The following is a 56,252-nucleotide window of genomic DNA, read 5'->3' as shown; positions in this document are numbered from 1 at the left end:
AAACCGCTCCGTAAAGCTCCTCAATCGTGTAACCGTGGTCTTTGACGTATTGGTTGATCTTGGCTCGCATGGCGGCAGCCTTGGGCCGAGTCAGCACCTTGGTTTGCTGCTTCTCCGCCTGAGTAATGAGGGCTTTGAGTTCTTTTGCCGACAGGCCGCTGACATCAATGGTCATCTGTGTGGTCCAAGCGTAGAGGGCTTTAGCGTAATTCCAAATGGAATTCGATGCGAATGCGCCCTGATCAGCCTAGGCCCCCTCCAGAACTTGGCTGGGGCCTGGGCAACAGCTGCTGGTATCACGGATGGAACTTGCTCGGGTCCTTCAACTGCTCGGCAAATTGCCCGCGCTCGTAGCGCGGCAGTTCCACGTTGGGCTGATACAACTCCAGGGCGCTGATCTGCTTGCTCCGGGTCACCTGCGGTTTCTTGTGGAGGTAGTGCTTGCGCAACACCTGGACCCGATCCCGTGGATCGGTGCTGTGACCGGTGACCAGTGCAATCTCCCTCTCCGGAACATCGTTCACATCAAGCTCGGTCGCCAGGGTGTGGCGGAAGGCATGGAACCCGATCCCTTTGGCGAACCCAAGGATCTTCAAGTAGCGGCCGAAATCCACCACGAATTGCTGGCTGTAGCGGGCGTTGGTCTCTCCGGTCTTCCGGTTCACGCCGGCAGAGAGGAGGGGGAACAGCCGCGGGTGGCCAGTGGCCTTCATGTCTTCGACGAACTCGAGGAAACCGGCGTCCAATAGGGGCTTGGCGATGGGGACGATGCGCATGCACCCGGCTCCCTTCATGCTTTGCCGGCTACGCCGTTGGCGCTTCGGATCCGCGGCGAGGTCTTCATCGATGGTCTTTTGGAAGGCGATGCACCAGATGCCGCGCTCCTGGAGGATGTCGGTCAGCTTCAGCTGGCACACTTCGTTGACGCGAGCGCCCGTGTAGAGGCCAATCATCGGTGCCCACCAGTGCTGCGGCTTTCTCGCCCAAGGGATGAAGGCTGCCGGGTCGAAGATGGCCTGCAGGTCTCCGTCCTCGAACAGGCGGATGGCCTTGTCGGGATCGATGGCGTGATCTTCTTTTGGTTTGCGGAAGGCCTTCATGGGCGAGGACGCGATGGCTTGCCCGTTGACCAGGTGGTTGAAGAAGGCGACCAAGAAGCGCCGATGGCGCTCTTCGGTGGCCGGAGCCAAGGGCGGCACGTCTTGCTCTTTGCCCAAGGTGATAGCGTCTTCGAAGCTGAGGCGTTTCAGCAAGGGATCCGACAACAGGTTTTTCGGAGCCCAGCGCAGCAGCTGCCACAACGCTTGGATGTGTTTGTAATCTACGCGGCAGGCCGAAATGTTGCCGCAGGTCAGCAGGAGAAGCTTCAGGGTGCGCTCGGTGGCGAGCACGGTCTTGGGATCCAGCTGCCGGCGGCGCATGTCCGCGAGGTGATCATCGATCTCTTTGGCCAAGGGACGCGCCGGTGTACCCATGGGGAGTTGCTGGGGATACCGGGTTCCGTTCTTCAGCGCGCTCTTGCGGCCGATTTCGTCCAGCGCTGTCAGGATGCATTCCTGAAGATTGATTGCAGCTTCGCGACCTTGAATCGTAGCTCGTTCAATCCGGAAACGGCCAATGTGGATGCCCTCCAGATGAAGGGTGCCAAAGGGTGCGGCAATGTAATCGGTGAGGGCTGCGGAGGGTAGAGCGGTCATTGGTTCACTTCCATCTGGGGGATGGAAGTACGGATAAAACAGGCCGGAAATTCGTCAACCGGGTTGATACAGAAATTTTCGCCCCGTTCAACACCCCTAGGTGTTGTTCTGGCTGCGAGGGTGCCCTCACCATCCCGCTAAATCAGTTATCTCCGTGAAGTCCTTTAAAACAAGGTATTTCGAGCGATTTTCAAGCAATCAATAGCAGTCAATTGCGTTATGCAAAGACCTTGAAGAACAAGATGGACAAAGCGTATGTGCGCATGGATCACGTCGTTGGGAAGCCCTTCTCCATCGCCATTGCGGATTTCCATGCGCCCGGTTCGATGGTTTGGAGCCGTGTAGCGCTAATGGCGTACCTCTATGGGTTCTATGCGAAAGAGTTAGAGGTGCGGGGCAAGCGGGTGGCGGTCTCTCAAGATGTGCATGTCCTGCCCGGCGCTCCCAAGATCCCGGCGGGCTTGTTCTTCACTCCGGAGGGTGAAGAGTTGTCGGCTGTGATCTTCAGCCAAGGCGCGACCCTTGCAAAGCTCAGTCGCGTCCCTTACTCGTTCGATCTTCCCGCAGACGACTACCGTTACGTACTGTTTGCACTGAATAAGCTAACAAAGTCCTTCAAAAACGAAGATCTGAAAATGAATGAATGATAAATGCATGTTTCTGTCGTTAGTTTTATTGGGTAAATGATTTCGGGGCGGGCGTTGTCAGCTGCACCTGCGCGGAAACCCAGTCCTGAGCGTACAGCGCGCCGTATACATAGTCAGCACGGGGGCGGCGGCCAGGCTCGTCCACGCCTGCGCCAAGCCAAGACTTGGCCGGTCACGGCGGTGAGCAGTAGCAATGCGTTGGTCACGACGAAGACGGTTGAACCCATGAGAGCGCTGTAGATCGTGAAAAGCGTGGATGCGGTCATTTGACCGACGAACAGCCACTTCGAAACGGCTTCGGGGTGAGGCGATCGCCACTGTTTGACCATTTGGCGGACTAGGGTGGCGATCAACACCACGGTCGCGGCCCAGCCGAGGACATCCGGGTGCATAGATTTCCTTTGACCTGCATTAGCACGGTTCACGACACCATGTCCGGGCCGCTCCGGAGGTCGTGTGAGTGACCTCTATAGATGGCGTGAGCGGCCCCCCTGGGCCGGGTGAGTGCTTGTCGCCTATTGCGCCGTTGATGGCCCAATGCCTGACCGGTAATCTCTCTTTCTGAGGAATTGGAAGAGAAGGGCTATGAGCGACGAAGATCTGGATCAGAGGATTCGCCAAATCGATGGTTGGATCCGGGCCTTGACCAGCGAAGTACACTTCCTGGACGAACGGGTCCATTTGCTCAAGCCGTTGGTAAAGGACAGTGATGTGCAGGCTGCGATGAAGGCTAAGCTTGACCATTCGCAAGGCGTGGGGCTCTGGAACCACTTGGTGCCACTCTTGGGTCAAGACTACATCCGCGAGCTTGCCAGGCTGTTTCTCGACAAGGGAGAGAAGACCGGTAGCCTCACGAACATCTGGCGCAAGCTTCAGGTGCCGGGCGTCCGCGCGCGCTATCGGGAAAGCTATGGCGGTATGTTCGATGATATCGAAGAAGAACCGATTGAGGGCATCAGTGAAGCGACGAGAGAAGAATGGCGGCAGAAACGACGCGACCGAAACAAGGACGTTTTTGACAAAGAGTGGGCGGCCGTCTCAGTAGCGATGGACCAACTTTCCAATGATCCTGTGGGCAAAAACGTCAAGACGTTCCGTGACAAAAGGCATTCCCATTGGGAGATGCAGTTGATTGGTCAGGAGCCTGCGCCCTTTGACATTGGCACACTGGATCTCACCTACGACGGCGTGTTTGAGTTTGGCAGGCGGTGCGAAAAGGTCTTGGCAGATCTTGGGAAGTTGCTCACCCATACGCATTGGGAACCTTCCGAATTCAGTGAAATGAGCGCCGAGCAGGGAAGGGCGCTGTGGTTGACCTTGGCCAGGTGAGACAAGGTGGCTCGAGATCATTAGGCAATTCCCAAGACGATTTGGGCCGACCGGAACCGGCTCGTCGTTGAAGGGGAATACATCCAGCGCCTGGCCGGCAATGGCAGGCTGTGCCCGGAAGTGTGATCCTGTCTTTGACCGTCGGAGCAGTCATGGAGCCTATGCCCTTAGCGCTTTTCGCCGTGTTCGCCCTTTCCTTGCCCAGGGGGTTGGGGTTCGGTGACGACCTTCCCAGAAGCGCGTGGAAGAGCTCGGATGGGATCACGGTGTGCGCGCTGACGAAAAACGTGATCACAGGTAACTTCGGAGTGCTTGTGATGCGACGCCAGGTGGATGATGTCTGGGTTGTCCTTCGCAGAGAGGCAGACGCCTTTGATCTGGCGGGCGCCATGGAGATCATCGAGGATGCTTGCGGAGAGGTCGCAGGCAAGCTGCCGGTCCCTCCTGGGGTGAAGCGCCGTCCTCCACTTGTGGGCAAGGGTGTTAGGGAGTTCAGCGAAATTTTCAAGCTTCTCGCGCACCCCTATAGACGGCGCGGGGCATCGATGCTCAATGAGCTCTACTTGGCGATGCCAAACCCAGATGCCAATTGGGCCAGCGACTGTCGCACTGGAAATTTCCACACCCGACTCTGGGAGGCGCTTCTGTTTGCCAGCCTGAAGGAACAGGGCCTATGGGTCGATCAGTATCATCCGTCACCAGATTTCTATGTGCGGAATCGGACGGGGGACGACGCATGGATTGAGGCCGTCACGACAAACCCCGTGGTGCCTTACGATCACGCCCATTCTCAAGAGGTCGAGCCACCGTTGAACCGGCGAGAAAGAATGCTGGGAGGGGCTGCCGAGCGTTATGCAAAGACCTTGAAGAACAAGATGGACAAAGCGTATGTGCGCATGGATCACGTCGTTGGGAAGCCCTTCTCCATCGCCATTGCGGATTTCCATGCGCCCGGTTCGATGGTTTGGAGCCGTGTAGCGCTAATGGCGTACCTCTATGGGTTCTATGCGAAAGAGTTAGAGGTGCGGGGCAAGCGGGTGGCGGTCTCTCAAGATGTGCATGTCCTGCCCGGCGCTCCCAAGATCCCGGCGGGCTTGTTCTTCACTCCGGAGGGTGAAGAGTTGTCGGCTGTGATCTTCAGCCAAGGCGCGACCCTTGCAAAGCTCAGTCGCGTCCCTTACTCGTTCGATCTTCCCGCAGACGACTACCGTTACGTTCGCTTTGGAGAGCTCAGCGATTCTACGCCCGGTGCCTTGCGCGGGGTGCCGTTCTGCATGGACGTAAACACAGACGAATACCGCGCGCTTTGGGCTCCCTACGATCACGAGCCATGGACGGCAGAGATGGAGGTGTTCCACAACCCCAACGCCAAATATCCGTTGAGTCCCGCGCTTCTACCAGAGGCCACGCACTGGCTTTCGGTTGATGGCGTGCTGGACTGCAAAGCCTTCTTTCAGAACACTGTTCTGAAGTCAAAAACCTTGATTCAAGGCGTAGATAGGCCTGTCCCGACTGTGGACGACCTGGTCTTTAGGGATACAACCGAAGGCGAAGAATGAGCGCTGCCAGTGGCCATCAACGTCTCCCAGGGCGTGTGTAAGCCGCGTAGGCGGTTCTGTCGCCTCAGTGCAGCCCGCGTGAGCCTTTCGCTGCGTCGTCGAGGAGCAGGTTTCCCCGCATCACAGCAGCCTCGCGCACAGACGGTTCTGCGCGCGCGTGCATGTGATTTGAAAGGGCACCTAACAGTTCATCATCATCGATCTTGTCCGCTCCAGCTAGAATCGCGAGATCCGCGATTCGTTTGCGACGCTTGGCTTGCACGCGCCTTTCAAGGTCTTTTGCTTTGCTGTCTCGCCTTTGCTGTGCCAGCAAGTCTCTCGCTTGTAGCTGGGCGAGCCGTTTGGTCGCGCGGGCAATGCGTTCTTGGTAGTGATCAGTGGCGCTCATGTGGTTCTCCGGCGAATTCACGCCCAGTCAAGCAGACAAACGCGCGCCGTCAAGGATGCCATTAAGTCCGACTCTAAAAGTGGCCGTGGGGGCGCTGGCGGCTGAAACAAACGCATCAAAGCGAAAAGCAAGAGCGCACCTAGGCGTCACTACGTGACGCGTGCGCAAAGGGCTCCGCCCCTTGAACCCCAATCGCTTCCAGCGCTTGCGAAAATCCAAAGCCACGGCATAAACAAAGCCACATCCACTGCTTTGGAGCCGTATGGCAATCTACCACGCCAACGTCAAAACCTTCAGCCGAGCCAAGGGGCACTCGTCCGTTGCCGCTGCCGCCTACCGTGCTGGGCTTCTTCTCGAAGACGCGCGCACCGGGCAGCGCCACGACTACCGTCGGCGGGACGGCGTGGTTGAATCACGCTGCATCATTCCCGACGACGCACCAGGTTGGGCCTTGGTGCCTGCCGCACTTTGGACCGAGGCCGAGGCCGCGGAACGCCGCAAGGATTCCACCGTCGCTCGGGAGTTCGAGTTCGCGCTGCCCCACGAGTTGGACGATGACCAGCGATCGTCTCTCGCCATCGCCGTGGCGCGGGCATTGGTGGACCGCTACGGCTTTGCTGCACAAGCCAGCATCCACAGTCCCGGCAGCAAAGGAGGCATGAATTGGCATGTCCACATCCTAGCAACCACCCGCCGGCTTGGCCCTGACGGCTTCCTGGACAAAACCCGAGAGCTCGACGGAGGCCCTGCGGGCCGGGCCGAGGTCGAGTGGATCCGGGAGTTGGTGGCAGCCACGACGAATGCGCATCTGGAAGCTGCGAATCTGGACGTTCGCGTGGATCACCGCAGTCTGAAGGCCCAGGCCGACGAGGCGCTCGCGCGCGGGGATCTTGTGGCTGCCGCAGTCCTGTCACGCGCCCCCACGCGTCACTTGGGAAAAGACGCGTCAGCCATCGAGCGCCGAGGGGAGTACTCAGAGCTAGGGGAGAGGAACAGGTCCATTCAGGAGGCGAATCAACACGCCTTCGATGAAGTGCTAGCCCGGTTTGAACAGGAAAGCCGGGCCGCGGCGCCTGAGGGGCGCAGTGAAGCGCAGGCCCACCGCGAGGCAAAGCGTTCGACCATCGATCAGACGCTTGCCTTCTCCGATGGGCAGATCGTTGTATCGCACGGGTTGGGCAAAGCCATCGGCGAGAGGCGCTCCGACGGCAGCACCGAGGGTGCTCCCAGGGAGGCCCCCTCGGTGGAGGCCATCCGGATTGAGGTGGTCCGTCAAGGCGACGCGCTCAGGGATGAGTTGGCTGCCCATGCGCTCCATTCCACGCTGAAAGCGGTCAGTGCACTGGCGAGCGGAGAAGTCGTTCCAGAAGAGTGCAAGGAGCATCGTTCGGCGCTCAACGCACTGCTGCTGGGCTTGAAGCGGTTTGGAGCAGCATTGGTCCGTTTCCCCAAGCGTCTTAAAGCTGTGCGCCGTGCGATCCGATTGCGGCACATGGCCGAACAGGCGTGGGAAGACTTTGTGGCGGGAGTGTCTTGGACGGCTCGTGAGTGGGCTAGGCGTCGCGGCCGCCGGTTGGCAGCTCTGGAGCAGCGGTCTGCTGAGTTGGCTTCAGCCCAAGCTGCCGCAACCCCGGAGCAAGAGGCGATCTTGGCCGAAGACCTACGCTTGCGCGAAGAGTGCTTGGAGGCCGCGAGCGCAGCTGTCTTGGAACGTTGCTCTGTTCGAACCGAGCCAACCCGGGAGGCGCAGTCGGACTTCCATGAGTGGCCCGTCGCGTTGGAGGCGTCCCAGCCATCCGCCGTTCCACGGCGCCCCAGGTTGCACTTAACGCAACGAGCCCCGCCTAGCGGGGCTCCTCTCGTTTCCGGTGGCATCCTTCAATGGATAGAAGGCCCCGAGTTCCGCGACACTGAAGGTGAAGTGCTCTTCTTGGCGCGACTACGCCGCCACTCATCTGTAGGGATGAAAGTGCGGTCCACCACGGCTTCACGTGTGCGCGTTTGGGACGCCGGCGTTGGGGGTGTGAACTTGCCACGCCGTGGCTGGTCCTCCTCCCACTGTCGAATCAGTTCGGCGGACACGTCCAAGGCATGCCTCACGTCTTCGACGCGATCGCTCAATTGGCGAGAGGAGCCCTGAGACATGAGCCCGATAAGCAGTTGGCTGGCGATTTGGAACTGTGGGTGAGAGAACATGGTTGAGCTCCTTTGAGCCGAGGTGGTGCGCTCATCAAAGCACCATCGCCTCGCTTGGCAACCCGGGATTTTGGGCCTTCTTTCACAGAAGCCGAAGTTGGTCGTGCTGAAAAACCATCAGCTTTGGCCGTGCTGAAAACGCACATAGGCATGCCGATCGCACTTTCGCAGGGCTGGTCGATGATGGCTCGCGCAAGGCCAGGCATTACTCGGAAGACTAGATAGGGAAGCTCAGCAGGCTACCCTGCTTTGAGAAGCTTGATGTCCGCAATGCGCTGAAGCTGTTGAAGATGGTCTGGCGACTCGCTGGACCACCGACGCGTTAGAGCCTCGTCTCCTGGCTGGTGTTCAGCCAGCGAGGCCGCCCGCAACACCGCCAGCGATCGCGACAAAAATGGGATGTTCAAGGAGCTTGGCCAAGCGTGACTTGGCTTCTACCTTTTGTCCCTCTGTCGCACTCGATGCATCGATAGCTTGATGCAATGCCTGGATCGCTCCAACGACATTCTGGGTGTTGTGGTCGCCAATCTGGATGGAGTGCGAGCCTTGAATGTTGATGGTATTCGCTCGCTGCTGGTTTGTAGGGGGAGTTCCAATCTTCAGTTGGAAGTGAGGGCCAAAGCCACCGATGCCGACATCATAGAAAGGGGCGCTCTGGATGTAGGAGCGCTCAGTTTTCCCGCTTGGGAGCGTTCGGGTCACGTAGTCGCCAGAGTCCACGTCTGCGGTTGGGTCATTCAAGATGACGGTGGTTCCCGCAAAGGTGGCTTGGTAAGGGCCTTTAACTTCCCCAGACGGCTTTTCGATGAAGGCTTCCTGCTTCTTGCTGATCATGACGTTGAGCTCCTTTTTCTATCGTTGCGATTTCGGATCACATGAAAAGTCGGTAGGGATAACTATTACCAGGAAGATCTTGGACGTTGGAGATGGTCCTGGCGAGCTTCTGGGAGTAACGGATGCTGACGGGCACTGGGTCGTAGAGTGCGTCATTGTTCCAGTCCATTTTGGTCAGCGCCAACGTTTCGTGGGCGATCGTTTCCAGTGGTCCGCTGCCCGCGTGACGCGTCAGTAGAAGTGGACGTGGGATGCTCTTCCCGCCTTGGTAGTAGTCTGATTTGCTTGAAACGTCTGAAACATTGCCTGCAGCCCAAAGAAGAGCGGACGTGCCCGACCGGGGGACGAAGGTGCCGCGGGGGACTGGGTATCTCGCTGGCTGGGTGCGCGCCGTCCCACCAGAGGATTTGACCAGCCATACTCCCCGCCAAGTCGGTCTGGAGCTGATCTCGATGCATTCCACCTCGGGGACGGCCGTCAAGGCGTCGCGAGCACCGAGAACCTCCTCTTCTTTGAACGCATTGCTCTTGTGAATGACCATTCGCCGGGGGAGAATGCCTCCATTGCGCTGTTGGTAGATCGATAGACTACGGGCAATAACGGCTCGCATGTCTTCTCGTGACAAGAACGGATTCCTTCGTGCTTCGCGCACGTCCTTGACCGGATCCTTTGCCTCGAACGCCACGAACTGCATGCCGCCCCCGTCCATGTCGAACACCTGCGAGCAGCAGGTGACAAAGTGGGTTTCGTCGTTGACCTTCTTCAGCGCGTATGCCAAACCAATGTAGGCAGTGTCCGCGGGCACCCCCGCCAGAGGGGCGAGCTTCCAGGGAATGCCGCCGGCTTTGACATAGAGCGCGATCGACAGCCTCCAAGCCAGCTGAGCCTTGTTGGAGAAGCTGAAGGTCCGGTCGTTGACCACTTGGGTTGGGATGCCGTGCTTTGCTCCCAATGCCTTGAGGACATCGTGCGCGTCGAACCCGTCCCCGGACGTGTGAGGAAGCCACGCCTCTGGGAGATGGACTAGGACCACGTCAAACTGTTCGTGTCTTGTGCTTAGTTGCGAGAGAGCTGCGTCGAAGGCGGCCACCAGGCGATGCTGAAGCGGGCCAGATCCTGGAAGATCGTTGATGGAGTCGGGCCAGCGGATGTGGTTGGCCTTGTCCGAGGAAGCTAAGTCCACGCCGAATACACTGGCGAAACCGGGAAAATCTGGGGCGTAGCCGCTCCTATCGCTAGCCCCATGTCGCTCTTTCAGCGATGCCATAAGTGCACCCCGAGTCCAGAACGCACTTGCTGGGCCCACTGTGGCGATGCGAACGGTGGGCGTGAACTGGCTGAATGTCTGGGACGAGAAGGGGCCGTAGTGCGCCAGCCCGCGAAGGGGGTGGACGTCTCGCCCCCCGGAGTGCTCAGGAGAAAAGGCCAGCTCCGGTTCCGAAAGCAAGGACAGCGGCGGTAGCTGCGAGCGAGAAACATCTACCATCACTGCCTCCTGTCAAAGTATTTGTCGTGATGTCCAGGACGACTGAAGCCGGTGAGCGGTGAAATGCGAAAGGCTGCATCGACTCCCTCTTGATCTTCTATTCCGAACGCGTGAAAGGTGACGCCGTGTGGGGACGTGAGCAAGCTCGCCCACGCGTCGATGATGTTGGCCCAAGCACCGTTGTACTTGGTCGCCCAGCGCTCTCGTCTCCAGTCAGCGGTCGGATCTGGCTTGCGCTGCGTCGACCAGCCCAGCGGGTCGCCTTGGGCCGTGTCAGAAGGAGCCAGCCGCTCATCTTGCGGTGCTTCTACGGCAGTGTACGGGTCAAACCCGCACCACCAGCGTCCCTCAATCTCTTCCAGCCGAACCGAGATGGCTTCGTTGTAGTTGCGACCGAACTTATTCCCCGTGAGCTCGCTTCCATAGGCCGCCTTGAGCTTGGATAGTTGGCTTTCGCGGCGATGTCGCTGCTCGTCTGTTTCGTTGACCCTTGCGCTGGCAACCATAAGCGAGTGCCCGGAACGCTTAAGTCTCGGAATCAACGGTCGTCGCCGAGCCAATGCGCGAAGGAGGGCATCGTAGATGAGACCTAGCGCCCAGCTGTCTTGGACGGGGTCCAGCGTCCAATGCCCGTTTAGCACTGGTTTCAGACTGTGCAATGAAGCGAGGATTTCTGCATCTTTGCCGAAGGCTGCGAGCTCATTCCCAACCATTGCCACCGCCGACCGGCACTTCGTGGCCTTGAGCATTTCCCGCACCTCAACGATGGAGGATGGGCGGCCCAAGGCTACTCTTCTTGCCGTTATGGGGAGACTTTCAACCAGCAATGCGGAGAGGCGCAGCACGGGGAACTTCCGTGCTTCCGCCGTGCGCACCGGGATGGGAGCTGCGAGCTGGGTCGGCTGGAACGACAGGACATGGTCCAGCAGCGGGCTTGGAAGGCTGATTTGGTTGAGCAGATCGCCGGCCAACTCGTCGAACGTCGCGGACTCGATGATGAAGACGCTGACTCCCGCAGACACGGCCTTCTGCAAAAAATCATTCACAGCCGGCAGGAGCTTGGAGCGGGAAGACGCACACCAGTAGAGGCCGCTTGGGAAGGGGTTCTCGTAGGCCAGGACCGACTCAAGCGCCTCCATCACGGAGGAATCGCGTCCGCTGTAGCCGACTACGACCAGACCGAACCGCTTGCAGGCTTCAACCATAGCCCGGCGCAGATCATGGTCTTGGGAAGCCAGCTCGCTCGTGGTGTTCTTCAGGGATGTTGAACGGTAGTCGCCATGAAGCTTGGCGATGAGGGGCCAGTCAGACTCATCCAGGCAGCGAGTAGCCAGGTGTGCAGAGTCTAGAGTCGCCACCGTAGGCTTGCTCGCGGCTCCTGGGGGCATTAGGGATGCCGCCAGCAGGCTGGATTCTTCAATCAGAGGATCAAAGTTGGTCGTGAAGACGCAGGGAGCCTTTGAGGCGCTTATCAGACCGGCCAGCATGCGGTGCCCAAAACAGGGGGTGCCCTTGTTGATGGCGTCAGCGATGTATTGGCGACGATGGGTCTCTTGCGGATAAATCGCCTCGAACGCGGCCGCATACTCGGTCGGATCGTTAGGGGGCGGAAGGAGAGGGGTGCGAGAGAAGAACTCGTCAATGCGCTGAACCCACAGTGGATCACTCGGATCAACGTTTCGGCGAGGGAACCGGGTCTCTTGGCAATAGAGCCTAGCTTTGAAGTCCAGGATCATGTCGTAGCCGGTCGGGATGCCGGAGGCCGCAGAAGCGCCGGCACCGAGAAGCCACGCGTGAAGCTCGGGTCGGAGGGTAAAAGTTGTAGCGAACTTAGATGCAGAAATAACCTGGATGGATTTCGTCATCAGGCAGCTGTTGAGTGACCAGGTGAATGGGACAACTCAATCCTACTACCCCTCGTGTCTCATCTCCTCAGACTCCGAGATTGGAATCGATTCCAATCAACAAAAATGGGTCGGGCTTGCTGCAGGGGGCTTGTTGCGACGGTGTTGCGTTTTAAGCGCTGTTCGGCCGCCAATGGGCCGGAGTCATTGCTGCAGAAGGGCTTGCTTGCATATGATTCCGATGAATCCATCGTGCTTCATCAGCGGGGTGTGGTCCTTGGACGCCTTGGCGTTGCTGGTGTTGTCTTTTGTATCAGTCACTTGGGGCGTTTCGCGTCTTGGCAGGGCGTCGGGGCGTGGCCACGCGCAGGCATGGCCGGAGAGATCGTTAGTGTAGCGACCTGGGGCGGTCGATGATCCCGACCGGAAGCCCAGAGACAAGGGCGGTTGCCCGCGACTGTCCGTACGCCAACGCAGGCCCCCGTACACCTGCGGTTTGGTTGATTTCCACGGGGCCCCACGGTAGTGTCAGCCCCGGCGATTTCCGCCAAGCGGCCTCCATGGAAACCGGGGCGACTCATCCCGGGCGGGCGTTGATGGAAAGAACAAGCATGACTGCAGCCTGCATGGCCGCCGAACCTCGTTACACCTGGCGTACCGTCCTGCTGAGCATCCTGGTCGCCATCGTTCCGCTTGCCGGCTCCGCACCCTACACCTTGCTGAAGGCGGTGCTGCTGCTGGCCCTGCTGGTCACCGGCGTGGTTCTGATCCGCCGCCAGCCCGATGTCCGCCTGCGCTACCGCATCGCCCGGTTCATCGTGATCGTCTGCTTCCTGCGCCTGGCCTATGCCTTCTACAGCATCCTCTGGCACGGGCTGCGCTGGAACGAACTGGACCTTCCTGCACAGACACTGCTCTACCTGGGCACCGCTGCAGTGTTCGCCACTGCGCTGGACTGGCGCCTGATCTGGAAGATCTTCGCCCTGTCCACCCTGGTCTTCGGCGGGTCGTGCATCGTGCAGCACCACGTGATGGGCCTTGAACGCGCGCACGGTTTCAGTGGCGGCGAATGGACCGCCATCGAGTTCACCATGGTGACGCTGTGCATGGCGCTGTTCTCGGTCATCCGGTTGATCCAGCCCAATGTCCATCCGGCCGAACGCTGGCTGCACGGCGTGGCCATCGCCGTCGGCGTCTATGGTTCGATCCTGGCGCAGAGCCGCGGGCCGATCCTGGCGTTCATTCCCGCCATGCTGATGGTGATTGCGGTGCACGTCCGGCGCACCCGGCGCTGGCGGGGGGCACTGGCCTTCGTCGGTGCCCTGGTCATTGGCGTGGTCGGCGCCACCTCGGTGCTGAACCATGAGGTGATCCAGCGCTTCGGTGAGGTCAGTGGCGAGATCTCCGGTTTCAACCAGGAAAACGAGGTCGGCTCGGTCCGCGAGCGCATCGCCATGTGGGGCGTGGCCGTCGACGCCTTCGCCGAGCATCCCGTGGCGGGGGTGGGCCTGAACCAGTTCGGTACCTATGCACGTGAGGGCATCGCCCGCGGCGAGGTGTCCGAGTCGATCTTCCGCTACAACCACCCACACAACGAGTACCTGGAAGCGGCGGTGACCGGTGGCGTGCCGTTGCTGCTGATCATGCTGCTGGTCTTCATCCTGCCCGGCATCCATTTCGTGCGACGTCTCGGCCACGCCGACGACATCACCGCGATGATCGCCACCGCCGGACTTGCCGTGGTCATCGTCTATGCGCTTTCGGCGTTCACGGACAACGTGTTCTACCGGGCGATGCCGCATTCGTTCTATTTCTACCTGGTGCTGGGTTTCATGCTGGCGACCGCCTTGCCGGCGCGTGACCTGCTCCGGCCAGGGAGTCCCTCCTGATGGCGCATATCCATCTGCTGGCCGCCGACAACCAGCGTGGGCTGTCCCATGACATCCAGGTGATCGAGCGCTCGTTGCAGCAGCTCGGGCACACGGTGACGGTCAGCCGCCTGGACGCGGTCCGCAATGGTGGCGCCTGGAAACTCCGCGGAATGCGCCTGCGCAGGCTGCTGGCCTCGTGGCTGAGCCTGGGGCGCACGCCGGCCCGGTTCGACGTCAACATCTCGCTGGAACATGTCCGGCCGGCGAGCTTCGGACTGGCCAACGTCAATCTGTTGATCCCGAATCCGGAATGGGTGTCCGCACGCAGCCTGCGGATCCTGCCGCGGTTCGATGCGTTGCTGACCAAGACCGAAGAAGCCACGCGCATCTTCAACGCGCTGGGCATGCGCGCGCTGGAAGTCGGTTTCTGCAGCCGTGACCGCTACGACCCGGCAGTGCCGCGCAGGCCGCGCAGCTTCCTGCATGCGGCCGGTACCAGCCGTATGAAGGGAACGGCTGCACTCGTCAATGTCTGGAAACGGCACCCCGAATGGCCCTTGCTGACCATCCTGCGCGGCGGCCCTTCGGACGAAGATGAGGGCGGTGCCGCGAACCTGAGAATCGTCCGCGAGCGGCTGCCCGACCAGGAGGTGCAGCGCCTGCAGAACGAACATGCGTTCCACCTGTGCCTGTCGCAGACCGAAGGCTGGGGCCACTATCTGGTGGAAGCGATGAGCTGCGGGGCGGTGGTGATCACCTGTGACGGCGCGCCGATGAATCAGATGATCGACGACAGCCGCGGCATCCTGGTTGCCGCGCACGAGGGCGAGCCCTGCCATCTGTCTAGGACCTGGCATGTGGATGAGAAGGCGCTGGAACAGGCCGTCGAGCGCGCGCTGGCGATGGATGAGGCCGAGTGGACCCGGCTGGGCGCCAATGCACGCGCATGGCACCTGGCCAGCGAGGTGGCGTTCCCGCGCCGTCTGGGCGATGCCCTGGCCAAGCTCTGAGCTGATGTGGGGCTGGTCGCTGCAGCCCGCTCAGCCAGGCACCAGGGTGATCTGCGGATGGCTGCCGAAGATCTCCATGACGATCTCGAAGTAGGTCTGTCCCTGGCCAAGCGCCAGTGCCGTCAACTGAGCCTGGATGGCCGCACCGTTGAACCTGCCGCCCTGAGCGAGTTTTGATTGCAGCCAGGCGCGCGTGGTCTCGCGGCCCAGTGCATCGCGGCTGTGGGCGATGTCACGCCACACCACCGTGGCGATGGCATGGCCTGCGAGAGCGCCGTAGCCGCCGTGAAGCAGGTCATCAAGCGCATCCAGGCTTGCGCCCAATTGCCAGTCTTCGTCGGCCATGAACACGCGATTGATTTCCACGTAGAGGCTGGCGATGTCGTTGATGGACGCGCCTTCGATGTGCAGGATCCGTGTCATCTGCAGACTGTAGCCCTCCCGGGCGGCGGTTGTGTCCGGCGCAGATAATCCAGGGCCGCTTCGGATGGAGCTGGCATGATTATGGTGTTAAACCTGCGTGATTTTCATCGGGCGCTGGCGTGTCAGCGGTATTCGATAATGATATGGCGCCATTATCTGCCGCCTTGTTTTCTGACTGCCTGCACAGTTCCATATATTTGGATCGGTCCATATATAAAGTCCCGTAAAGTTTCCCTTCGCTGCGCCGCCATCGAACGTACGGCCACGATCAAGGGAATTGAGATGCTTGCCTTACGTAATCTCCGTGTGGGATCCCGGCTTGGCGCCGGCTTCGGTCTGCTGCTGCTGTTCATCATGGCCATCGTTGGCCTGGTGCTGTATGGGAATCAGCTGAAATCCGCCCAGTTCGAGAAAGTGGTGGACGTCAACATGGTCAAGATGCGTTTGTTGAATGACATGCTTGATACCAACAACGCGGTGCTGATGCATCGCCGCCTGATGGTGATCAAGCGGGGTGATGAGTTCGACAAGGATTACCAGCGTGCCCAGGAGTTGTCGCGGACCTATGACGGTATCTGGGCCAAGTACATCAAGATTCCGCGTGACGCCACCGGCGATACCCTGGTCGCGCGCATCGAGGCGGCACGAAAGGCCACCGATGCATCAACCCAGCAACTGCATGAGCGCATGAAGGTGGGGGATTTTGATGGGGCAGCGAAGGAGCTGCTGGCCGAGCACGGTCTGGCAACGGCCTGGAATGAATCCATCTCGGCCCTGCTGCGCCACCAGGAAACACTGACCGAACGCAGCCGCGAAGAGTACCGCGCAACCGAATCGTGGACCGGCACGCTGTCGATCGCGTTCGGGGCACTGAGCCTGCTGCTGGGCACGTTGGCGGCCTGGGCGATCACCCGCAGCCTGACCCGTCCGCTGGAAGGCGCGGTGAAGCTGGCCGACGGCATCGCCAGTGGCCGCCTGGACAGCAGCATCGACGCCACCGGCAACGACGAGGTGACCCAGCTGCTGAAGTCGATGCAGCGCATGCAGGCACAGCTGCAGTCGGTGATGGCGGCGCAGGGCGAGCTGGCACGCCAGCACGATGCCGGCAGCCTCAGCTACCGCATGGACGAGAGCGCATTCCCCGGCGACTACGGGCGCATGGTGCATGAGACCAATGCGCTGGTTGGATCGCACGTGCAGGTACAGAACCGGCTGATCGAGGTGATGAAGCACTACGCACGCGGCGATCTGTCGGTGGACATGGACCCGCTGCCCGGCGAGAAGGCGGCGATCACCCAGGCGATGGACGAAACCAAGTCCAGCCTGTCGGCGATCAACAGCGAGATCCGCCGGCTGGCGACAGCGGCCGCGGCAGGCGACTTCAGCCTGCGCGGTGATGAAGATCGCTTCGCCTACGATTTCCGCGACATGGTGGCAGGGCTCAATCGCCTGATGCAGACCACCGACGAGAACCTGGTGCAGGTCTCGACCCTGCTGCAGGCCATCTCGCGCGGCGACCTGACCGTGCGCATGCAGGGGGATTTCCACGGCGTGTTCGCGCGCATGCGTGATGACTGCAACGCCACCGTCGATCAGCTCAAGCAGATCGTGGGCCGTATCCAGGCCAGTGCTTCCAGTATCAACCTGGCAGCGGGCGAGATCGCCTCGGGCAACACCGACCTGTCGCGGCGTACCGAACAGCAGGCGGCGAACCTGGAAGAAACGGCAGCGTCGATGGAGGAACTGACCTCTACCGTGAAGCAGAACGCCGAGCATGCACGCCAGGCCAACCAGCTGGCCATCGGCGCGCATGGTGTTGCCTCGCAGGGCGGTGAAGTGGTCGGGCAGGTGGTCACCACGATGTCGGCCATCGAAGCCGCGTCGAAGAAGATCGCCGAGATCATCTCGGTCATCGATGGCATCGCCTTCCAGACCAATATCCTCGCGTTGAACGCGGCGGTCGAAGCTGCGCGTGCTGGCGAGCAGGGCAGAGGCTTTGCAGTGGTGGCCAGCGAAGTGCGTACGCTGGCGCAGCGCTCGGCGGGCGCGGCCAAGGAGATCAAGGGCCTGATCGAGGATTCGGTCGGCAAGGTCGCAGACGGCTCGGCGCTGGTCCGCCAGGCCGGCACCACGATGGGCGAGATCGTGGCCTCGGTGCAGCGCGTGACCGACATCATGGCCGATATCTCTGCTGCCTCCCAGGAGCAGAGCTCGGGCATCGAACAGGTCAACCAGGCGGTGGTGCAGATGGATGAGACCACCCAGCAGAATGCCGCGCTGGTCGAAGAAGCCAGTGCCGCAGCGCGCTCGATGGAGGAGCAGGCGAACCTGCTGGCCGAAGCCGTGTCGGTGTTCCGCACGGGGGCGGTGACCGCCGCCGCCGCAGTACGCCCTGCGCTGGCAGCCGTGGCGGCATTGGTTGCGCCGGTACGCCGGCCTGCGGTGCTGTCGCCGCGGCTTGAGCCGACGCTGGCCGCCAATGCGGGTGGTTGGGAAGAGTTCTAGCAGAGGGCAATGCCGGCAGGGAGACGGCGCCCATCGCGACGGCTGGTCGCGATGGGCGCGGATTTTCTTCCTGAACGTGCGATGGCCGATGAAGTGGCGGACACGCGCATTTCACTTCCGGTTGCCAACCGCGGGAGGACACTGGTGCCATACCGGAACTCAGGAGATGGCCATGAAGACCTCGACCCGATTGCTTGTGCTGGGCACCCTGCTGGCGGCTTCGTCGGTGGCCGGCGCGCAGACCTATGGGCCGCGCGATGAGGGACGCAAATTCAATGACGGCAGCCGCGTGGTCTGCAAGAACGTGGAAGTGCAGCGTAATTCGCGCGATCCCAACCGCATCGCCGGTACCGCCACTGGCGCTGTGATTGGTGGCCTGCTGGGCAACCAGGTGGGCGGTGGCAACGGCAAGAAGCTGGCCACCGTGGCCGGTGCCGTAGCGGGCGGCGCTGCCGGCCGCCAGATCCAGGGCAACAGCCAGCAGAAGAACGGCGACCGCGTGGTCGAACGCCGCTGCGAACGCGTTTACCGCTGACCGATGATGCCAACAGCGTAATCCCCCTTCCGCAACGCAGTTCCTCGAACGCCGGCCCCATGCCGGCGTTCCTCGTTGTGGGCCCCGTATCGCCGGCCGCTGTGTCGTGCCTATACTGCGCCGACCTCCAAGGATGAATGCCCTGTGAACGAATTGCCCGTCGCAGAGTCGCACGTGCCGGTTGCCGAGCCCGGACCCGAGGCGAGCACGCGCTTCGGTCGGCTGCGTGAGCGTACCGATGAGTTGGAACTGTTCATTTCCGGCCTGCTGGCGTTCGCACTGTTGGCGGTGCCTGGCTACCTGTTCGATGCGTGGGCGCGCAGCAGCCTGCATACGGAAGGCATGTACTTCCAGGTGCTGTGGTTTGGTTTCAGCATCAGCGTGGGCATGTGTTACGTGCTGGCGGTAGCGCTGATCGCGCACCTGACCGTGCGCGGGTACTGGATAGGCCTGATCGGGCTGAAATCGCACTTTCCCAAGGGCATCGACTGGGAACGCCTGCCGCAGATGGGCCCGGTATCGCGCGCTTTCCTCAAGGCGCGCGACGGTGGCCTGGACGGCAGCATCGAACGCGCTGATCGTTTGGCCACCATGCTCTTCTCCACCACGCTGCTGGCGGTACAGACGCTGGCCGGCACCCTGGTGATGGCCGTGCTGACGTTGTGCGTGGCGATGGCGATCAGTGCGCTTGCCGGTGGTTCCGATCGTGTGGCCATGATCGTGGTCGGTACCGTGCTGGCCAGCCTGCTTGTACTCGCACTGGTTCCTGCACTGCTGGAGCGTGTCATTGCGCGCCGGCAGCGGCGCGACCAGCCCTATGACGGCGTGCAGCGGTGGCTGCAGCGCTTCCTGGCGGGCCTGCAACGGATTCCCCTGCTGCGCCTGATGCAGACCATGCAGTTGACCCTGCAGAGCAACCTGCGCTCGCGTTCGTTCATGGCGGTCTATCTGCTGGCGGTGATGGTGGCCATGGTGCTGGGCGGGGTGCAGGTGCTGGGTTCGGTGAAGTTCTCGCTGTTCAACCGCTACCAGGTGATGACCGACGAGGCCGTCGAACACGGCATGTTGAGCGCGCATTACGAATCGATGCGTTCGGCGCACGATCAGCTGCTGCCGTACCCGATGATCCCGTCGGACACTATCAGTGGTTCACGCCTGCGTGTGTTCATTCCACACCGCCCCCAGCGCGACAACCCGCTGGCGCGCCAGCACTGCACCGCCTTGCCCGCCGCACGCAATGAAGCGACTGGCGCAAAGGCTGCCAGCGCAGCGGTGGAGTGCCTGTCCCGGTTGTGGCGGGTGCAGCTGGATGGCACGCCGGTTGACCTGCACGCCTTCATGCCGATGGAGCGCCGCGATCTCGACATGCGTGGCCTGGTGGGCTATCTGCCCATGGCGACGCTGGCACCGGGTCGCCATGACCTGAGCCTGGTCTGGAATGCCGAAGGGGGCGAGCGCGGCCCGGAGCGACGCCGCGAGTACCGCATCCCGTTCTGGTACGCGCCCGACCCCTGAAAAGGGGGCGGAGGGGATTGAGCCGCATCCCCCGACCTTGCCGTTTACGACTCAATCCCCTTGGTCCCCTTTTTTTCGAGGAGGCGCCAGGCGGCGAGGCTGCCGTAGAGCAGCAGCAGGACGGTGAGAGTGATCAGTTCGTGGCCGACTTCAGCCAGGCGGGCGTCCATCTGGTTCAGGCGCACCATCAGGTTGATGCCCGAGGTGGTCGGCAGCAGCTGCGCCAGCCAGACCAGCGGTTGCGGCGTCATCACCGCCGGCCACGACAGGTTGGCCAGGAAAAACAGTGGGATCGAGGTGGCGATGATGTACTGGAAGGCGCGTTCGCGGGTGCGGAAGAAGCTGCCGACGAACAGGCCGAACGCCACCGTGGCGGCGATGAACAGCGTACCGCCCAACAACTGGCCCAGTGGATTGCCGCCGCGCGGATAGTCCTGCACCCACGCGGTGAAGCCGGCGTACCAGAACAGACCGAACAGGCCGATCAGGCTGAAGCCCAATGCCATGCCCGCCAGCGTTGGCAGGTCGAAGCGCAGGCGCCGGCCCAGCGCGAGTCGGCGGCCACCGAGCAGCACGCCGATGCCCATCAACAGGGTCTGGTGAACGATCAGCTCGGCCACGCCGGGCACGATGGCGCTGCCATAGCCTTCCTGCGTGTTGTACAGCGGGCGCTGCACCAGGGTGACCGGCGGTGCCTGCGGTGCGCCCATGAAGGCCGCCTGGCCGACTACCGCCTCACGCCCGAACGCGCCCAGTGCATCGGCCACGCTGCCCAGCACCCAGCTGGCACGGCCCAGGTAGGCGCCGTTGCCGAGCAGCACCAGCTTGGCCGGATGGCCGCGCAGGATGTCGCGTTCCAGGTTGGCCGGGATCAGTACGATGCCCTCGGCGTGGCCGGCTTCCAGCTGCTGGCGTGCACTGTCGATGTCTGCCGGTTGCCCGACCACGCGTGCAACGCGGAGTGCATCGAGCTTTCGCAGCAGCGCGCGGCTGGTCGCGCTGTGGTCTTCGTCCACCACCAGCACCGGCAGGTTGCCGGCCACCTGGTGGCGGTACGCGGCCGGGTAGAAGAACGAATACAGGATCACCGCGCCGACCATCACCACGATCGCGTAGCGGTCGCACAGGACCGCCATCAGGGTCTGCCGGAGGCTGCGCCAGAGTGCGCTCATGCGTCTGCCCCTGCCGGTTGTGCGGCTTCGGGCGTGCGCGCAAAGGCGATCAGGCGCAGGCCGCCGATGCCACCGGCCACCATCGTCATCAACAACAGCGTGGTCAGCGGCCATATCGAAACCTGCAGCGGCGAACCGATGAACTGCTGCTGGGTCTGCAGCTTGATGTAGGCGCTGAGTGGCAGCAACTGATGCCAGATACGGGTGAACAGGGGGCCATCCAGCACCGGGAAGGTGGCGCTGGAGAATGCCAGTGCGGTGCCGATGCTGAGGCCGACCGCGGACAGCGCGGTACCCATGTCGCGGGTGACGCCGACGAAGAACAACGCGTAGGCGGCCGTGGCCAGGTAGAACAGTGGCTGTGCGAGCAGCAGCACGAGCGCGCTGCCGGCCACACCATCGCCGCGCAGGCAGGCCAGGTACCCAATGCCGAGCGCGCCATACAACGAGAACAGCAGAGTGTACGGCGCGACCTTGCCGGCAATCGCCGACCACGGCGTGCGACCCAGCCAGGCGGGCAGGGTGCCGTCGCGGATCTCGCGGCCAAGGCTGCCGGCTACGGCCAGCGCCAGTACCAGCGACAGCACCGCCGGGAAGATCAGTGGCAGCAGGAACAGTTCGTAGCTGCGTGCCGGGTTGTACAGGATGTCCGACTGCACCGCGATCGGCGCCGCACGCAGCTTGCCCGGGCCGACCTGCAGGCCGATGCGCTCGCGCAGCAGGCGCGCGTTCCAGGCCGAGACGGCGTCGCCGATATCGCGCGCCGCCGACTGGCCGGTGGTCATGTAGGTGGCGTTGTAATAGGCGAACACCGTGCCCTGCCGTCCACGCAACGCCTGTCGGGTGACATCACGCGGCACCAGTACGATGGCGAACACATCCAGGCGGCGCAGCTGCGAACGGGCGTCTTCCATGTCCACGGGCTGGCTGGCGATGCGCACGCCCGGGCTGGCATCGAGCATGCGCAGCAGCAGGCGGCTGTCACTGCTGTGGTCGAGGTCGACCACAGCAATGGGGATATCGCGCATCACCGACGGCGTGAACATCCACGCCATCACCGCCAGCATCAGCAGGGGCAGCAGGGTCACCAGCAGCAGGTCGGCACGGTTGCCGCGCAGCGACTGCAGCTCGCGCCGCCACGAAGCGGCGAAGCCGTTGCGGTCGGGGCTCAGTGCTGGGGCCATGCGAACAGCACGCTCATGCCGGGGCGGAAGCCCTCGATGCGGCGTACCGGGCGCACCCGCACCTCGAAGCTGCGGATGTCGTAGCCGGACGACTGGCGGGTGGTGCGCCAGGTTGCATAGTCGCCGGCCGGATTGATGAAGTAGACCTCGAACTCACCGTCCTGGCCGAGTGCCGGCACGCTGCCCTGCAGCTTGCTGCCGACCTTCAGGCCCTGCATCTGCGATTCGCGCAGGTTCATCGCCACCCACATGCGATCGATGTCGACCAGGGTGAACACCGGGTAGCCGGCCGGCACCAGTTCGCCGGGGTCGGCCATGCGCTTGTTGATCTCGCCGGCCACCGGCGCGCGCCCTTCGACTTCGACACGCGCAGCGTTGACTTCGGCCACCGCGCCCTGTGCCTGCTGCACCTGGCCCTGCGCGGCGCGCTTGTCCTGCTCGCGTGCGCCGGCCAGCGCCATGTCGTACTGCGCACGGGCGGCACGGGCCAGTTCACGCGAACTGGTGGCCTGGGCATGCGCTTCATCGCGCTTCTGCCGGGTCATCACCCCTTCGTTGAACAGGTTCTGCACGCGCTGGTAGGTGGCCTCGGCCAGCGTCGCACCGGCTTCGGCGCGCTTCCAGTTCGCTTCGGCGGCGCGGATGTCCTCGCTGCGCGCGCCTTCGTCGGCCTTGTCGGCCACCGCCTGCGCGGCGGCCAATGCGCCATGCGCCTGCTGTTCCTTGGCGGCCACTTCGGGGCTGTCGAGCAGGAACAGCACCTGGCCGGGCTGTACACGGTCGCCCTCGCGCACCTTCAGTTCGGCCACGCGCGCGGTGATCTTGGCGGCCACGTTGATGGTGTCCGCATCGGCCATGCCCTGGATCTGGTCGGCCGGGCTGCGCCAGGCCAGCCACAGGCCGAGCACCACCACGATCAGCAGCACCACTATCAGGATCGGGCCCAAGCGGCGCTTGCCGGGGGGCGTTTTCGCTTCGTCGTGCAGCACATCACTCATGGTCGATCACCTCGTCCGCACGCCGCCGGAACTCTTCGAAACGGTCCATCTGTCCACTGACCTCCAGCAACTGTGCCAGCGCAATATCGTATTGGTAGGCGGCCTGCGCGCGCTCGACACGGGCACCGCCCAGGCCGAGCCGCGCGTCGATCACATCCAGTGACGTCGCCTGGCCTTCGCGGAACGCCAGCTCCTGCAGGCGCAGGTTTTCCTGTGCCTGGGCGATGCTGCTGTCGAGCAGTACAAACTGCTGCCGCGCGGTTTCCAGTTCGTTCCAGGCCTTGCGCACGCCCAGTGCGACCTGGTTTTCGGCCTCGCGCAGGCCGGCTTCGGCCTGCTCCTGCTGCGCGCGCGCAGCGCTGATCTGCGCAGGCCGCGAGTTCGGCGACAGGAAGGTGTACTTCAGGCCGATGCCGAACGCCCAGTCCGGATCGGTCAGCATCTCGTCGCGGCGGCGGAAGTCGTACTGGCCGAAGGCGAAGATCTGCGGCTTCAGCTTGGCCTGCTGCACGCGCACGCCCTGTTCGGCCTGCGCCACCATCGCCCGCAGGCGTGCGATCTGCGGCTGGCGCGCCTGCGCAGTGCGCTCGAAGCTGGCGACCGGTTCCAGCGGCACGCGCTGCACGAACAGCGGCGACACCGGCTGTACCTCGCCGCCACTGCGCAGGAGCGTGGACAGCGCGGCCTTCAGCGTGGCCAGATCGTTCACCGTCTTCTGGTACTCGCGTTCGGCCTTGTCGCGGGCCACGGTGGCCTGCAGGCGCTGCGCGCGGGTGGCGAAGCCCTCGCGTTCCAGCTTTTCCGCATCCGACAGGTGGCGGTTGAGGCCATCACGCACATCGCGGCGCACGTCCACCGCCTGCTCGGCCAGACGCTGGCCGAAATAGGCCTGGGCCAGCTGCACGGTCAGCGACTGGCGCTGTGCTTCGCGCTCGGCGCTGGCCTGTTCGTGGGCGGCGCTGGCGGCACGTTGCGCGGCCGGAATCACGCCGCCGGTGTACAACGGCAGCACCGCAGTGACCACGGGCCGGGTACGCCAGTCGCGTTCGGTGAATGACAGCGGCGAATCGATGCCATAGGCCTCAGCGACAGGCGCCAGCGAGCCCAGTGGCAGGGTGAGGGTCTTCTGGAACTGCAGGCGGCGCACTTCGCCGGTGATCTCCGGCAGGCGCAGCAGGCGGGTGGCGTCCTGCAGGTCCTGCTTGTTGCGCACCGCTGCATCAGCGGCCGCCAGTGCATCGGAGACCTGCTCCAGGCGTTGCCGCGCCTGTTCCCAGTCCAAGGCAGGTGCGTCGGTGTTGTTCTGCGCGGACGCAGCGAATGGCAGGCAGGTCGCCAGCGCCAGCGCCAGCGCGGGCTTCGCGCGGTGCATCCTTGTACGTCGGCCGATCACGCCCATGCCGTCCCAGTGGTGAAGAAGTGCGCAAACGGTAGTGCGCGCGGCGTGAAGCCCGGGTCTGCGGTCATCGGATTGTCCTCAACGAAGGGTGCCGCTGGCCGCAGTGCGCAGCGCCTGGGTGATGTGCTGCAGCGTGCTTGAACGCACGGCGGCATGCTGCCAGTACAGCGGCACATCGAGCCAGCGGCGGGGTTCCAGTACCACCACGCGGCCGGCGCGCACGGCGGGTGCGACCAGCGTTTCCGGGGCCATGCCCCAGCCGAGTCCGCACGCGGCGGCTTCGACGAAACCGGTGGAGGAGGGCAGGTAGTGTAGCGGTGGCTGCAGCCGCGCGCGGGTCAGGCGTCGCACGAAGCGCCATTGCAGTTCATCCTTGCGGTTGAACACCAACATGGGGGCGTGCGCCAGGGCCGCGGCCTGCATGCCGTCACTGAAGTACTGGCGGGCGAAGCCGGGCGAGGCGATGGCGTGGTAGCGCATCGCGCCGAGCGGATGTACGTTGCAGCCCTTCACCGGCTGGCCTTCGGCGGTCACTGCACCCAGCACACTGCCGTCGCGCAGCAGCTGCAGGGTGTGGTCCTGATCGTCCATGCGCAGGTCGAACAGGTAGCCATGGCGTTGGTGCAGGTCGGCGATGGCCGGCACGAACCAGGTATCGAGCGAGTCGTCGTTGACCGCCAAGGGGATCGGCGTACGTGCGGCGTCGCTGCCGCGTTCGGGCAGCAGTTCGGCCACTGCCTCGGCCTCCAGTGCCTGCATCGGCCGGACGCGGCGCAGCAGTGCCTCACCGGCGGCGGTGGGCCGGCACGGTGCCTGGCGCACCACCAGCACCTGGCCAAGCCGGTCCTCCAGGGCCTTGATCCGCTGCGACAGTGCCGACGGACTGATCGACAGCCGGCGCGCCGCAGCCTCGAAGCTGCCTTCTTCCAGCACTGCGGCAAATGCGGACAGTTGCGGATGTACCAGGTCCACCAGCACCTCTTCAGTATTTCTGCACAGGATAAAGAATAATCAGTTTGTCTTAACGTGTCCGTTGGCCGCACCCTGCGCGTCCCCCCGCTGCCTGGCCTGTCCTGATGTGGATCGCCGCTACCGCCGCCGGCCTGTTCGCAGGTGCCGGCCTGATCATCGCCATCGGCGCGCAGAACGCCTTCGTGCTGCGCCAGGGCCTGCAGCAGCGTCATGTGGGGAGGGTGGTGCTGGCCTGCGCCGGTGCGGACATCGCGCTGATACTGGCCGGTGTCGGCGGCATGGGGGCGCTGGTGCTGCAGTGGCCGCTGCTGCTGCAGGTGCTGCGTTTCGGTGGTGCGGCCTTCCTGCTCTGGTATGGCCTGCAGGCGGGATTGCGCGCGTGGCGCGGTGGCAGTGCGCTGGCCGCCGCCGAGGCGCAGGGCGGCAGTGGGCGCCAGGTGCTGCTGACCTGCCTGGCCTTCACCCTGCTCAACCCGCACGTCTATCTGGATACGGTGGTACTGCTGGGCAGTCTGTCCACGCGCTACCCGGGCGATCTGCGCTGGGCCTTTGCCGCCGGTGCGTGCGTGGCCAGCGTGGCCTGGTTCTGTTCTCTTGGTTATGGCGCGCGCCTGTTGCAGCCGGTGTTCCGCAGACCGGGCGCCTGGCGGATGCTGGACGCCGGCGTGGCGGTTTTCATGTTCTGCCTGGCCACGCTGCTGCTGTTGCGTCCTTTATCGCCATGAGTGCGTGACGCACGCCGGTGTTGCGTATGTGTTCCACCGATACGGTTCACGTGGCCGGATACAGCGCGGATAATGCGCGCCTGGTCGCGACCCCGCCGCGCATGCCGTTGTTCGGCAGCCCCCCGGTCGCCTGTGTTCTCGTTGTACGACCGCCACGGTGCGGCATCGGTGTTGCATGAAAGACAATCTACAGCTGCTCCTGTCCCACCTGGGGCGCACCTCCCTGTTCGGCCTGATGATGGCGCTTCCGCCTGCGTTGGCCTGGCTCGACATCCATTGGCTGGGCAATGCCGTCGGCGAGTGGTCGCTGGTCGAACTGACCCAGGAAGGCTTCCTGGTCGCCAGCGTGGCTGCCTTCGTCCGGCTTGCGTTGCGGCGTGCCGATGATCGGGCCTTTGCCGTGCTGGCGGCAGCGCTGTTCGCCTGCATGCTCCTGCGTGAGATGGATGAGGCGCTGGACCTGATCGCACACGGCTTCTGGAAGTATCCGGTGGGTGTGCTGATCATCGGCTCACTGGCCTGGGCCAGCCGCGACTGGCGCCGGGCCATGCAGGCGCTGGTGCGTTTTCTCGTATCCCGGCCGGGTACCGTGATGACGATTGGTCTGGTCCTGCTGCTGTTCTATTCGCGCCTGATCGGCATGACGTCGTTGTGGACCGGACTGTTGGGTGATCAGTACATCCGTGTGTTCAAGAACACCATCGAGGAGACCACCGAGCTCCTTGGTTACACCTTCATTCTCGCAGCCAGCGTCGGCTATGTGGCACATCGGGTGCGCGAGCCGCTGACGGCGCGCAAGCGCACCGTGCACGAGGACGCCGGGATGCAGCAACGGCCACTCTAGGCGCCATCCACCGCGCATAACGGCGTCTCGCCGGGGCGCAGGGTCAGTACGCGCACGCCGCTGCGGGTGACTGCCACGGTGTGTTCGAACTGCGCCGACAGCTTGCCGTCGCGCGTGTAGACCGGCCATGCGTCCGGCTGCTGGCGGATGGCCGGCTTGCCCTGATTGAGCATCGGCTCGATGGTGAACACCATGCCTTCTTCCAGCACCATGCCGGTGTGGGGATGGCCGTAGTGCAGGATCTGCGGTTCCTCGTGCATTTCCTGGCCGATGCCATGGCCGCAGTATTCCTTCACTACGCTGTAGCCGTGGCTGCGCGCGTGGCGGGCGATGGCGTGGCCGATGTCGCCCAGGCGTGCGCCGGGGCGCACCGCGGCGATGCCTTTCCACATCGCCTGGTAGGTGGTCTGCACCAGCCGGCGCGCGGCGTAGTCGACCTCACCGACCAGGTAGGTGGTGCTGGAGTCGGCGATGTAGCCGTTCTTCTCCAGGGTGATGTCGAGGTTGACGATCTGACCGTTGCGCAGCACGTCGGTGGTGCTGGGAACGCCGTGGCAGATCACGTTGTCGATCGAAGTGTTGAGCACATACGGGAAGCCGTACTGGCCCTTGCTGGCCGGCCGCGCCTGCAGCTCATCGACGATCATGCGCTCGACGAACTCGTTGATCTCCATCGTGCTGCGACCCTGCAGCGGCAGTTGGTCGAGCGCGGCGAACACCTGCGCAAGCAGGCGCCCCGATTCGGCCATCAGCGCGATCTCGTCGGGGCGCTTGATGATGCCCATCGGCTCAGACCTGGCCCGGGGGCAGCAACGGTGGCTGCACGCCGGCCGCGCGCAGCTCGCTGGCGACGATGTCCTGGAAACTCAGCGTAGGGTTCAGCTCGCACAGCATGCCGACCCGGATCCAGAAGTTGGCCTGGGCGTTGATCGAACGGCTGGAGACGGTGCAGGCACGGCGCAGCTGGTCGTGCAGGGTGTCATCGATGTTGACGATGCCCATGGGCGGTCCTGGAGGGTTAAATATACGAAGCGTATATGTTTCGTATATTCATCTCAACCCGGCGTCGTTCAGTCCACGCGTGTGGCGAAGCGCAACCGGTTGTCGTCCGGGTCGCGCAGCAGCATTTCGCGGCTGCCCCATTCGGTGTCATGCGGGGGCTGCTCGATCGGCACGTTGGCCGCGCTGAAGGCGCGGTGCAGGCTGTCAACATCGTCGACGATGAAGTACACCGCGCCGCCGACCTCGCAGTCGCCGCTGTGTTCGGTGAGGAAGATCGTCTGGCCGTCGCGGGTGAGCTGGGCGAACAGCGGGAAGCCGGGTTCGAAGCGATGTTCCCAGTCGACCACGAAACCCAGCCCCTGCACGTAGAACGGCAGGGTGGTGTCGGCATGGCGCATGCGCAGTTGCGGGATGACGGTCTGGGGCATGGCGAGGGCTCCGAGGTGGGAACCCAGTGTAGAGCCGAGCCATGCTCGGCTGCTGTTCGCGGTGCCCGCAGTCGAGCATGGCTTGACTCTACAGAAGGCGCCAGCCGAGCGTGGGCTCGGCTCTACCCGGCTCTGGTAGTTGCCAACCTTGGTTGGCATTGCCGGACAGTGGTCAGCAGGCCGTCGGCACGGCGGCCATTGCCGCCAGCAGTTCGCGGTTCACCTGCTGGTGCCGGGCCTGCCAGGCAGGAAGATCATCGGCGCTGACGTCCGGCTGGCCATCCAGCGACGACAGCCAGCGCTTGAAGCGGCTCTGGTAGTTGGCCAACGACACTTCGCCGGTGATGTCACTGCCGACCAGGCCGCCGGCGCGCAGTGCTTCGATCACCACCAGCGCGTGTTCCAGCTGGAAGCGGCCCTGGTCCCAGTTGCTGCGGGCCACGTCTCCGGCGAACACGTCCTTGTCGATCGACAGATAGGTCGGCTGCGGCGACTTGGCCTGCTCGGCGGCGAACGTGGCGACCAGGGCTTCGGGGTGCTCGAAGCGGCGGAAGGCGTGGCCCATGCCGAGGCGATGGCCCCAGCCGACATCCACGTCCATGCACCAGTAGGTCAGGCGACCGCCCATCAGCGGACGCCAGTGGTTCTCCCAGGCATGGCCGAGGCCGATGTCGCTGGAGGTGATGCCGAGCACGTGGATGTGCGAGATCTGCGGCAGCTTGCTGGCGGCGTTGACCCACGACCCGCAATGCATGCCGAACGGGAATCGCATGTTGTCCGGATGGTTGTCCAGCACCACCAGCTGGAACGGCGCCTGCGCGCGCATGCGGCGCAGCAGCGGCAGGCTGAGGTGATGGAAGTCACCACTGCCGAGCATCACTGTGCCGAGCAGGGCCGGCAGCGGCGCAAGCACCTCGGTGCTGAAGCGATCCAGGGCGCCGTTGCTGCAGGCGAATCGCAGCGTGTCGTGCCACTGCGGCAGGGCCAGGGTCTGCGCCTGGGGCAGTGGCAGCACGCCACCGTCCAGGTCCAGGATCAGCGGGGAACGCACCAGCATCGCTCAGCCGCCTCCATCAGGTTCGCCCTGCAGGTACGGGGCCAGCCGGCGCAGGGCGGCACGCAGCAGCGGGGAACGGGCATGGATCGCGTGCCGGGTGGAGGTGAAGCGGGCCCCCAGCTCGGCCTTGATCCGCGAGTCGGTCCAGCCAGCCACGTAGTGGCTCAGGCCGTGCTGCAGGGCGTACTCGAGGTTGTGCATCCAGCTGACCGCGTACAGGTTGTGCTCGCGCGACTGCGGGTAAGCCAGGCCGATGTACTTGTCCACCAGCTTGCCGGCATGCACGTAGCACAGGTTCCAGCCGATCAGCTGGCCCTGGTGGCGGTACAGGAACATCCGTCCCTGGCCCTGGCTGTCGGCCAGCAGATGCTGGAAGTAGGGCAGGCCGAGCTGGTCGAAGTGCACCGCGCTCTGCGCATACACACCCAGGTACAGCGCATGCAGTTCGGCCTGCAGCCGTGGGTCGGCCAGGGCCGGATCACCGGTGGCGATGCAGTCGATCTGCAGGTCGTCGCGCGAGCGCAGCTTGCGCCGGATGTTCTTGCGGCGCGAGGACGACAGGCGGCCGAGATAGCCGTCGATCGAATCGAAATCGATCGCCACCCAGGCCAGCGGCATGCCTTCCAGTTCAACGAAGCCGCGCGCCAGCAATGCCTGCAGGAAGGCAGCACTGTGCGCGTTGGCCGCATCGTCCAGCAGTGGTGAATCGATCGCCAGGTCCTTGACCACCAGCAGCCGGGTATCGCCGATCGCGTGACGCGTCACGTCCTCGGCCAGCGCCTCCGGCGCGACGTGTGCCGGCAGCGGGGTGTACTCGGTGCTGGTGGCACCGACGAAGCGGGTCTTCCAGGTGATCCACGGCCGCCACAGGCGCGACAGCGGGAGGCCGAGCAGCCTGCCGCGCAGTTCGTCATCCATCGTCGTGGTCAGGTCCAGCGGTGCACGGAAGGACGGCAGGCCGCTGGGAAGGCGGCCTGCCTCGAATCCGAGCGGCGGGTGGGCCAGGAAGCCCTCCAGCAGCGCGGCCGGTTCCAGCGCGGTGCTGGATGCGCGTGACGTCATCTCCATCGGCACGGGAACCGGCAGCGCATCGACCTCAGCCCTTGGCCTTGGTCAGCGCCTGGTCGAGCAGGATGATCGCCAGGTCGATTTCTTCGTAGCTGATGTCCAGAGACGGCGCAAAGGTGATCACGTTCTTGTACCAGCCACCCACGTCGAGCACGAGGCCCATGCGCTTGCCGTCGTGCAGCAGGTCACCGGCCAGGCCGATGTCGACCATGCGGTCCAGCAGTTCCTTGTTCGGGGTGTAGCCGTCGGCCTGGCAGATTTCCGCGCGCAGGGCCAGGCCCAGGCCGTCGACGTCGCCGATTTCCGGGTGGCGCTTCTGCAGGCCACGCAGGCCGTCGAGGAAGTACGCGCCCTTCTCCGGCACGGTGCGCTCGTAGTCCATTTCCTTGCCCAGCTTCAGCACTTCCAGGCCCAGGCGGGTGCCCAGCGGGTTGGAGTTGAAGGTGGAATGGGTGGAGCCCGGCGGGAACACGGTCGGGTTGATCAGCTCTTCGCGAGCCCACAGGCCCGACAGCGGGTTCAGGCCGTTGGTCAGCGCCTTGCCGAACACCAGCACGTCCGGGGTGACACCGAAGTGCTCGATCGACCACAGCTTGCCGGTGCGCCAGAAGCCCATCTGGATTTCATCGACGACCATCAGGATGCCGTACTTGTCCAGCACGCGCTTGAGGCCGGTGAAGAAGTTGCGCGGCGGAATGACGTAGCCGCCGGTGCCCTGGATCGGCTCAACGTAGAACGCGGCGTACTCGGCCTGGCCGACCTTGGGATCCCACACGCCGTTGTACTCGCTTTCGAACAGACGCTCGAACTGCCACACGCAGTGGTCGGAATACTCGTCCGGGGTCATGCCCTTCGGGCGACGGAAGGGGTACGGGAACGGGATGAACATCGCACGCTCGCCGAAGTGGCCGTAGCGGCGGCGGTAGCGGTAGCTGGAGGTGATCGAAGACGCACCCAGGGTGCGGCCGTGGTAGCCGCCTTCGAAGGCGAACATCAGGCTCTTGCCGCCGCGCGCGTTGCGCACGATCTTCAGCGAGTCTTCAATGGCCTGCGCGCCGCCGACGTTGAAGTGCACGCGGCCGTCGAGGCCGAACTTCTCGTGCATGTCCACGGCAATGGTCTTGGCCAGCTGCACGCGGGTCGGGTGCAGGTACTGGCTGGCGACCTGCGGCAGGGTGTCGATCTGGTCCTTCAGCGCGTCGTTCAGGCGCTTGTTGCTGTAGCCGAAGTTGCAGGCCGAGTACCACATCTGCAGGTCGAGGTAGGGCACGCCCGCACCGTCGAACATGTAGCTGCCTTCGCCGCGCTGGAAGATCTTCGGCGGGTCGACGTAGTGGACGGTGTCGCCGAAGGAGCTGTAGCGGGCTTCGTCGGCCAGCAGCTGCGCGTCGGAGGCAGCGGCGTCGGCGTTCTTGTCAAAAATGTTCATGCAGTTCGGTTCCGTGAAGGACGTTCGAAAGAGGTGGCGGGGGCGTGCTCAGGCGGTGGCCAACAGCAGGGGCAGTGCGGTGGGCTGTGGGCTGGCGTCGATGCGGCGTGGCTGCAGCAGGCTGCCATCGAGCAGACGCGGCAACAGCGCGATTGCATCGTGGAAGGTAGCGATGGCGGCATGCCCGATGCCGGCATTGGCGCAATGGGTGATCAGGCGGCGCTTGGCGAACACGAAGTCGGCATCTTCGGATACGCAGAAATCCGAGCTGCCGTCACCGATCATCAGCACGCGCGGTGCTTCGTTGGCGCGCGCCTGCGCGGCGCAGGTGCATTTGCAGGTGCCACTGCGGCAGCCTTCGGCCTGGTAGGGCGATTCCAGTTCCCAGTGGTCCCCGCACCAGCGCAGGTGGTTGGCCACCACCGGCAGTCGCGACAGGCCATGGTTGGCGAGGATGCGGTGGATCGCATAATCCAGGCCGTCGCTGACGATGCGCAGCGGCACGCCCAGCTGCTCGGCGCGGGCGACGAAGGCGACGAAGCCCGGATCGATCTGCACCTGGTCCAGGTGCGCATCGAGCGTGGCCGGGTCCAGCTTCAGCAGCCGCACCTGGCCCTGCATGCATTCACGCGAGCCGATCTTTCCAGCCTTCCATTGGTCTTCCAGTTCCTGCCAGCCCGGCTGGCCGTACTTTTCCAGCAGCGAGTCGATGACATCTTCGAGGCTGATGGTGCCATCGAAGTCACACAGGATGCTCCAGTGCATGGGCAGGTCCGTCGATGAAAGAAACGCCCGGCCCGATGCCGGGGCAGAATCAATGTAGGCAGGCCGCCTTTCTCGTTCCTTTCCTGTTGAAAGGCTTCATTGACGGGCTGGGAAAGCGTTCAGGAAGGTGCATGGATGAATGCGTGAGGTGCAGTCCATCCGTGCGTCTTGAAGTCACGCGCGGGCCAGCACCTGCAGTATTTCGGCCGTCTCTTCACGGGTCTGCCAGGCGCTGTTGCCAAGGGTCAGCATGCGTGCGGCGAAGTCGCGTGCGTTGGGCATGTCGTCCTGCGGCACGATGCCGCGCAGGTACGCGTAGTCGGGCAGGGCATGGATGAACATGCGGCTGGCGCCGAGCCCGCGTGGCCACAGGTCTTTCAATACGGCATCGCGGGCGCGCTGGCTGGGCAGCAGCAGCATCAGCATCGGCCAGGTGCCACCGCTACCGGCAAGGCCGTCGACCACCTCAACGGCTGGCAGCTGTGCCAGCTGCACGCGCAGCTGCAATGCACGCAGGCGCCCTGCCTGCAGGAAGGCCGGCAGGCGCCGCGCGGCACGGGCACCGATGTTCTGCCGCCACTGGCTGACCCGGTGCTGCGGAATCTGCAGCGGGAAAATGTCACCGACCGCTTCTTCCAGGTCGCCACGCTGCAACGCACTGCGCAGCGGATTGCCGTACACCAACGACAGCAGCGATGGCCGATAGCAAGCGGCCAGGCCAAGCAGCTGCAGACTGCGCAGCAGTTCCCAGCGCAGGCTGGAACGCACCTGTTCGGCGGCATGTCCGGCCAGCGCGGCACGCAGCTCGTCATCGCGGCTGACCAGCAGGCCGCCTTCGTGCAGGCTCAGGCCCTTGCCGGCGGCCAGGCTGAAGAATCCGATATCGCCACGCAGGCCGACACTGCTGCTGCCGACCCGTGCACCGAGCGCCTGCGCGGCATCCTCGATCACCCAGGCGCCAGCGCCGCGCGCAACCTCGCAGGCCAGCTCGACATCGGCGATGCGCCCGCCCAGGTGGGTGGGCAGGATTGCCAGCGTGCGTGCGTCGGCCAGGCGCTTGAGCTGGCCGGGGTCGAAGTCGAAATGGCCTTGGCGGGTATCGCACAGCTGCACGCGCAGGCCCAGGCTGTGCACCGCGATCGGCACCAGCGGGCAGGTATAGGCCGGCAGGATCACGGTGTCGCGCTTGGGCGCACGCTTGCGCAGCGTACGCAGTGCGATCAGCAGCGCGTGTGTGCCGGAACAGGTCAACTGCAGCGGCGGTGTGCCGAGCTGGCTGGCCAGGATCGCGCGCAGGTCGCCACCACCGGGCAGGAAATCGCTGGCCTGCATCGGCAGGCCAGCCGTCGGTGGCAGTTCGCGCGCGAACAGGCTCATCGCAGGGGGCTCACGCGGCGCTTTCGGCGGGGCTGTGCGGGTCGTCGGCTTCCGCGCGGCCGAGGCAGACGATGCCGGCCACGATCAACACCGCACCGAGCAGATGGTGCAGCGTCAGCGGCTCGTTCAACAGCCACGCCGACAGCAGCAGCACGCTGATCACTTCCAGGTGCGAGGCGGCGAATGCGGGGCCGATCGGCGCATGCCGCAGCAGGCTCATCCAGGTGAAGAACGCACCCACGTAGCCGAGGATGGCGCCGTACACCCACGGCTGCGACAGCACGCGCAGCAGCCACGCAGTGTTGGCCTCGACCGGCAGCGCGGCATCGCCGGCGTACTTGAAGCACAGCTGGGCCAGCGTGTCGAAGGACATCAGCAGCGGGAAGCCGATGACATACAGGCGCCTCATGAGCCGGCCCCCACCACCGCCACGCCCGCCGTGACCAGCAACATGCCGGTCACCCGCAGCGGCGTGAGTTTCTCGCGGAACAGGAAACGGCCGGCGATCATCAGCGCGACGATGTTGATCGAGCCGAGCAGCACGCCCTTGGACAACGGCACCAGCGACAGGAACGCGATCCAGGCGACAAACTCAAGCACGTAGCAGGCGATGCCGATCCACAGCCAGGGGCGGCTGAGCATGTGTTTCCAGCGTTGCAGTCCTTCGCCTTCCTGCGGATCGCTGGCGGCGGCCTTGAAGGCGAGCTGGCCACCGGTATCGAGTACCACATTGGCCAGCCACAGCAGCGTGGCAAGTGCCCCCATTTCAGGCCACCGCCTTGAGCACGCCCGTGCGTTCACCGATCTCGGTGAAAAAGCGCGCGCTGCGGCGGATCACGTCGCGGCGTTCGCGGTCGATGGTGATCATGTGGTAGCTGTCTTCCAGCACCACCAGTTCCTTCGGACCGCTGACCCGCGACATCACCAGCTCGGCGTTGCCCATGCTGGCCACGTCGTCTTCGCGGGCGTGCATCACCAGGCACGGTGCGGTGACCTGGTGCAGATGGCGTCGGGTCCAGTTGCTCAACGCACGCATCTCGGCCAGCGCATGCCAGGGGTTGCCCGGTAGGCCGGCGGCGGCGCTGTCGCCGGACAGCATGGCGGCGCTCACCTGCGCACGCAGGCGCTCGTCACGCAGGCCGTACGGCGGTTCTTCCATGAACATGCGGTCGCGGCCGATGTTGAAGCGCTTGAACCACGGCAGCAGGAACGAGAAGCGGGCTACGGCGGGAATGTTCCAGCCGTCGTAACGGAACGTGGCGCCGTACACGCCGACCCCGGACACCCATTCCGGGCGCCGGGCAGCCAGGGCCAGCGACAGCACCGCGCCCATCGACAGGCCGCCGACGAACAGCTGGTCAACCTTGCCGCGCAGGGTTGCCGCCGCATCTTCCACGCCCTGGTACCACTGTTCCCAGGTGGTCGCCAGCAGGTCATCCACGGTGCCGCAGTGGCCGGGCAGCTGCACGCCGTGCACGGTGAAACCGGCGTTGTTCAGCCCTTTGCCCAGCATGCGCATTTCCGCCGGGGTGCCGGTCAGGCCATGGACCAGCAGCACGCCCTGTGGGCCACCGGGGAGGAAGAAGTCGTGCGATTCGGTCACCTGGCGGCTCCGGGACGGCAGTGGGGATGGCAGGATCGCAAGCGCGATTTTCGCCAGCCTTTCAGCGCCCCGGGCCGGGTCAGGGCGCCTTCAGCAGCGGCAGCGTGATGGCGACCTTCAATCCGCCACCGGGGCGGTTCAGGAAGCTCAGGCGGCCGCCGAAGTGCTCCACCGCCTCATGCGCGATGGCCAGGCCGAGGCCGGTGCCGCTGGCAGCGGTGCCCGGCGCCCGGAAGAAGCGCTCGCCCAGCCGTGGCATCACGTCGTCGGGCACGCCGGGACCGTTGTCTTCCACATACAGTTCGACATCATTGTCGTCCAGCGCATGCACGCCCACCGTGACCGTCGCATTGCGGCCGGCATAACGAAGGGCGTTGTCGATCAGGTTGTCCAGCGCCTCCTGCAGCATGGCGCCGTTGCCGAGCACACGCAGCGGATGGGGGCTGCCGCGGTAGCCCAGATCGATGCCATCACGGATCGCTTCCGGTACCCGCATGCCGACCCACTGCGGTACCAGAACGCCCAGATCCAATGCCTCGACCGTTTCCGGCACGGTCTGTGCCCGGCTCAGCGCCAGCAGCTGGGTGCTGACCCGTGCCGTGCGCTGGTTGAGCCGGCGGATGTGCTGCAGTGCCTCGCGCACCGTGTCCGGGTCGCCGTGCGCCAGCGCCTGGTCCACGTGCAGTGCCATGCCCGCCAATGGGGAGCGCAGCTGGTGCGCGGCATCAGCGATGAAGCGGTTCTGCAGGGTGATCATTTCCGCCTGGCGCGCGAACAGATCGTCGATGGTGCTGATCAGCGGCTGGATCTCTTCCGGTACGTCGGCATCGGAGATCGGCGCCAGTTCGCCGCGGCGCTGCGCCAGGCGGGTCCTCAGCGGGGTCAGGATGCGCAGGCCGTACGTCACGCCGAACCAGACCAGCGCCGCGGTACCCAGCGCCAGCATGGTCATCAGCGGGATGATGATCATCAGGATCTCGCGCGCACGCTGCCGGCGGTCGGCCATGCTCTCGGCCACGGTCACCGCCAGCTGGTCCTGCGGATCGTTCATCGCCTGCGTGCAGACGGTGGCCATGCGCACCTGCTGGCCATTGAGGTTGCCGTCGTACAGCGCCGGATGCACGCCGGTGCAGTCCTGCGAAGGGGCATACGGGCTGAAGTCTGCATTGCCACTGAGCGTACCCATGCGGCTGCTGTCGACGTTGAAATAGCGATGGCCGTCGGGGTCGTACTCGATCAGGAAGCGCGCCTGCGGAGACAGGTCGCTGGTCACCGGCATGGTACTCAGCATCTGCGCGAACGAATGCGTGTCGTCGATCAGGTTGCGGTCGTGGATGCGGTTGGAATAGTCCAGCGCAACGTAATAGGCCAGAATCGTGTTGAAGGTGAGCAGGCCCAGCATCGGCAACGCCAGGAAGGCGAGCAGGCGCCGGCGCAGGCTGGGCGGTCCACTGATCACGGGGTGCCGTCGTCCTGCGCGTCTTCCAGCATGTAGCCCAGCCCGCGCACGGTGCGGATGCCCATGCCGCCGGGCTGCAACTTCCGGCGCAGGCGGTGCAGGGCGATGTCCAGGCCGTTGTCGGTGAGGTCCTGGCCCCAGTCGCACAGCGCTTCCACCAGTTGCGCGCGCGACACGATGCGCTCGGCGCGTACCGCCAGTGCCGACAGCAGGCCGAACTCGCGCGCGGTCAGTTCCAGCGACTGGTCGTCGATCCACACCCGATGCCCGGCCAGGTCGATGCGCAGGCGGCCGATGCGCAGGTCCGGGTTGCCATTGCTGGTGACCCGGCGCAGCTGCGCACGCACGCGCGCTTCGAATTCGTCCAGTGCGAACGGCTTGACCAGGTAGTCATCGGCGCCAAGGTCGAGCACGCGCACGCGCTCGGCCAGGCCATCGCGGGCGGTCACCACCAGCACCGCCAGGCCATCGCCGCGCTGGCGCAGGCGTTGCAGAACGTCGCGGCCATCCAGCTGCGGCAGGCCCAGGTCCAGCACCAGCAGCGCGTACTGGGTCGAGCCCAGCGCGGCGTCGGCGTGCGCGCCGTTGTCGACGTGGTCGACCACATGGCCCTGCCGGCGCAGCGAGGCGCACAGGCCGGAGGCGATATCCGGGTCGTCTTCAGCAATCAGAACGCGCATGCGCGGGGGCTCCTGTAACGGTCTGGCCCGCCGGATGGACGGGGTGGGCCTCTCTCGGCTGCCGAGGGTAGCCGCAAACCGGGTGAAGGTGGAGCGCGCCGGCGCCGTCGGTCGCGCTCGCGCTTTCCGGCCATTCAGTCCTGCAGGCCCGGCTCGCCCTGCGCCAGCGGCACCCGCGAACCGTCCAGCAGGCCACGGCTGAGTTTGCCATCTTCGATGAACAGCAGTTCGCCGTTCTCGCCGTTCTTGATGCTGCTGTCGATGGCGATCACGCGGTCGCCATGGAAGCTGCTGACGTGCGGCATCGAAGTGTGGCCGACCACGATGCGCGCGAGCTGCAGGCGGTCGAGCACCTTCTGCACCCCTGCGGTGTCGAGGCGGCCATCGAAGTAGCCGCGGTACCAGATCGGGCTGGTCTTGCCGTCATACAGCGGTGCGGTGTCCGGGTCGGCCTTCACTTCGGCCTTGGGCAGGCCGAGCGAGGCCTGGTAGGCCGCATTGGTGCGCGCCGGGTCCAGCGCCAGCTGTACTGCTTCGGGCGAAATTCCGCCGTGCAGGAACAGGGTGTCGCCGATCTTCAGCAGCACCGGGCGGGTGCGCAGCCACTGGCCGATCACCGAGTCGGCGCCATACAGCTGCGGGTAGCTGCGCCCCAGCAGCTGGGCACTGCGCAGGTACTTCGGGTTGACGTAGCGCAGGTCGTCGTACAGCACCATGGTCTCGTGGTTGCCAAGCACGAAGTGCATCGCGCCACCGGCGGCAGCCGCCTGTTGCTGCAGGCCGTAAAGCAGCCAGAACGCTTCGGTCACCTGTGGGCCACGGTCGAACACATCGCCGGCGATGACCAGGGTGTCCTTGCCCAGCGCCCAGCTGTCCTGTGCGTCGATGACCCGGTTGGCGCGCAGCAGGCGCACCAGCAGCCCATATTGGCCGTGGATGTCGGACAGCGCGACGATGCGAGGTACCGCCGGCAGTACGGAGACCAATGGTGCCGCCGGCGGCGGCACGTGCACGCTGTGGGCGTAGCCACACTGCGGGCTGAAATCGGTGCCGCTGGCAGTGGCGGGCAGGGTGCGCATCTGTACCTGGTCGCCACAGATCCACTTCGCGCGCAGCTGGTCGCCCACGCGGAACACATACGGGCCATCGGCATCCACGTGCTCGGCAGGTGTGGCCACCTCGCGGGCCTGCAGCAGCGGCGTGCCCAGCAGCAGGGCCAGTGGCAGCAGCAGGCGGGCAGGGCGGGACAGGGCACGGTGCAGCATGGGCTGTTTCCTTGGCGGGCAATTAATAAGGGCGGGCCCGAAGGCCCGCCCCTGATGCTACGCCGTTGCACGCCCCGACAGCATGCGCCGAAGGTGGGGGTCACTGTGCCAATCGTGCTGGTTGCGAGTCACCGAGTGAGGTCTTCCCGCAGTGAGCTTCTCTCAGCAGCAAGCTTGAGCAGACCGGAGATCTTCTCCAGCTTTCCGGCGAATATCATCACCATTGCCGAGCCAATCAACATGCCCAAGCTACAGCAGGTGATGATCAGTTTTGCACCATCAACCCACTCCAGAGCCTGGTTTCCTGAGCCGACGCTCAGCAGATTGATGACCAACGCGCTGATGGTACTGGCACCTGAGGCCAGCCCGGCACGTCGGGAGAGAAACTTTGCCTCCTGATCGATGAGCTTGGAGTGCCGGTCCAGTTCTTCTGCCTCGCAACGAGAAAGATCTTCGACGAAAGCAGAGTCAAGTTCGACATTCACATCAATCCGACCGGCCATGTCGCTCCAGCCGTTCAACACCAGCTGGGCAACCTGGATGACTTGAACAACAGCAAAGACCGCGCCCAGCAGAATGATCACCGCTGCCATAGGAAGCGCAAGCGACCTGCCTGATTCCAGTGACAGCAAGCCAGCTTCCACCAGCTGTATGCACCCAACACAGAGCAGGAAAAGCAAGACCATTCCGGCGACCACATAGTTCTCTGTCCTACTGAAAGGTGCTGCCACCTTCGGGCGCTTGATGCGCGCCAACATGGAGCTGATGCGAGGGACTGCTGGCTTATGATCCTGTTCTGTCATGAAGGATGTGCTGAGTGGATGAAGCAGAATCATCCACCAGCGCAGTCGCAGATTCTGAGAATCTCCATTCGTTGAACAAAAAAGAGCGGGCCCGAAGGCCCGCCTCTGATGCTGCGCCGTTGCTCAGAACTTCGCGCGCAGGTTGAACAGCACGCGGCGCGGCTCACCCCAATAGCCGGAGTTGAAGAAGCCGACGTTGCGGTAGTAGACCTTGTCGAACAGGTTGGTGACGGTCACGCCGACGCTCAGGTTGTCGTTGATGCGGTAGCGGCCCATCAGGTCGAACAGCACGTAGCCGCCCTGGCTCATCTTGCCGGTGGCGGTAACCGGGGTGCCGTTGGCATTGAAGCGACCGGTGGGAATGGGCTGCATCTGGTAGATCTCGCTCTGCACGCTCACGCCGCCGCCCAGCGTCCACTGGCCATGGGTCCAGGTGGTGTTGAAGCGGGCCAGGTGCATCGGGCTGGTGCTGGCGAAGCGGCTGCCATCGGGGTTGCTGCTGTAGCTGTAGGTGTAGCCGCCGGTCATGCTCCAGTGGTCGTTGATCGAACCGGAGACTTCGAATTCACCGCCCTGGGTGGTGATGCCGCGGCTGGCGATGTACGGCGAACTGCCATCGGGCAGCTTGATCTCGCCGCCGTTGGGGTCCAGCTCGGCCACGTTGTCCTGCTTCATGTAGAAGCCGTTCAACGCCGCGTACAGGCGGCCGCCGAAGAAGTCGGCCTTCAGGCCGTACTCGTAGTTGCCACCGGTGGTGGGGTCCAGCAGCTGGTTGTTGATATCGCGCCGGGCGGTGGCCTGGAACACGTCCGAATAGCTGGCAAAGGCGGTGATGCTGCTGCTCAGGTCGTACAGCACACCCACGTACGGGGTCAGCTCATGGGCGCTGGTGCGCGCGCTGCGGCTGGTGAACACGCCGTCGGTGTTGTAGCTGTCGGTGGTGGTGCGGTAATCGGAATAGCGCGCGCCGGCGATGATCTTCAGCGGGTCGATCGGGTTCAGGCGCACCGCGGCGTAGTAGCCGGTCTCGGTGGTGTTCACCGTATTCGACGGAATGCCGTAGTTGAAGGTGGTCGGCTTGCCGATGTTGCCGTCCCAGCTGAAGATGCTGGGGAAGGCAGCCACGTCGTACGGGCGCGAGGTGATGCCGGCGCGGATGGTGTCCAGGTCGCGGTCGTAGTGGTTGATGCCCATCACCAGCTCGTGCGAACGGCCGAACAGCTGGAACGGACCGGAGGCGTACAGGTCGAAGGCATCTTCGCGGGTTTCCGACACCGAATAGGTATCGGCAATGCGCAGGCCCAGACCGGTGACCGGGTCGGCCCAGTTACCGGTGTTGGAACCGGCCAGCAGCAGCGAATCGGTGTCGGTGGCGCGATGGTTGTAGGCCAGGCGGCCACTCCAGCCGGCGCCGAACTGCTGTTCCAGGGTGGCGAAGTAGTTGGTGCTTTCGCGGTTCCATTCGTTCCAGCGCGCTGCGGCGCTGTAGGAACGTGGCATGTGCGCGCGCCTGCCATCGCGGAAGTACAGCGGCGAGGCGCTCCAGGCGCCGCCGTCGGAACCGGTCTTCAGGTAATCGATGCCCGCGCGCAGACGGGTGCTGTCGGTCAGGTCGGCTTCGATCACCCCGTACAGGCTGGGGGATTTGTCATGCTGGAAGCGCACCCAGCTTTCCTTGTCGGTGTAGGCGCCGACGAAGCGCCCGCGTACGCGGCCACTCTTGCTGAGCGGGCCGGACACATCCACTTCGGCGCGCTTGTAATCCCACGAGCCGGCGCTGAGGCTGGTGCTGGCCTGGAAGGTTTCGGTCGGGCGCTTGCGCACCATGTTCACCGTGGCCGACGGGTTGCCCGAGCCGGTGACCAGGCCGCTGGCGCCGCGCACTACTTCAATGCGCTCGTAGATGGACGTGTCGCTGAGGATCGAGTTGCCGCCGGCGCCGGTGGTGTAGTTGGTGGGAATGCCATCGAACATGAAGTTGTTGATGGCAAAGCCCCGCGCGTTGAACAGCGTGCGGTTGCTGTCATACGACTGAATGGTGACGCCCGGCGTCTGCTGCAGCACCTCAGAAATCGTGATGAGGTTGAAATCCTCGATGCGCTGGCGGGTGAACACGGTCAGCGACTGCGGCGTTTCGCGCAGGGTCAGCGGCAGCTTGGTGGCGGTGTTGGTGCCATAGACCTGGTAGCCCTCTGTGCGCTGGGTCACCATCACCCGGTCCAGTTCGGTGGTGGTCGGCACGGTTTCCTGGGCGAACGCCGGAGCGGCGGCACAGGCGAGTGACAAGGCGAGGGCGTTCCGGCGCAGGGCGCCAGAGTGCGTGTGCTTCATGGAATGACCTTTCTAGTTCAGGAACGGGAAGACGGGCGTGGCGCCGGCTTGGCTGGGCTGCGGAAACTGAGCCAGAGCACCATGGCCCCGGCGCCGGCGGCGAGTACGCCGCACCAGCCCACAAACCCTTGCGCTACGCCCCACGCCGCGATGCTGGGTGCCAGGCTGGCCGCCGCCGCGGCAGCGCCCAGCAGGCGTAGCACGCGGCGGCGCGCCGGAGCGGGTGCTTGACCGGTGACGTCGCGGTGGTGGCGTTCCATCGCCAGCGCCAGACAGACGAAGCCGACGGCAGCCAGCAGCAGGGCGAGCACGCTCATGCGCTGGCCTCGGCAGCCGGGGCCGCGCGTGCGGTACGGGGCTTGCGTTGCGCCGGCACGAAACGATGCACCTTGCGCGCGGCCCACAGCAGGCTGGCGCCGATCAGCAGCAGGCCGATGTCGATGCCGGCCCGGGCGCCATCACCGCTGGCCAGCGCACTGACCGCGCCACCCTGCCAGACCACCAGGTTGTACAGCGGCAGGCCCAGCGCCAACACGCCGGCCAACGCCAGTTCTTCCACCCAGCCGCGTCGGGCCGGGCGCAGCAGCGCGTGCAGAAGGCAGGCCGCCCATGCGTAGAAGAACACCTTCACTTCGGCATCGCTGCGGTTGGCCAGTTCCACCGGCAGCAGGCGGTTGCCCCACAGGAAGGCCAGCATGGCCACCGGCAGGCCACTGACGAAGCCGATGTTCAGGCGTTCCACAATGTGGAAACCCAGGTGCGGACGCGCAGGATCGGGCAACTGGGTGCGCCGCTTCACCGTCCACAGCACCAGCCCGGTGGCGACCATCAGCGTGCCGGCCACGCCGGACAGGAAGAACAGCCAGCGCATCGTGGTGGGTGCGAAACGTGCGGCGTGCAGCCCGATCATGCCGTCGCGGGTGACCACGGCGGCCGAGCGTGGTGGGGCAGCATCCAGCAGTTCGCCGCGCGCGTCGAAGGTGAGCGTGTCGTTGGCCCCGGCAATCTGGTCGGCCTGCTGGCGGCGCACGGAAATGCGCATGGACGCATCACCTGGCTGGTCGATCTGCAGCGACGCCGCATGGCCACCGCCCCACTGCAGTTCCGCGCGGCGCAGCACCTGGGCCAGCGCGGGCGGCGCAGCGGCCATACCAATGGGCTCGACCTTTTCCGTGCGCGGGAACAGCTCGGCGAAGAACGCATCGCGGCCACCAGGGTAGTTCGAATCCACTGCCCACGGCATGTACAGCGTCATCAGGGTGATCAGACCGGTGTAGGTGATCATCAGATGGAACGGCAGCGACAGCACCGCCAGCGCGTTGTGGCCGTCCAGCCAGGTGCGTTGGCCCTTGCCGCGGCGGAAGGTGAAGAAGTCGGTGAAGATCTTCTTGTGGGTGATGACACCGCTGATGATCGCTACCAGCATCAGCATGGAACAGGCACTGATGAACCAGCGCGCCCACAGCACCGGCACGTAGTGCAGATCGAAATGCAGGCGGTAGAAGAAGTTGCCGCCGCGTGTCTCGCGTACCTGCGCCGGTGTGCCGTTGGCATCCAGCGTGGCCTGGTTGGGATTGCGCTGGCCACGCCGGCGTTCCTTTTCGCCCTTCGCCTGCCAACTGACGGTGGTGGCACTGCTGCGCGAATCCGGCAGTTCGATGCTCCAGCGCTGCGCGTCGGGTGCAGTGTGGGCCAGGAACTGCTGGGCCTGGGTGACGGCGGTCGTGGCGTCGGCGGGCAGGCCGATTTCCGGCTGCATCCAGCGGGTCAGTTCTTCCTTCCAGTACGACGCGGTACCGGCAATGAAAATCAGGAACAGCACCCAGCCGACCACCAGGCCCGACCAGGTGTGCAGCACCGATTGCGATTGGCGGATGCCGCCCAGGTTGTCGGCGCTGCTCATGCGTAGGTCCCGCGCAGTAGCCAGGCGATCAGCGCAGCGAGGGCGCCCGCGGCCAGCAGGCCCACAGCGGCACGCAGGGTGCTGCGCGCGGCGTAGGCCCAGATGGCGGCCAGTGCGTAGACCACGAACGCGGCCATGGTGGCCACCAGGGTGGCATCGGCCTTGGCGACCGGCAGCAGACGCGCCAGCGCGCCGGCCCAGCAGGCGGCCACGGCGTAACCGCCCAGCAGCGCCAGCAGCCCGCGGGCCCACAGCAGGCCATGGCCGTTACCGCGCGCCACGCGCTTGGCCGGCGCAGCGCCGGCAGCAGAAGGAGAGGTGGGAGCGGCCATCGCCGATGTCAATGAGAACCGTATGCAATTGCAATTGAATGCTATTTGACACCGGTGACCCTGTCGAGTCCCCCATTCGGGGGGGGCGTCTACAGCTTGCGCACCACGGTAGCGTGCGCGGGCAGTGGCTGCCCGTGGGTGTCCAGCGGTTGCATGTAGGGCACGGCTGAGCCGTTGTCACGCTGGATCAGGGAAGAGTGGGCTTCGCCAGCGCCGAAGCGATGCCGCTCGCCCCACTGGCGCAGCGCGACCAGCAGCGGAAACAGTTCCAGTCCGGCGGCAGTGAGCACGTACTCCTGGTAGGCCGAGCCGTCGGAGGCCGGCTGCAGCTGCAGGATGCCGGCCTCGACCAGCCTGCGCAGGCGATCGCTGAGGATGTTGCGCGCTGCGCCGAGGCTGCGCTGGAAGTCCCCGAAACGGGTGACGCCGTCGAACGCGTCGCGGATCACCAGCAAGGCCCAGCGATCACCGAGCAGGTCGGCGCTGCGGGCGACAGGGCAGGGGCTGTTGGCGTGCATGGCAGGTTCCGCTGAATGTGGTTGCAGTTTAAAACCAATGCTACTAACCTGCATCAAGTTGCAAAATGAAACTACAATCATGGGCGCCATCCCCGTTCCCCGTTCCCTGCAGGTGCTGCTCGCGGTTGCCGCCGGTGCCAGTGTTGCCAACGTCTATTACGCACAGCCGCTGCTGGATCAGCTGGCGCAGGCCTTCGCACTGGATCGGGCTGCGGCGGGCGCGGTGGTGGCGGCGACCCAGGCCGGCAGCGTGCTGGCCTTGCTGGGATTGCTGCCATTGGCCGACCGCGGTGATCGTCGCCGCCTGCTGCTTCTGCAGCTGCTGGCGCTGGTGGCGGCGGTGCTGTGGCTGGCGGCCGCGCGCACTGCCGGTTGGCTGCTGTCGGGCATGCTGCTGGCCGGCTTGCTTGGCACTGCACTCACGCAGGGCCTGATTGCGTACACCGCGACGTTGGCGCCGGTCGAGCAGCGTGGGCGCGTGGTCGGCGCCGTGCAGGGCGGGGTGTTCATCGGCCTGCTGCTGGCACGCGTTGTATCGGGTGGGGTGGCCTCCGCGCTGGGCTGGCGCGCCGTCTATCTGTTGTCTGCCAGCGTGACAGCGATGCTGGCGCTGCTGCTGTGGCGGCGCCTGCCCGCGCTGCCGGTGCCGGTGGTGCCGCCGCGCTGGCGCGATCTGCTGGGCTCGATGTGGGGCATGTTGCGCACTGATCGCACGCTGCGCGAGCGTGGACCGCTGGCACTGCTGTTGTTTGCCGGCCTCAATGTGTTCTGGGCGGCGGCACCGCTGCCTTTGTCGTCACCGCCATTGCACTGGTCGACCGCGGCCATCGGTGCACTGGGCCTGGCGGGCGTGGTGGGTGCGCTGCTTGCGGCGCGGGTCGGGCATTGGATGGACTGCGGATTTGCACATCGCGTCAGTCTCGGCGCGCTGCTGCTGATGCTTGCCGCGTGGTGGCCGCTGCTGGGCCTGCCGCAGTCGCTGCCGCTATTGCTGCTGGGCGTGGTGGTGCTGGATCTTGGTGGGCAGGCGCTGCATGTAGCGAACCAGGCCCTGCTGCTGCGCGCGCCGGGCGAACAGCATGGTCGCCTGGTGGCGCTGTACATGCTGTTCTATGCCGTGGGCAGCGGTGCAGGCGCGGCGGCCGGGCCCTGGATGCAGGCGCGCCATGGCTGGTCGGCGGTCTGCATGCTGGGGGCCGGCATCGCGCTGTTGGCAGTGCTGTGGTGGGGGGCGTGGCGAGTGGCGGCGCTCACTGCATCGGCCGCGGTGCGAAGCGGTAGAGTCGACTGTCGGTAGAGTCGACTGTTAGTCGACTGCTCTTCGTTCCGACGGCAAAAAACCCGCGTTGCGCGCGGTAGTCGACCAACAGTCGAATCCACCACCATCGGGATTTTTCATTTCCGCCGGTTCACCGCTGCAATGCCCGCCGCCCCGGCGCATCCTGCAACGCGTCGCTGGCCACCACCACGCGGTTGCGGCCGCTGCGCTTGGCCTCGTACATCGCAGCATCGGCACGCGCCATCAACCGCTCGTAATCCGGATGGCCATCGTGCCCGGCCACACCGATGCTGGCGGTCAAGGCCAGCACCTGCCCGTTGGCCAGTGCCACCGGCGACTGCGCGATCTGCCGGCGCAGGCTTTCGGCAATCACTTCCGCCTGGGATTCACTGGCCGCGACCAGCACCACCACGAATTCTTCGCCGCCATAGCGGAACAGATAGTCGCTGCCGCGTGTCAGCTGCCCCAGCAGGCCAGCCACGTGCTGCAACGCGCGGTCGCCGGCATCGTGGCCATGGCCGTCGTTGATTGCCTTGAAATGATCCAGGTCGAGCAGCAGCAGCGAGAACGGTGTGCGGTTGCGCGTGGCCAGCTCGATTTCCCGGCGCAGCACGGTGGGCAGGAAGCGGCGGTTGAGCAGATTGGTCAGGGCATCGCTGCCGGCATCCAGTTCGCCGATGCGCTCGAACAGCAGTGTCATCAGGGTGCGGATGGCGGCCAGGTCCTCGCGTATGGCCGGCAGCACCGCCAGCCGCTGTGCCGGGGCATCGCCGCTGGCCCGCTGCAGGTGGCCGTCAATGCGGGCCATCAACTGGCCCACCTGCTGCGTTTCGCTGCTTTCGCCGAAGCTGGGGATGCCCTTGTGGGTGAACCACAGGCCGAACTCCGAGGTGGCCAGGCTGGCGTTGTCGCTGGCCTGCACATGACCGGCGAGTGCGTAGAGCAGGGCGTTCTCCCAGTCCAGCAGCAGTGCGCGCTGGCGCTCGCGTTCGGTGCCGACGTTCTGCACCAGCGAGAACAGCCGGTACGCAGCATCGGCACGGGTGGAGCGCTCGCGTGCATGGGTGTAGGCCAGGGTCATGCCTTCCATGGCGATATCCATGATCGCGCTGAGGCAGTCGATGGCGGCGAACGCGGTGGCGCTGTCGGGCGCGTCGTCGCGCAGGCGCACGAACAGTTCGTGCTTGAGCACGCGCGCGCCGCGGGTGACCAGATCGACCGGAATGCCGACCCGGGCATGCACATCGCCGATCACGCGCTGTGAGGCAACGGTGCTGGCAATACCGTCGGCATCGGTGGTCAGCAGCTGCACCAGCCAGCGCTGCATGGCCGGCTGCAGGCGCTGTTTGACCTGGTCGTGGGACAGGAAGCGGCGGGCACGCCCGTCCTGCAGCAGCACTTCGTAAAAGCGCTGGGCCAGCGCGGGTGGGGCATCGGTGGCAGCGGCCCTGAGCAGCGCGGTGGCGGCAGGGCCGGCCTGCAGCAGGCAATGCTGCCAGGCCTCGGCCAGCGGCTGGCTGGCATCGTCCAGTTGGGGTGGTTCCACGTCGATCTCTGACTGCGTACGGCAAACCACGGGTATCGGCCGCGGCGGCGTACGGTTGATGGCGGGTTAGCCGACCAGTTTACGCGCGGTGCAGGGTTGCACGGTGCGCAAACCACATTGGCACCGCTGCGGCAATGAGTGAACGCATTTGAGAATCAATCTCATTAGTGGGAGAATGCGCGCACGGAACGGGCTGCAGGTGCCTGCAGGACTGCTCCGCCTCCCCCTCGTCGTTGCCTCAAGCCCTTTGCCAGAGGCCCCGTAGCCCTGCCAGAAGGTCCTGATCATGTCTCCTGCCGTTGTCCTTTCGCCGCGCCCGCTGGCGCTTGCCGTTGCCGCCCTGCTGGCGGGCAGCGCCCTGACCGCCAAGGCTGAAACCGACGCCACCGATATCGACACGGTGCACGTCACCGCCTCGCAGATCGCGCGCCAGGCACTGGGTACCTCGACCATCACCGCCGAGGACATCGCCCGGCGCCCGCCGGCCAACGACATCGCCGAACTGCTGCGCACCATGCCCGGCGTCAACCTGACCGGCAACAGTGCCTCGGGCCAGTACGGCAACAACCGCCAGATCGATCTGCGCGGCATGGGCCCGGAAAACACCCTGATCCTGGTCGATGGCAAGCGCATCGGTGCCCGCGATGCCGTGCGCATGGGCCGCAGCGGCGAGCGCAATACCCGTGGCGATACCAACTGGGTGCCGGCGGAGATGATCGAGCGCATCGAAGTGCTGCGCGGTCCGGCGGCAGCACGCTACGGCTCCGGTGCTTCTGGCGGCGTGGTCAACATCATCACCAAGCGCCCGACCGGCGACCTGACCGGTGCGGTCGACCTGTACGGGCTGGTGCCCGAGCACAGCGCCGAAGGTGGCAGCGAGCGTGTCGGCCTGCAGCTGAGTGGGCCGATGACCGATACCCTGTCGTTCCGCCTGTACGGCAATCTCAACAAGACCGACGCCGACTCGCTGGACCTCAACCGTCAGTACGCCACCAACCCGAACGCAGTGCCGCCGGCTGGCCGCGAGGGCGTCAAGAACCGCGATGTCAACGCGCTGCTGCGCTGGGACGTGACCGCCAACCAGGTGGTCGAGTTCGAGGCCGGCACCAGCCGCCAGGGCAACATCTATGCGGGTGACCGCGCGGTCAGCACCACCGGCACTTCGACCGGCATCGATCTGGCCGCCCTGGCCGAGGACAAGGCGGAAACCAACCGCATGTACCGCAACACCGGCGCGATCACCCATCGTGGCCGCTGGGGCGATGTCACCTCGCGGGTGACGGCCGCGGTGGAAGCGGTGAACAACTCGCGCATCAACGAAGGCCTGGCCGGTGGCCCGGAGGGCAGCTTCAACGGCACCGACTGGTCGACCTCGCGCCTGCGCAACTACCAGCTGGATGGCGAAGTGAGTTTCCCGACCACGCTGGGCGGTGCCGAGAACATCTGGACGCTGGGCTTCGAGTACCTGGACAGCCGCCTGACCGACCCGTATTCGATGAGCCAGTCCAGCAGCAGTGGCGGCGGACTCCCGGGGTTGTCGGCCGATCGCGCGCGCGGCAAGTCCGACGCGCAGACCACCGCCGTGTTCGTGGAAGACAATATCTACCTGGGTGAGCGCTGGATCGTCACCCCGGGCCTGCGCTTCGATCATCACAGCCAGTTCGGCAACAACACCAGCCCCAGCCTCAATGCGCAGTTCCGCATCAACGGCGACTGGGTGGTGAAGGGGGGTATCGCCCGTGCATTCAAGGCACCGAACCTGTACCAGTCGAATCCGGACTATCTGTATTACACCCGTGGCAATGGCTGCCCGAATGCACTGCCGAGCCTGGGCGCCGGCTGCTACATGCGCGGCAACGCGGACCTGAAGGCGGAAACCAGCCTGAACAAGGAACTGGGCATCGAGTGGGCACCGCAGAGCGGCTGGCAGGCGTCGTTGACCTACTTCCACAACGACTACAAGGACAAGATCCAGGCCGGCTACACCCAGATCGGCCTGACTGCCGACACCAGGGGCCGCATCTTCCGCTGGGAGAACGCGCCCAAGGCGATCGTGCAGGGGCTTGAAGGCAACCTGGTGATCCCGCTGCTGGGTGAGCAGGGCAACCGCCTGAAGTGGAGCAACAACTTCACCTACATGGTGGAGAACGAGAACAAGAGCACCGGCCAGCCGCTGTCGGTGATTCCGAAGTACACCGTCAACACGATGCTGGACTGGCAGGCCACCGACAAGCTGTCTCTGCTGCTGACCGGCACGTTCTACGGCAAGCAGAAGCCGGCCACCACCAACATCAACAACGACCCGCGCTGCACCGGCACGTGCGATCCGTCGGTGGCGCTGCAGGATCGCGGCGCCTACAACATCTGGGGCGTGAGCGCGCGCTACAAGGTCACCGACACGGTCAGCTTCGGTTTCGGTGTGAACAACCTGGCTGACAAGCGCCTGTTCCGCGAGGCCAACAGCAGTGATGCTGGTGCGGCGACGTATAACGAGCCGGGCCGCGCGTACTGGGCCAGCCTGCGCTTCGGGTTCTGACCCAGGCCGGCGTCGTTCCACGGGGCTCGCCAGGCATGCCTGGCGGCTCCGGACCGGTACGCCTGCAATGTTATAAACACCGTAATAGTCTCCCCCGCCAGCACGGCGTAGCCTGCACCGCATCGCAAAGGAGCTGTTGCCATGGGCCACGACCACGATCACCTGCCATCCGAGATCCGCCACGAGAAACCCTTGTGGTGGGCGCTCGGCCTGACCTCCACCTTCCTCGTCGTCGAGGTGGTGGGCGCGTTCTGGACCAACAGCCTGGCGCTGCTGTCCGACGCGGCGCACATGGCCACCGATGCGCTGGCGCTGATGATCGCGCTGGTCGCGGTACGGCTGAGCCGTCGCCCGCCCGACGCGCGCCGGACCTACGGCTATGCGCGCCTGGAAGCGCTGGGCGCGATGATCAACGGTGCGATGCTGTTCGTGGTCGCTGGCTACATCCTGTGGGAGGCCATTGGGCGTTTCCGCGAGCCGCAGGAGATTGCCTCGTCGGGCATGCTGGTGATTGCCGCAGCGGGCCTGGTCATCAATCTGATCTCGATGCGCCTGCTGCAGGCCGGCAGCGGCGAGAGCCTCAACGTGAAGGGCGCCTACCTGGAAGTGTGGGCGGACATGCTTGGCTCGGTGGCGGTGATCGCCGGCGCGCTGTTGATCAAGTGGACCGGCTGGAAGCCGATCGATCCCATCCTGGCGGTGCTGATCGGCCTGTGGGTGCTGCCGCGCACCTATGTGTTGATGCGTGAGGCGATCAACGTGCTGCTGGAAGGCGTGCCCAAGGGCATGGACGTGGCCAGGGTGCGTGACAGCCTGTCCGGCCACGCTGCGGTACTGGATGTGCATGACCTGCATGTGTGGGCGCTTGCTTCCAGCACGCCGGCGCTGACCGCGCACATCGTGATGCGCGACGGCACCGATGCCGATGCGCTGCGCCGTGAACTGGGCGGGCGCCTGCACGATGACTTCGGCATCGAGCACGTGACACTGCAGATCGAAGCGGACCACTGCGGCGAAGCCTGTGGTGAGCCGGTGCCGGCCAAGGGCGGCGAGCACGAGGGCCATGAAGGCCATGACCACGGCGAGGACGCGCAGGGCCATCGCGGTCACGTGCATCGCTGATCGAAGATGACGCGCGTGCCGGGAGATCCCCGGCGCAGCTATTCATCCCGTCGCGAGGCGAGCCGATCCGCCAGCCGGGTCGGCTCCGGCAGCCGGTAACCGCGCAGGGTGCGCTGCACCCAGGCCAGCGCGGTATCGGCACTGACCCGATGGCCGCCGGCCACGAACAGCGGCTTGCAGCGCACCTTGCTGCGCAGCACCCAGCCCAGTTGTTCATCGCCCTCCAGCAGCGGCGTATGTGCACCGGCCTCGGCGCCCGGCTCGACGAACCGGCCCACCAGCTTCGACTTGGCCACGCCGATGCTCGGCAGGTCGGTGACCACGCCCAGATGCGCGGCCACGCCCAGCCGGCGCGGATGGCTGATGCCGTGGCCATCGACGAACACCAGATCCGGCGCCCGCGGCAGCAGCGCCAGCGCGGCCAGCAGTGCCGGCAGTTCGCGGAAGCTGAGCAGGCCGGGGATGTAGGGCATCACCGTAGGAATCCGCGCGATCTCCTGCGCCACGGGCTGCAGCGTCTTCGCATCCAGCAGCACCGCCGCGGCGCGGGTGATCGCGCCGTTGTCTTCAAAGCCGACATCCAGCCCGGCCAGCCAGCGCATGTCGCGGGGCAAGCGGTCCTGGCGCTCCACGCGGCCGGCCAGCTGGATCTGCTGCGCGCGGGCAGTGGCGACGCTGCCTTCCCAGCGTCCGGGGTCGATCACCGTATTCATTGACCGCAGCATCGCATGCGCGGCGCCACGGCCCGGTGAGTGGCGCCCGGGGCTACAATGGCGGCCTGCCTTTCCTCGCGTTGGAGACCCTGCAGTGACCCGTAAACTCGTACTGTTGCGCCATGGCCAGAGCCAGTGGAACCTGGACAACCGCTTCACCGGCTGGGTCGATGTCGACCTGACCGAGCAGGGGCGCCGGGAAGCGGCTGCCGCCGGTCGCCTGATGCGCGAGGAAGGCCTGCAGTTCGACGTCGCCCACACTTCCGTGCTCAAGCGCGCCATCCACACCCTGCAGGGTGCGCTGGCCGAGCTGGAGCAGGACTGGCTGCCGGTGAACAAGTCCTGGCGGCTCAACGAGCGCCACTACGGCGGCCTGCAGGGCCTGGACAAGGCAGAGACCGCTGCCAAGCACGGCGAAGACCAGGTCAAGGTGTGGCGTCGTTCGTACGACATCCCGCCGCCGGCCATGGACCTGGAAGATCCGGGCCACCCGATCCACGACCGCCGCTACGCCGGCCTGGACCGCAACGCGCTGCCGGGCACCGAATCGCTGGCCACGACCCTGGACCGCGTGCTGCCGTACTGGCATGACGCCATCGCGCCGCAGCTGAAGGACGGCAAGACCGTGCTGGTCACCGCCCACGGCAACTCGCTGCGCGCGCTGTACAAGTACCTCAACAATGTCTCGCGCGAGGAAATCCTCGAGCTGAACATCCCGACCGGCATTCCGCTGCTGTTCGAACTGAATGATGATCTGACCGTGCAGTCGTTCCGCTATCTGGGCGACCCGGAAGCGGCACGCAAGGCTGCTGAGGCCGTGGCCAACCAGGGCAAGGCGAAATAAAGAAGCAGAAGGCCGGCTTGCGCCGGCCTTCGCTTTTTGTAGAGTCGAGCCATGCTCGACTGCTCTCCGTTGCGGGTTCATGACCCCTGCGGGAGGCCAACCGCAGTCGAGCATGGCTCGACTCTACAGGAAGCTCGCCCCTGTGACCTTTGGCCGGTCCCTGTCGTGGGCGTACCCGGCTACCCTGTGAAATTACCCGCAGGAGAGCCACATGAACGTCCGCAACCTGGTCCCGCTGGGCCTGACCATCGCCATTGCTGCCTCGCTGGCGGCCTGTGGCAAGAATGAAGCCGCACCGGCGGCCAGTGCCGACGCCAAGCCGGCCTTCGACCAGTCGCAGATCAAGACGCCGCTGATCTCGCTCAACAGCGCCGACCTGGACCCGTCGATCTCGGCCTGTACCGACCTCAATGGCTTTGTCAACAGCAAGTGGCTGAAGGCCAACCCGGTGCCGGGCGATCAGACCACCTGGGGCAGCTTCGAGATCCTGCGCGAGCGCTCGCTGGAAGTGCAGCACGCGCTGGTCCAGCAGGCTGCCGCCAGCCAGGCCAAGGCCGGTTCGGTGGAAGCCAAGATCGGTGATATCTGGAAGACCGGCAACGACGAAGCCAAGATCGAAGCCGCCGGCCTGGCGCCGCTGCAGCCGCAGCTCGACAAGATCACCGCGCTGAACGACACGGCCGCCATCACCCAGTACCTGCGCGACAGCCAGGCCGAGGGCAAGGGCGTGCTGTTCTCGCTGTTCGCCAATGCCGACTACAAGGATTCGGCCAACGTCATCGCCTACGTCGGCCAGGGCGGCCTGGGCCTGCCGGAGAAGGGCTACTACTTCGATGACGCGCAGGCCAAGATCCGCGACGCCTACGTGGCCTACATCGCACAGGTGCTGACCCTGTCCGGTGTGGACGCGGCGCAGGCCGCCGAGCAGGCCAAGGCCGTGATGGCCTTCGAAACCCGCCTGGCCAAGGCCTCGATGTCGCGCATCGAAATGCGTGACCCGGCCAAGCGCTACAACCCGCTCAGCGCCGCAGATGCCGACAAGCTGACCCCGAACTTCAGCTGGACCGCGCTGTTCGAGACCCTGAAGGTGCCGGCCGCACAGAAGTTCTCGCTGGCGCAGCCGGCCTTCTTCGGTGAAATGGACAAGATGCTCGCCGATGTGCCGGCCAGCACCTGGCAGGCCTACCTGCGCTTCCACACCATCGACGATGCCTCGCCGTACCTGAGCAGCCAGTTCGAGAAGGCCAACTTCGATTTCTACGGCACCACCCTGCGTGGCCAGAAGGAAATGCAGCCGCGCTGGAAGCGCGTGCTGGAGTCGGTCAACGGCGGCATGGGTGAAGCGCTGGGCCAGCTGTACGTCGACGCCGTGTTCCCGGCCGAGTCGAAGGTCGCCATGCAGCATCTGGTGGAAAACCTGTCGCAGGCACTGAAGGCGCGCCTGGAACAGCTGCCGTGGATGGGCGAAGAAACCAGGAAGAAGGCACTGGAGAAGTGGGCCAGCTTCACCCCGAAGATCGGCTACCCGGACAAGTGGCGTGACTGGGCGGGCCTGCAGACCAACGGCGACAGCTACCTGGGCAACATGCAGGCGGCGCGTGCGTTCAACTACCGCTACATGCTGGACAAGATCGGCAAGCCGGTGGACAAGACCGAGTGGGGCATGACCCCGCAGACCGTCAACGCGTACTACAACGCCACCAAGAACGAGATCGTGTTCCCGGCGGCGATCCTGCAGGCGCCGTTCTTCGACGCCAAGGCCGATCCGGCGCTGAACTACGGCGGCATCGGTGCGGTCATCGGCCACGAAATGATGCACGGCTACGATGACTCGGGCAGCCAGTTCGCCGCCAACGGCAATTTCGACAACTGGTGGACCGACGCCGACCGCAAGGCCTTCACCGAGCGTACCGACCAGCTGGTCGCGCAGTTCGACGGCTATGAATCGGTGCCGGGCGTGTTCGTGAAGGGCAAGCTGACCCTGGGCGAAAACATCGGCGACCTGGGCGGCCTGACCGTGGCCTACGACGCGCTGCAGATGGCGCTGAAGGAAGATCCGAAGGCGAATGTCGAGGTTGATGGCCACAGCCAGGACCAGCGCTTCTTCATGAACTGGGCCACCGTGTGGCGCCGCAACTTCACCGATGGTGAGCTGCGCGTCCGCCTGAACACCGACCCGCATGCGCCGGCCAACTTCCGTGCCAACGGTGCGCCGTCGAACATGCCGTCCTATGCCGCTGCATTCCAGTGCAAGGCCGGTGATGCGATGGTGCGTGCCGACGACAAGCGCGTGGTGATCTGGTAATCGATCACCTGTGATGCATGATGCGAAAGGCCCGGCGAATGCCGGGCCTTTTGTTTTGCGCGGCCGGTAGTGCCGGGCCATGCCTGGTGGGCATCTCAGGCCAGCTCGGGCTCCCGCGCCAGCATGCGATGGAAGCGCTGCAGCACGTAGGGATCCACCAGCCCGCCGGACTGCGCTTCGATGATCCGCAATGCGGTTTCATGCTCCATCGCATCGCGATACGGGCGCACGCTGGTCATTGCATCGTAGGCATCGACAACGGTGACGATACGTGAGCCCAGCGGAATGCTCTCGCCACGCAGGCCGTCGGGGTAGCCGCTGCCATCGAAGGCCTCGTGATGGGCGCGGATCAGCCGCGCCACAGGCATGGCGTCGCTGCGGCCGGTGGCCAGGAAGATGTGTTCGCCGCGTACCGGATGCTCGCGCATGATCGCGCGTTCCTCGTCGGTATGCCGGCGCGGCGCCAACAGTACATCATCGGGAATGCCGATCTTGCCGATGTCATGGAAGCGCGCGGCCAGGCCGATCTGCGCACAGGCATCGTCGTCGAGATCGCAGTGCGTGGCCAGGCGCTGCGCGAGCAGGCCAACGCGGTCGCAGTGGTGGCGGGTGTAGGCGTCGCGCATCTGCAGCGACATCGAGAGGGCATCGATCAGGCAGGCCTGCGCGTGCAGCAGGTCGGGGGCGGGTACGGCGTCAGGGAACATGGTCATCCGCCCGCACCGGGTGGGGACCGGTGCGGGCGGATGACCAT

At 64.9% G+C, this 56,252-nt stretch carries 51 protein-coding genes and 1 pseudogene (1 of these 52 running past the window's edge); 16 read left to right on the top strand and 36 right to left on the bottom strand.

What is annotated here, in order from left to right; all coding sequences use genetic code 11:
• Both ARC63_RS03770 and ARC63_RS03765 read right to left on the bottom strand, forming a co-directional pair.
• Positions 1-175, bottom strand: the 5' portion of a protein-coding gene (locus ARC63_RS03770) for an H-NS histone family protein (protein ID WP_057502550.1). The gene continues 194 nt to the left of window position 1, outside the view; only the first 175 of its 369 coding nucleotides appear in the window; it begins with the start codon at positions 173-175; its stop codon lies beyond the left edge, outside the window.
• A 121-nt stretch (positions 176-296) separates the two neighbouring features.
• Entirely contained in the window at positions 297-1,697 is a 1,401-nt protein-coding gene (locus ARC63_RS03765) for a site-specific integrase (protein WP_057502549.1), read from the bottom strand.
• Between the two features lie 230 nt (positions 1,698-1,927).
• Here ARC63_RS03765 and ARC63_RS03760 point away from each other — a divergent pair, with 230 nt between their 5' ends.
• The gene (locus ARC63_RS03760; protein ID WP_231298568.1) at positions 1,928-2,344 is read left to right on the top strand and encodes a hypothetical protein; all 417 of its coding nucleotides are present in this window, start codon (positions 1,928-1,930) and stop codon (positions 2,342-2,344) included.
• Positions 2,345-2,457: 113 nt separating this feature from the next.
• On the opposite strand, the gene ARC63_RS23490 is transcribed toward ARC63_RS03760, so the two are convergent.
• Positions 2,458-2,736: a PQ-loop repeat-containing protein gene (locus ARC63_RS23490; protein WP_057502547.1), complete on the bottom strand. Its 279-nt coding sequence runs from the start codon at positions 2,734-2,736 to the stop codon at positions 2,458-2,460.
• Between the two features lie 193 nt (positions 2,737-2,929).
• On the opposite strand from ARC63_RS23490, the gene ARC63_RS03750 reads away from it, so the two are divergent.
• On the top strand, positions 2,930-3,673 hold the full coding sequence (locus tag ARC63_RS03750; RefSeq protein WP_231298567.1) for an AbiU2 domain-containing protein: 744 nt from the start codon (positions 2,930-2,932) through the stop codon (positions 3,671-3,673).
• A gap of 152 nt (positions 3,674-3,825) precedes the next feature.
• Positions 3,826-5,232 carry a hypothetical protein gene (locus ARC63_RS03745; protein ID WP_057502546.1) on the top strand — a complete coding sequence of 469 codons (1,407 nt, stop codon included), beginning with the start codon at positions 3,826-3,828 and terminating at the stop codon, positions 5,230-5,232.
• Positions 5,233-5,296: 64 nt separating this feature from the next.
• On the opposite strand, the gene ARC63_RS03740 is transcribed toward ARC63_RS03745, so the two are convergent.
• Positions 5,297-5,620 (bottom strand): hypothetical protein, encoded by a 324-nt coding sequence (locus ARC63_RS03740; RefSeq protein ID WP_057502545.1) that lies wholly within the window; start codon positions 5,618-5,620, stop codon positions 5,297-5,299.
• A gap of 262 nt (positions 5,621-5,882) precedes the next feature.
• Between ARC63_RS03740 and mobQ the strand changes: the two are divergent.
• Positions 5,883-7,445, top strand: a pseudogene (gene mobQ / locus ARC63_RS03735) (MobQ family relaxase); the annotation flags it as partial.
• A 719-nt stretch (positions 7,446-8,164) separates the two neighbouring features.
• On the opposite strand, the gene ARC63_RS03730 reads toward mobQ, so the two are convergent.
• From ARC63_RS03730 to ARC63_RS03720, 3 genes are all read right to left on the bottom strand, one after another.
• Entirely contained in the window at positions 8,165-8,650 is a 486-nt protein-coding gene (locus ARC63_RS03730) for an RIP homotypic interaction motif-containing protein (protein ID WP_057502544.1), read from the bottom strand.
• Between the two features lie 37 nt (positions 8,651-8,687).
• Entirely contained in the window at positions 8,688-9,917 is a 1,230-nt protein-coding gene (locus ARC63_RS03725) for an argonaute/piwi family protein (RefSeq protein ID WP_228756480.1), read from the bottom strand.
• A gap of 218 nt (positions 9,918-10,135) precedes the next feature.
• The gene (locus ARC63_RS03720; RefSeq protein WP_064968322.1) at positions 10,136-12,001 is read right to left on the bottom strand and encodes an SIR2 family protein; all 1,866 of its coding nucleotides are present in this window, start codon (positions 11,999-12,001) and stop codon (positions 10,136-10,138) included.
• Positions 12,002-12,591: 590 nt separating this feature from the next.
• Here ARC63_RS03720 and ARC63_RS03715 point away from each other — a divergent pair.
• Together ARC63_RS03715 and ARC63_RS03710 are read left to right on the top strand one after the other, a co-directional pair.
• The gene (locus tag ARC63_RS03715; RefSeq protein ID WP_043396651.1) at positions 12,592-13,869 is read left to right on the top strand and encodes an O-antigen ligase family protein; all 1,278 of its coding nucleotides are present in this window, start codon (positions 12,592-12,594) and stop codon (positions 13,867-13,869) included.
• Positions 13,869-14,861, top strand: a complete 993-nt coding sequence (locus tag ARC63_RS03710) for a glycosyltransferase (RefSeq protein WP_010483226.1) — start codon at positions 13,869-13,871, stop codon at positions 14,859-14,861. Before ARC63_RS03715 ends, ARC63_RS03710 begins: the two co-directional genes overlap by 1 nt.
• 30 nt (positions 14,862-14,891) lie before the next feature.
• Here the strand turns inward: ARC63_RS03710 and ARC63_RS03705 are convergent, their stop codons facing one another.
• Positions 14,892-15,284, bottom strand: coding sequence for a barstar family protein (locus tag ARC63_RS03705; protein ID WP_057502542.1), 393 nt, complete (start codon positions 15,282-15,284; stop codon positions 14,892-14,894).
• A 282-nt stretch (positions 15,285-15,566) separates the two neighbouring features.
• Here ARC63_RS03705 and ARC63_RS03700 point away from each other — a divergent pair, with 282 nt between their 5' ends.
• From ARC63_RS03700 to ARC63_RS03690, 3 genes are all read left to right on the top strand, one after another.
• Complete coding sequence (locus tag ARC63_RS03700; protein WP_057502541.1) at positions 15,567-17,789, top strand: methyl-accepting chemotaxis protein; 2,223 nt, start codon at positions 15,567-15,569, stop codon at positions 17,787-17,789.
• 166 nt (positions 17,790-17,955) lie between these two features.
• On the top strand, positions 17,956-18,324 hold the full coding sequence (locus tag ARC63_RS03695; RefSeq protein WP_005415760.1) for a glycine zipper 2TM domain-containing protein: 369 nt from the start codon (positions 17,956-17,958) through the stop codon (positions 18,322-18,324).
• 144 nt (positions 18,325-18,468) lie between these two features.
• Positions 18,469-19,839, top strand: coding sequence for a hypothetical protein (locus tag ARC63_RS03690; RefSeq protein ID WP_043396641.1), 1,371 nt, complete (start codon positions 18,469-18,471; stop codon positions 19,837-19,839).
• Between the two features lie 44 nt (positions 19,840-19,883).
• On the opposite strand, the gene ARC63_RS03685 is transcribed toward ARC63_RS03690, so the two are convergent.
• The 5 genes from ARC63_RS03685 to ARC63_RS03665 form a co-directional block, all read right to left on the bottom strand.
• A complete protein-coding gene (locus ARC63_RS03685) occupies positions 19,884-21,011 on the bottom strand; it encodes an ABC transporter permease (RefSeq protein WP_049455632.1) in 1,128 nt (375 codons plus the stop codon).
• Complete coding sequence (locus tag ARC63_RS03680) at positions 21,008-22,195, bottom strand: ABC transporter permease (RefSeq protein ID WP_057502540.1); 1,188 nt, start codon at positions 22,193-22,195, stop codon at positions 21,008-21,010. The genes ARC63_RS03685 and ARC63_RS03680 overlap by 4 nt, the downstream gene beginning before the upstream one ends.
• The gene (locus ARC63_RS03675) at positions 22,180-23,193 is read right to left on the bottom strand and encodes an HlyD family secretion protein (RefSeq protein ID WP_057502539.1); all 1,014 of its coding nucleotides are present in this window, start codon (positions 23,191-23,193) and stop codon (positions 22,180-22,182) included. The genes ARC63_RS03680 and ARC63_RS03675 overlap by 16 nt, the downstream gene beginning before the upstream one ends.
• Entirely contained in the window at positions 23,186-24,592 is a 1,407-nt protein-coding gene (locus tag ARC63_RS03670; protein WP_057502538.1) for a TolC family protein, read from the bottom strand. Before ARC63_RS03670 ends, ARC63_RS03675 begins: the two co-directional genes overlap by 8 nt.
• A gap of 78 nt (positions 24,593-24,670) precedes the next feature.
• Positions 24,671-25,564 (bottom strand): LysR family transcriptional regulator ArgP, encoded by an 894-nt coding sequence (locus ARC63_RS03665; protein WP_010483208.1) that lies wholly within the window; start codon positions 25,562-25,564, stop codon positions 24,671-24,673.
• Between the two features lie 104 nt (positions 25,565-25,668).
• Here ARC63_RS03665 and ARC63_RS03660 point away from each other — a divergent pair, with 104 nt between their 5' ends.
• Both ARC63_RS03660 and ARC63_RS03655 read left to right on the top strand, forming a co-directional pair.
• The gene (locus tag ARC63_RS03660; protein WP_019337575.1) at positions 25,669-26,289 is read left to right on the top strand and encodes a LysE/ArgO family amino acid transporter; all 621 of its coding nucleotides are present in this window, start codon (positions 25,669-25,671) and stop codon (positions 26,287-26,289) included.
• Between the two features lie 175 nt (positions 26,290-26,464).
• Positions 26,465-27,133: a hypothetical protein gene (locus ARC63_RS03655; RefSeq protein ID WP_010483204.1), complete on the top strand. Its 669-nt coding sequence runs from the start codon at positions 26,465-26,467 to the stop codon at positions 27,131-27,133.
• Here the strand turns inward: ARC63_RS03655 and map are convergent.
• The 20 genes from map to ARC63_RS03555 all read right to left on the bottom strand — a co-directional run bounded on the left by map (position 27,130) and on the right by ARC63_RS03555 (position 45,153).
• Positions 27,130-27,912 (bottom strand): type I methionyl aminopeptidase, encoded by a 783-nt coding sequence (gene map, locus ARC63_RS03650; RefSeq protein WP_231298572.1) that lies wholly within the window; start codon positions 27,910-27,912, stop codon positions 27,130-27,132. The genes ARC63_RS03655 and map overlap by 4 nt on opposite strands.
• A 10-nt stretch (positions 27,913-27,922) precedes the next feature.
• On the bottom strand, positions 27,923-28,135 hold the full coding sequence (locus ARC63_RS03645; RefSeq protein ID WP_005412680.1) for a ParD-like family protein: 213 nt from the start codon (positions 28,133-28,135) through the stop codon (positions 27,923-27,925).
• A 68-nt stretch (positions 28,136-28,203) separates the two neighbouring features.
• Entirely contained in the window at positions 28,204-28,563 is a 360-nt protein-coding gene (locus ARC63_RS03640; protein ID WP_010483197.1) for a bleomycin resistance protein, read from the bottom strand.
• Between the two features lie 172 nt (positions 28,564-28,735).
• The gene (locus tag ARC63_RS03635) at positions 28,736-29,620 is read right to left on the bottom strand and encodes an arginase family protein (RefSeq protein ID WP_057502536.1); all 885 of its coding nucleotides are present in this window, start codon (positions 29,618-29,620) and stop codon (positions 28,736-28,738) included.
• A gap of 3 nt (positions 29,621-29,623) precedes the next feature.
• On the bottom strand, positions 29,624-30,688 hold the full coding sequence (locus tag ARC63_RS03630) for a GNAT family N-acetyltransferase (protein ID WP_049455637.1): 1,065 nt from the start codon (positions 30,686-30,688) through the stop codon (positions 29,624-29,626).
• Positions 30,689-30,716: 28 nt separating this feature from the next.
• Positions 30,717-32,117 carry an aspartate aminotransferase family protein gene (locus ARC63_RS03625; protein ID WP_057502535.1) on the bottom strand — a complete coding sequence of 467 codons (1,401 nt, stop codon included), beginning with the start codon at positions 32,115-32,117 and terminating at the stop codon, positions 30,717-30,719.
• A 48-nt stretch (positions 32,118-32,165) separates the two neighbouring features.
• On the bottom strand, positions 32,166-32,882 hold the full coding sequence (locus ARC63_RS03620; RefSeq protein ID WP_049455638.1) for an MtnX-like HAD-IB family phosphatase: 717 nt from the start codon (positions 32,880-32,882) through the stop codon (positions 32,166-32,168).
• Between the two features lie 174 nt (positions 32,883-33,056).
• The gene (locus ARC63_RS03615) at positions 33,057-34,259 is read right to left on the bottom strand and encodes a DegT/DnrJ/EryC1/StrS family aminotransferase (RefSeq protein ID WP_057502534.1); all 1,203 of its coding nucleotides are present in this window, start codon (positions 34,257-34,259) and stop codon (positions 33,057-33,059) included.
• Positions 34,260-34,269: 10 nt separating this feature from the next.
• Positions 34,270-34,668, bottom strand: a complete 399-nt coding sequence (locus ARC63_RS03610) for a DMT family transporter (RefSeq protein ID WP_010483185.1) — start codon at positions 34,666-34,668, stop codon at positions 34,270-34,272.
• Complete coding sequence (locus tag ARC63_RS03605) at positions 34,665-35,024, bottom strand: EamA family transporter (protein ID WP_012479558.1); 360 nt, start codon at positions 35,022-35,024, stop codon at positions 34,665-34,667. The genes ARC63_RS03610 and ARC63_RS03605 overlap by 4 nt, the downstream gene beginning before the upstream one ends.
• Position 35,025: 1 nt before the next feature.
• A complete protein-coding gene (locus tag ARC63_RS03600) occupies positions 35,026-35,862 on the bottom strand; it encodes an alpha/beta hydrolase (RefSeq protein WP_019337582.1) in 837 nt (278 codons plus the stop codon).
• Between the two features lie 79 nt (positions 35,863-35,941).
• Entirely contained in the window at positions 35,942-37,321 is a 1,380-nt protein-coding gene (locus ARC63_RS03595; RefSeq protein ID WP_010483178.1) for a sensor histidine kinase, read from the bottom strand.
• The gene (locus ARC63_RS03590; protein WP_019337583.1) at positions 37,318-38,001 is read right to left on the bottom strand and encodes a response regulator; all 684 of its coding nucleotides are present in this window, start codon (positions 37,999-38,001) and stop codon (positions 37,318-37,320) included. The genes ARC63_RS03595 and ARC63_RS03590 overlap by 4 nt, the downstream gene beginning before the upstream one ends.
• Positions 38,002-38,135: 134 nt before the next feature.
• Positions 38,136-39,266 carry a metallophosphoesterase gene (locus ARC63_RS03585; RefSeq protein WP_057502533.1) on the bottom strand — a complete coding sequence of 377 codons (1,131 nt, stop codon included), beginning with the start codon at positions 39,264-39,266 and terminating at the stop codon, positions 38,136-38,138.
• 128 nt (positions 39,267-39,394) lie between these two features.
• Complete coding sequence (locus ARC63_RS03580; protein ID WP_057502532.1) at positions 39,395-40,024, bottom strand: hypothetical protein; 630 nt, start codon at positions 40,022-40,024, stop codon at positions 39,395-39,397.
• Positions 40,025-40,192: 168 nt separating this feature from the next.
• A complete protein-coding gene (locus ARC63_RS03575; protein ID WP_057502531.1) occupies positions 40,193-42,400 on the bottom strand; it encodes a TonB-dependent siderophore receptor in 2,208 nt (735 codons plus the stop codon).
• A gap of 17 nt (positions 42,401-42,417) precedes the next feature.
• Positions 42,418-42,717, bottom strand: coding sequence for a DUF3325 domain-containing protein (locus ARC63_RS03570; protein ID WP_064968321.1), 300 nt, complete (start codon positions 42,715-42,717; stop codon positions 42,418-42,420).
• Positions 42,714-44,303 carry a PepSY-associated TM helix domain-containing protein gene (locus tag ARC63_RS03565; protein WP_057502529.1) on the bottom strand — a complete coding sequence of 530 codons (1,590 nt, stop codon included), beginning with the start codon at positions 44,301-44,303 and terminating at the stop codon, positions 42,714-42,716. Before ARC63_RS03565 ends, ARC63_RS03570 begins: the two co-directional genes overlap by 4 nt.
• Positions 44,300-44,635: a hypothetical protein gene (locus ARC63_RS03560; RefSeq protein WP_064968320.1), complete on the bottom strand. Its 336-nt coding sequence runs from the start codon at positions 44,633-44,635 to the stop codon at positions 44,300-44,302. Before ARC63_RS03560 ends, ARC63_RS03565 begins: the two co-directional genes overlap by 4 nt.
• Positions 44,636-44,724: 89 nt before the next feature.
• A complete protein-coding gene (locus ARC63_RS03555) occupies positions 44,725-45,153 on the bottom strand; it encodes a winged helix-turn-helix transcriptional regulator (protein WP_057502528.1) in 429 nt (142 codons plus the stop codon).
• A 79-nt stretch (positions 45,154-45,232) separates the two neighbouring features.
• Here ARC63_RS03555 and ARC63_RS03550 point away from each other — a divergent pair, with 79 nt between their 5' ends.
• Positions 45,233-46,450, top strand: coding sequence for an MFS transporter (locus ARC63_RS03550; protein ID WP_057502527.1), 1,218 nt, complete (start codon positions 45,233-45,235; stop codon positions 46,448-46,450).
• A gap of 112 nt (positions 46,451-46,562) precedes the next feature.
• Here ARC63_RS03550 and ARC63_RS03545 read toward each other — a convergent pair whose 3' ends face one another.
• Positions 46,563-47,978, bottom strand: a complete 1,416-nt coding sequence (locus tag ARC63_RS03545) for a GGDEF domain-containing protein (protein WP_057502526.1) — start codon at positions 47,976-47,978, stop codon at positions 46,563-46,565.
• A gap of 286 nt (positions 47,979-48,264) precedes the next feature.
• Between ARC63_RS03545 and ARC63_RS03540 the strand changes: the two genes are divergently transcribed.
• On the top strand, positions 48,265-50,514 hold the full coding sequence (locus tag ARC63_RS03540) for a TonB-dependent siderophore receptor (protein ID WP_057502525.1): 2,250 nt from the start codon (positions 48,265-48,267) through the stop codon (positions 50,512-50,514).
• A gap of 141 nt (positions 50,515-50,655) precedes the next feature.
• Positions 50,656-51,636, top strand: coding sequence for a cation diffusion facilitator family transporter (locus tag ARC63_RS03535; protein WP_010483164.1), 981 nt, complete (start codon positions 50,656-50,658; stop codon positions 51,634-51,636).
• Positions 51,637-51,674: 38 nt separating this feature from the next.
• On the opposite strand, the gene nfi is transcribed toward ARC63_RS03535, so the two are convergent.
• Entirely contained in the window at positions 51,675-52,349 is a 675-nt protein-coding gene (gene nfi, locus ARC63_RS03530; protein ID WP_057502524.1) for a deoxyribonuclease V, read from the bottom strand.
• A gap of 94 nt (positions 52,350-52,443) precedes the next feature.
• Here nfi and gpmA point away from each other — a divergent pair, with 94 nt between their 5' ends.
• A complete protein-coding gene (gene gpmA, locus ARC63_RS03525) occupies positions 52,444-53,193 on the top strand; it encodes a 2,3-diphosphoglycerate-dependent phosphoglycerate mutase (protein ID WP_019337589.1) in 750 nt (249 codons plus the stop codon).
• A 211-nt stretch (positions 53,194-53,404) separates the two neighbouring features.
• A complete protein-coding gene (locus tag ARC63_RS03520) occupies positions 53,405-55,498 on the top strand; it encodes a M13 family metallopeptidase (RefSeq protein ID WP_057502523.1) in 2,094 nt (697 codons plus the stop codon).
• Positions 55,499-55,593: 95 nt separating this feature from the next.
• Here ARC63_RS03520 and ARC63_RS03515 read toward each other — a convergent pair whose 3' ends face one another.
• Positions 55,594-56,211, bottom strand: coding sequence for an HD-GYP domain-containing protein (locus tag ARC63_RS03515; RefSeq protein ID WP_057502522.1), 618 nt, complete (start codon positions 56,209-56,211; stop codon positions 55,594-55,596).
• Positions 56,212-56,252 lie beyond the last annotated feature (41 nt).

Source organism: Stenotrophomonas geniculata ATCC 19374 = JCM 13324 (assembly GCF_001431625.1).
Taxonomy (GTDB): domain Bacteria; phylum Pseudomonadota; class Gammaproteobacteria; order Xanthomonadales; family Xanthomonadaceae; genus Stenotrophomonas; species Stenotrophomonas geniculata.
The sequence above is the reverse complement of the archived record's forward strand: the minus strand, read 5'-3'. Positions and strand labels throughout refer to the sequence as shown.

What these genes read in the sequence shown, in the direction of transcription:
- ARC63_RS03765 (WP_057502549.1), bottom strand. Translation starts at nt 1,697, where the DNA reads ATGACCGCTCTACCCTCCGCAGCCCTCACCGATTACATTGCCGCACCC.
- ARC63_RS23490 (WP_057502547.1), bottom strand. Translation starts at nt 2,736, where the DNA reads ATGCACCCGGATGTCCTCGGCTGGGCCGCGACCGTGGTGTTGATCGCC.
- ARC63_RS03750 (WP_231298567.1), top strand. Translation starts at nt 2,930, where the DNA reads ATGAGCGACGAAGATCTGGATCAGAGGATTCGCCAAATCGATGGTTGG.
- ARC63_RS03745 (WP_057502546.1), top strand. Translation starts at nt 3,826, where the DNA reads ATGGAGCCTATGCCCTTAGCGCTTTTCGCCGTGTTCGCCCTTTCCTTG.
- ARC63_RS03740 (WP_057502545.1), bottom strand. Translation starts at nt 5,620, where the DNA reads ATGAGCGCCACTGATCACTACCAAGAACGCATTGCCCGCGCGACCAAA.
- ARC63_RS03730 (WP_057502544.1), bottom strand. Translation starts at nt 8,650, where the DNA reads ATGATCAGCAAGAAGCAGGAAGCCTTCATCGAAAAGCCGTCTGGGGAA.
- ARC63_RS03725 (WP_228756480.1), bottom strand. Translation starts at nt 9,917, where the DNA reads ATGGCATCGCTGAAAGAGCGACATGGGGCTAGCGATAGGAGCGGCTAC.
- ARC63_RS03720 (WP_064968322.1), bottom strand. Translation starts at nt 12,001, where the DNA reads ATGACGAAATCCATCCAGGTTATTTCTGCATCTAAGTTCGCTACAACT.
- ARC63_RS03715 (WP_043396651.1), top strand. Translation starts at nt 12,592, where the DNA reads ATGACTGCAGCCTGCATGGCCGCCGAACCTCGTTACACCTGGCGTACC.
- ARC63_RS03710 (WP_010483226.1), top strand. Translation starts at nt 13,869, where the DNA reads ATGGCGCATATCCATCTGCTGGCCGCCGACAACCAGCGTGGGCTGTCC.
- ARC63_RS03705 (WP_057502542.1), bottom strand. Translation starts at nt 15,284, where the DNA reads ATGACACGGATCCTGCACATCGAAGGCGCGTCCATCAACGACATCGCC.
- ARC63_RS03700 (WP_057502541.1), top strand. Translation starts at nt 15,567, where the DNA reads ATGCTTGCCTTACGTAATCTCCGTGTGGGATCCCGGCTTGGCGCCGGC.
- ARC63_RS03695 (WP_005415760.1), top strand. Translation starts at nt 17,956, where the DNA reads ATGGCCATGAAGACCTCGACCCGATTGCTTGTGCTGGGCACCCTGCTG.
- ARC63_RS03685 (WP_049455632.1), bottom strand. Translation starts at nt 21,011, where the DNA reads ATGAGCGCACTCTGGCGCAGCCTCCGGCAGACCCTGATGGCGGTCCTG.
- ARC63_RS03680 (WP_057502540.1), bottom strand. Translation starts at nt 22,195, where the DNA reads ATGGCCCCAGCACTGAGCCCCGACCGCAACGGCTTCGCCGCTTCGTGG.
- ARC63_RS03675 (WP_057502539.1), bottom strand. Translation starts at nt 23,193, where the DNA reads ATGAGTGATGTGCTGCACGACGAAGCGAAAACGCCCCCCGGCAAGCGC.
- ARC63_RS03670 (WP_057502538.1), bottom strand. Translation starts at nt 24,592, where the DNA reads ATGGGCGTGATCGGCCGACGTACAAGGATGCACCGCGCGAAGCCCGCG.
- ARC63_RS03660 (WP_019337575.1), top strand. Translation starts at nt 25,669, where the DNA reads ATGTGGATCGCCGCTACCGCCGCCGGCCTGTTCGCAGGTGCCGGCCTG.
- ARC63_RS03655 (WP_010483204.1), top strand. Translation starts at nt 26,465, where the DNA reads ATGAAAGACAATCTACAGCTGCTCCTGTCCCACCTGGGGCGCACCTCC.
- ARC63_RS03645 (WP_005412680.1), bottom strand. Translation starts at nt 28,135, where the DNA reads ATGGGCATCGTCAACATCGATGACACCCTGCACGACCAGCTGCGCCGT.
- ARC63_RS03640 (WP_010483197.1), bottom strand. Translation starts at nt 28,563, where the DNA reads ATGCCCCAGACCGTCATCCCGCAACTGCGCATGCGCCATGCCGACACC.
- ARC63_RS03635 (WP_057502536.1), bottom strand. Translation starts at nt 29,620, where the DNA reads ATGCTGGTGCGTTCCCCGCTGATCCTGGACCTGGACGGTGGCGTGCTG.
- ARC63_RS03630 (WP_049455637.1), bottom strand. Translation starts at nt 30,688, where the DNA reads ATGGAGATGACGTCACGCGCATCCAGCACCGCGCTGGAACCGGCCGCG.
- ARC63_RS03625 (WP_057502535.1), bottom strand. Translation starts at nt 32,117, where the DNA reads ATGAACATTTTTGACAAGAACGCCGACGCCGCTGCCTCCGACGCGCAG.
- ARC63_RS03620 (WP_049455638.1), bottom strand. Translation starts at nt 32,882, where the DNA reads ATGCACTGGAGCATCCTGTGTGACTTCGATGGCACCATCAGCCTCGAA.
- ARC63_RS03615 (WP_057502534.1), bottom strand. Translation starts at nt 34,259, where the DNA reads ATGAGCCTGTTCGCGCGCGAACTGCCACCGACGGCTGGCCTGCCGATG.
- ARC63_RS03610 (WP_010483185.1), bottom strand. Translation starts at nt 34,668, where the DNA reads ATGAGGCGCCTGTATGTCATCGGCTTCCCGCTGCTGATGTCCTTCGAC.
- ARC63_RS03605 (WP_012479558.1), bottom strand. Translation starts at nt 35,024, where the DNA reads ATGGGGGCACTTGCCACGCTGCTGTGGCTGGCCAATGTGGTACTCGAT.
- ARC63_RS03590 (WP_019337583.1), bottom strand. Translation starts at nt 38,001, where the DNA reads ATGCGCGTTCTGATTGCTGAAGACGACCCGGATATCGCCTCCGGCCTG.
- ARC63_RS03585 (WP_057502533.1), bottom strand. Translation starts at nt 39,266, where the DNA reads ATGCTGCACCGTGCCCTGTCCCGCCCTGCCCGCCTGCTGCTGCCACTG.
- ARC63_RS03580 (WP_057502532.1), bottom strand. Translation starts at nt 40,024, where the DNA reads ATGTTGGCGCGCATCAAGCGCCCGAAGGTGGCAGCACCTTTCAGTAGG.
- ARC63_RS03575 (WP_057502531.1), bottom strand. Translation starts at nt 42,400, where the DNA reads ATGAAGCACACGCACTCTGGCGCCCTGCGCCGGAACGCCCTCGCCTTG.
- ARC63_RS03570 (WP_064968321.1), bottom strand. Translation starts at nt 42,717, where the DNA reads ATGAGCGTGCTCGCCCTGCTGCTGGCTGCCGTCGGCTTCGTCTGTCTG.
- ARC63_RS03565 (WP_057502529.1), bottom strand. Translation starts at nt 44,303, where the DNA reads ATGAGCAGCGCCGACAACCTGGGCGGCATCCGCCAATCGCAATCGGTG.
- ARC63_RS03560 (WP_064968320.1), bottom strand. Translation starts at nt 44,635, where the DNA reads ATGGCCGCTCCCACCTCTCCTTCTGCTGCCGGCGCTGCGCCGGCCAAG.
- ARC63_RS03555 (WP_057502528.1), bottom strand. Translation starts at nt 45,153, where the DNA reads ATGCACGCCAACAGCCCCTGCCCTGTCGCCCGCAGCGCCGACCTGCTC.
- ARC63_RS03550 (WP_057502527.1), top strand. Translation starts at nt 45,233, where the DNA reads ATGGGCGCCATCCCCGTTCCCCGTTCCCTGCAGGTGCTGCTCGCGGTT.
- ARC63_RS03540 (WP_057502525.1), top strand. Translation starts at nt 48,265, where the DNA reads ATGTCTCCTGCCGTTGTCCTTTCGCCGCGCCCGCTGGCGCTTGCCGTT.
- ARC63_RS03535 (WP_010483164.1), top strand. Translation starts at nt 50,656, where the DNA reads ATGGGCCACGACCACGATCACCTGCCATCCGAGATCCGCCACGAGAAA.
- nfi (WP_057502524.1), bottom strand. Translation starts at nt 52,349, where the DNA reads ATGAATACGGTGATCGACCCCGGACGCTGGGAAGGCAGCGTCGCCACT.
- ARC63_RS03520 (WP_057502523.1), top strand. Translation starts at nt 53,405, where the DNA reads ATGAACGTCCGCAACCTGGTCCCGCTGGGCCTGACCATCGCCATTGCT.
- ARC63_RS03515 (WP_057502522.1), bottom strand. Translation starts at nt 56,211, where the DNA reads ATGACCATGTTCCCTGACGCCGTACCCGCCCCCGACCTGCTGCACGCG.